At 62.3% G+C, this 56975-nt stretch carries 54 protein-coding genes and 1 other RNA gene (2 of these 55 running past the window's edge); 30 read left to right on the plus strand and 25 right to left on the minus strand.

What is annotated here, in order from left to right; all coding sequences use genetic code 11:
• Positions 1-538: the end of a DUF4396 domain-containing protein gene (locus C5J22_RS11000; RefSeq protein WP_105438507.1), read on the plus strand. Its footprint begins 1364 nt before the window's first position; only the last 538 of its 1902 coding nucleotides appear in the window; the start codon falls outside the window, past its left edge; it ends in the stop codon at positions 536-538.
• A gap of 70 nt (positions 539-608) precedes the next feature.
• Here C5J22_RS11000 and C5J22_RS11005 read toward each other — a convergent pair whose 3' ends face one another.
• Positions 609-1748: a HAMP domain-containing sensor histidine kinase gene (locus C5J22_RS11005; RefSeq protein WP_245440345.1), complete on the minus strand. Its 1140-nt coding sequence runs from the start codon at positions 1746-1748 to the stop codon at positions 609-611.
• A gap of 196 nt (positions 1749-1944) precedes the next feature.
• Positions 1945-2622, minus strand: a complete 678-nt coding sequence (locus C5J22_RS11010; RefSeq protein ID WP_105438262.1) for a response regulator transcription factor — start codon at positions 2620-2622, stop codon at positions 1945-1947.
• Positions 2623-2847: 225 nt separating this feature from the next.
• Here C5J22_RS11010 and C5J22_RS11015 point away from each other — a divergent pair, with 225 nt between their 5' ends.
• From C5J22_RS11015 to C5J22_RS11050, 8 genes are all read left to right on the plus strand, one after another.
• Positions 2848-3120 carry a hypothetical protein gene (locus C5J22_RS11015; protein ID WP_105438263.1) on the plus strand — a complete coding sequence of 91 codons (273 nt, stop codon included), beginning with the start codon at positions 2848-2850 and terminating at the stop codon, positions 3118-3120.
• 109 nt (positions 3121-3229) lie between these two features.
• Positions 3230-3478: a hypothetical protein gene (locus C5J22_RS11020; RefSeq protein ID WP_105438264.1), complete on the plus strand. Its 249-nt coding sequence runs from the start codon at positions 3230-3232 to the stop codon at positions 3476-3478.
• A 108-nt stretch (positions 3479-3586) separates the two neighbouring features.
• Positions 3587-4015: a hypothetical protein gene (locus C5J22_RS11025; protein ID WP_371412597.1), complete on the plus strand. Its 429-nt coding sequence runs from the start codon at positions 3587-3589 to the stop codon at positions 4013-4015.
• A gap of 88 nt (positions 4016-4103) precedes the next feature.
• Positions 4104-4322, plus strand: coding sequence for a hypothetical protein (locus tag C5J22_RS11030; RefSeq protein ID WP_105424376.1), 219 nt, complete (start codon positions 4104-4106; stop codon positions 4320-4322).
• Between the two features lie 5 nt (positions 4323-4327).
• On the plus strand, positions 4328-5788 hold the full coding sequence (locus C5J22_RS11035; RefSeq protein ID WP_105438508.1) for a TolC family protein: 1461 nt from the start codon (positions 4328-4330) through the stop codon (positions 5786-5788).
• Between the two features lie 14 nt (positions 5789-5802).
• Positions 5803-7161 carry a multicopper oxidase family protein gene (locus C5J22_RS11040; RefSeq protein WP_105438266.1) on the plus strand — a complete coding sequence of 453 codons (1359 nt, stop codon included), beginning with the start codon at positions 5803-5805 and terminating at the stop codon, positions 7159-7161.
• A 32-nt stretch (positions 7162-7193) separates the two neighbouring features.
• Positions 7194-7673, plus strand: a complete 480-nt coding sequence (locus tag C5J22_RS11045; protein ID WP_105400977.1) for a plastocyanin/azurin family copper-binding protein — start codon at positions 7194-7196, stop codon at positions 7671-7673.
• Positions 7674-7695: 22 nt separating this feature from the next.
• Entirely contained in the window at positions 7696-7980 is a 285-nt protein-coding gene (locus tag C5J22_RS11050) for a copper-binding protein (protein WP_105424374.1), read from the plus strand.
• A gap of 47 nt (positions 7981-8027) precedes the next feature.
• Here the strand turns inward: C5J22_RS11050 and C5J22_RS11055 are convergent, their stop codons facing one another.
• Entirely contained in the window at positions 8028-8393 is a 366-nt protein-coding gene (locus tag C5J22_RS11055) for a hypothetical protein (RefSeq protein ID WP_105438267.1), read from the minus strand.
• Between the two features lie 238 nt (positions 8394-8631).
• On the opposite strand from C5J22_RS11055, the gene ssrA reads away from it, so the two are divergent.
• The 4 genes from ssrA (at position 8632) to C5J22_RS11075 (ending at position 10178) form a co-directional block, all read left to right on the plus strand.
• Positions 8632-9011, plus strand: a transfer-messenger RNA (tmRNA) gene (gene ssrA, locus C5J22_RS11060).
• Between the two features lie 120 nt (positions 9012-9131).
• The gene (locus C5J22_RS11065) at positions 9132-9638 is read left to right on the plus strand and encodes an SspB family protein (protein WP_105438268.1); all 507 of its coding nucleotides are present in this window, start codon (positions 9132-9134) and stop codon (positions 9636-9638) included.
• Positions 9639-9659: 21 nt separating this feature from the next.
• Positions 9660-9854, plus strand: a complete 195-nt coding sequence (locus tag C5J22_RS11070) for a DUF4169 family protein (RefSeq protein WP_046667612.1) — start codon at positions 9660-9662, stop codon at positions 9852-9854.
• A gap of 114 nt (positions 9855-9968) precedes the next feature.
• Complete coding sequence (locus C5J22_RS11075; protein ID WP_046626051.1) at positions 9969-10178, plus strand: ribbon-helix-helix domain-containing protein; 210 nt, start codon at positions 9969-9971, stop codon at positions 10176-10178.
• A 28-nt stretch (positions 10179-10206) separates the two neighbouring features.
• Here C5J22_RS11075 and C5J22_RS11080 read toward each other — a convergent pair whose 3' ends face one another.
• The 3 genes from C5J22_RS11080 to C5J22_RS11090 all read right to left on the minus strand — a co-directional run bounded on the left by C5J22_RS11080 (position 10207) and on the right by C5J22_RS11090 (position 15785).
• Positions 10207-13908: an AsmA family protein gene (locus C5J22_RS11080; protein WP_105438269.1), complete on the minus strand. Its 3702-nt coding sequence runs from the start codon at positions 13906-13908 to the stop codon at positions 10207-10209.
• A gap of 76 nt (positions 13909-13984) precedes the next feature.
• Positions 13985-15400, minus strand: a complete 1416-nt coding sequence (locus C5J22_RS11085; protein ID WP_105438270.1) for an FAD-binding oxidoreductase — start codon at positions 15398-15400, stop codon at positions 13985-13987.
• Positions 15401-15581: 181 nt separating this feature from the next.
• Positions 15582-15785, minus strand: coding sequence for a hypothetical protein (locus tag C5J22_RS11090; RefSeq protein ID WP_105438271.1), 204 nt, complete (start codon positions 15783-15785; stop codon positions 15582-15584).
• A 355-nt stretch (positions 15786-16140) separates the two neighbouring features.
• Here C5J22_RS11090 and C5J22_RS11095 point away from each other — a divergent pair, with 355 nt between their 5' ends.
• The gene (locus tag C5J22_RS11095) at positions 16141-16977 is read left to right on the plus strand and encodes an NAD(P)-dependent oxidoreductase (RefSeq protein ID WP_105438272.1); all 837 of its coding nucleotides are present in this window, start codon (positions 16141-16143) and stop codon (positions 16975-16977) included.
• An 88-nt stretch (positions 16978-17065) separates the two neighbouring features.
• Here C5J22_RS11095 and C5J22_RS11100 read toward each other — a convergent pair whose 3' ends face one another.
• Both C5J22_RS11100 and C5J22_RS11105 read right to left on the minus strand, forming a co-directional pair.
• Complete coding sequence (locus tag C5J22_RS11100; RefSeq protein ID WP_105438273.1) at positions 17066-20269, minus strand: efflux RND transporter permease subunit; 3204 nt, start codon at positions 20267-20269, stop codon at positions 17066-17068.
• Positions 20266-21507 carry an efflux RND transporter periplasmic adaptor subunit gene (locus tag C5J22_RS11105; RefSeq protein ID WP_105438274.1) on the minus strand — a complete coding sequence of 414 codons (1242 nt, stop codon included), beginning with the start codon at positions 21505-21507 and terminating at the stop codon, positions 20266-20268. Before C5J22_RS11105 ends, C5J22_RS11100 begins: the two co-directional genes overlap by 4 nt.
• Positions 21508-21785: 278 nt before the next feature.
• Here C5J22_RS11105 and C5J22_RS11110 point away from each other — a divergent pair, with 278 nt between their 5' ends.
• The 4 genes from C5J22_RS11110 (at position 21786) to C5J22_RS11125 (ending at position 27312) form a co-directional block, all read left to right on the plus strand.
• Positions 21786-24266 carry an ATP-dependent helicase gene (locus C5J22_RS11110; protein ID WP_105438275.1) on the plus strand — a complete coding sequence of 827 codons (2481 nt, stop codon included), beginning with the start codon at positions 21786-21788 and terminating at the stop codon, positions 24264-24266.
• Positions 24267-24268: 2 nt separating this feature from the next.
• Positions 24269-24862, plus strand: a complete 594-nt coding sequence (locus tag C5J22_RS11115; RefSeq protein ID WP_172746593.1) for an AAA family ATPase — start codon at positions 24269-24271, stop codon at positions 24860-24862.
• Between the two features lie 216 nt (positions 24863-25078).
• On the plus strand, positions 25079-26080 hold the full coding sequence (locus C5J22_RS11120) for an NAD(P)-dependent alcohol dehydrogenase (protein WP_105438277.1): 1002 nt from the start codon (positions 25079-25081) through the stop codon (positions 26078-26080).
• An 86-nt stretch (positions 26081-26166) separates the two neighbouring features.
• The gene (locus C5J22_RS11125) at positions 26167-27312 is read left to right on the plus strand and encodes an amidohydrolase (protein WP_105438278.1); all 1146 of its coding nucleotides are present in this window, start codon (positions 26167-26169) and stop codon (positions 27310-27312) included.
• 51 nt (positions 27313-27363) lie between these two features.
• On the opposite strand, the gene C5J22_RS11130 is transcribed toward C5J22_RS11125, so the two are convergent.
• On the minus strand, positions 27364-28743 hold the full coding sequence (locus C5J22_RS11130) for a DUF2778 domain-containing protein (RefSeq protein ID WP_245440346.1): 1380 nt from the start codon (positions 28741-28743) through the stop codon (positions 27364-27366).
• 765 nt (positions 28744-29508) lie between these two features.
• Between C5J22_RS11130 and pncA the strand changes: the two genes are divergently transcribed.
• The 3 genes from pncA to C5J22_RS11145 all read left to right on the plus strand — a co-directional run bounded on the left by pncA (position 29509) and on the right by C5J22_RS11145 (position 31290).
• Positions 29509-30135, plus strand: coding sequence for a bifunctional nicotinamidase/pyrazinamidase (gene pncA / locus C5J22_RS11135; RefSeq protein ID WP_105438279.1), 627 nt, complete (start codon positions 29509-29511; stop codon positions 30133-30135).
• Between the two features lie 119 nt (positions 30136-30254).
• A complete protein-coding gene (locus C5J22_RS11140; protein WP_105438280.1) occupies positions 30255-30974 on the plus strand; it encodes an AzlC family ABC transporter permease in 720 nt (239 codons plus the stop codon).
• 1 nt (position 30975) lies between these two features.
• Positions 30976-31290 (plus strand): AzlD family protein, encoded by a 315-nt coding sequence (locus C5J22_RS11145; RefSeq protein WP_105400796.1) that lies wholly within the window; start codon positions 30976-30978, stop codon positions 31288-31290.
• Between the two features lie 15 nt (positions 31291-31305).
• Here the strand turns inward: C5J22_RS11145 and C5J22_RS11150 are convergent, their stop codons facing one another.
• Positions 31306-33138: an aminopeptidase P family protein gene (locus C5J22_RS11150; RefSeq protein WP_105438281.1), complete on the minus strand. Its 1833-nt coding sequence runs from the start codon at positions 33136-33138 to the stop codon at positions 31306-31308.
• Positions 33139-33390: 252 nt separating this feature from the next.
• Between C5J22_RS11150 and C5J22_RS11155 the strand changes: the two genes are divergently transcribed.
• The gene (locus tag C5J22_RS11155) at positions 33391-33564 is read left to right on the plus strand and encodes a hypothetical protein (RefSeq protein ID WP_172746594.1); all 174 of its coding nucleotides are present in this window, start codon (positions 33391-33393) and stop codon (positions 33562-33564) included.
• 210 nt (positions 33565-33774) lie between these two features.
• Here the strand turns inward: C5J22_RS11155 and C5J22_RS11160 are convergent, their stop codons facing one another.
• The 3 genes from C5J22_RS11160 to C5J22_RS31135 form a co-directional block, all read right to left on the minus strand.
• A complete protein-coding gene (locus C5J22_RS11160; protein ID WP_105438283.1) occupies positions 33775-34653 on the minus strand; it encodes a 50S ribosomal protein L11 methyltransferase in 879 nt (292 codons plus the stop codon).
• A gap of 77 nt (positions 34654-34730) precedes the next feature.
• On the minus strand, positions 34731-35330 hold the full coding sequence (locus C5J22_RS11165; RefSeq protein WP_105438284.1) for an SCO family protein: 600 nt from the start codon (positions 35328-35330) through the stop codon (positions 34731-34733).
• Between the two features lie 120 nt (positions 35331-35450).
• Entirely contained in the window at positions 35451-35606 is a 156-nt protein-coding gene (locus C5J22_RS31135) for a hypothetical protein (RefSeq protein ID WP_172746595.1), read from the minus strand.
• Positions 35607-35888: 282 nt separating this feature from the next.
• On the opposite strand from C5J22_RS31135, the gene C5J22_RS11170 reads away from it, so the two are divergent.
• The 5 genes from C5J22_RS11170 (at position 35889) to C5J22_RS11190 (ending at position 41204) form a co-directional block, all read left to right on the plus strand.
• Positions 35889-37853: a methyl-accepting chemotaxis protein gene (locus C5J22_RS11170; protein ID WP_105438285.1), complete on the plus strand. Its 1965-nt coding sequence runs from the start codon at positions 35889-35891 to the stop codon at positions 37851-37853.
• Position 37854: 1 nt separating this feature from the next.
• Positions 37855-38322, plus strand: a complete 468-nt coding sequence (locus C5J22_RS11175) for a chemotaxis protein CheW (RefSeq protein WP_046607492.1) — start codon at positions 37855-37857, stop codon at positions 38320-38322.
• A gap of 204 nt (positions 38323-38526) precedes the next feature.
• Positions 38527-38850: a hypothetical protein gene (locus C5J22_RS11180; protein WP_105400791.1), complete on the plus strand. Its 324-nt coding sequence runs from the start codon at positions 38527-38529 to the stop codon at positions 38848-38850.
• A gap of 216 nt (positions 38851-39066) precedes the next feature.
• Entirely contained in the window at positions 39067-39396 is a 330-nt protein-coding gene (locus C5J22_RS11185) for a hypothetical protein (RefSeq protein WP_105400790.1), read from the plus strand.
• A 149-nt stretch (positions 39397-39545) separates the two neighbouring features.
• Positions 39546-41204, plus strand: a complete 1659-nt coding sequence (locus C5J22_RS11190; protein ID WP_105438286.1) for an FAD-binding dehydrogenase — start codon at positions 39546-39548, stop codon at positions 41202-41204.
• Positions 41205-41209: 5 nt separating this feature from the next.
• On the opposite strand, the gene C5J22_RS11195 is transcribed toward C5J22_RS11190, so the two are convergent.
• The gene (locus C5J22_RS11195) at positions 41210-41698 is read right to left on the minus strand and encodes a CreA family protein (RefSeq protein WP_105438287.1); all 489 of its coding nucleotides are present in this window, start codon (positions 41696-41698) and stop codon (positions 41210-41212) included.
• 109 nt (positions 41699-41807) lie between these two features.
• On the minus strand, positions 41808-42587 hold the full coding sequence (locus tag C5J22_RS11200; protein WP_105438288.1) for a restriction endonuclease: 780 nt from the start codon (positions 42585-42587) through the stop codon (positions 41808-41810).
• Between the two features lie 363 nt (positions 42588-42950).
• On the opposite strand from C5J22_RS11200, the gene C5J22_RS11205 reads away from it, so the two are divergent.
• Positions 42951-43490 (plus strand): GNAT family N-acetyltransferase, encoded by a 540-nt coding sequence (locus tag C5J22_RS11205; protein ID WP_105438289.1) that lies wholly within the window; start codon positions 42951-42953, stop codon positions 43488-43490.
• 6 nt (positions 43491-43496) lie between these two features.
• Here the strand turns inward: C5J22_RS11205 and ligA are convergent, their stop codons facing one another.
• A complete protein-coding gene (ligA, locus tag C5J22_RS11210) occupies positions 43497-45653 on the minus strand; it encodes an NAD-dependent DNA ligase LigA (protein ID WP_105438290.1) in 2157 nt (718 codons plus the stop codon).
• Between the two features lie 105 nt (positions 45654-45758).
• Here ligA and C5J22_RS11215 point away from each other — a divergent pair, with 105 nt between their 5' ends.
• Together C5J22_RS11215 and C5J22_RS11220 are read left to right on the plus strand one after the other, a co-directional pair.
• Entirely contained in the window at positions 45759-46097 is a 339-nt protein-coding gene (locus C5J22_RS11215) for a DUF6516 family protein (RefSeq protein ID WP_245440347.1), read from the plus strand.
• Complete coding sequence (locus tag C5J22_RS11220) at positions 46084-46422, plus strand: hypothetical protein (RefSeq protein ID WP_105438291.1); 339 nt, start codon at positions 46084-46086, stop codon at positions 46420-46422. Before C5J22_RS11215 ends, C5J22_RS11220 begins: the two co-directional genes overlap by 14 nt.
• Positions 46423-46489: 67 nt before the next feature.
• Here C5J22_RS11220 and recN read toward each other — a convergent pair whose 3' ends face one another.
• The 9 genes from recN to murB form a co-directional block, all read right to left on the minus strand.
• Positions 46490-48163, minus strand: coding sequence for a DNA repair protein RecN (recN, locus tag C5J22_RS11225; protein WP_105438292.1), 1674 nt, complete (start codon positions 48161-48163; stop codon positions 46490-46492).
• A gap of 10 nt (positions 48164-48173) precedes the next feature.
• The gene (locus tag C5J22_RS11230; RefSeq protein ID WP_105430592.1) at positions 48174-49016 is read right to left on the minus strand and encodes an outer membrane protein assembly factor BamD; all 843 of its coding nucleotides are present in this window, start codon (positions 49014-49016) and stop codon (positions 48174-48176) included.
• Positions 49017-49258: 242 nt separating this feature from the next.
• On the minus strand, positions 49259-50215 hold the full coding sequence (gene lpxC / locus C5J22_RS11235) for a UDP-3-O-acyl-N-acetylglucosamine deacetylase (RefSeq protein WP_105438293.1): 957 nt from the start codon (positions 50213-50215) through the stop codon (positions 49259-49261).
• A 255-nt stretch (positions 50216-50470) separates the two neighbouring features.
• Entirely contained in the window at positions 50471-52246 is a 1776-nt protein-coding gene (gene ftsZ / locus C5J22_RS11240) for a cell division protein FtsZ (RefSeq protein WP_105438511.1), read from the minus strand.
• Positions 52247-52333: 87 nt separating this feature from the next.
• Complete coding sequence (gene ftsA, locus C5J22_RS11245; protein WP_046633535.1) at positions 52334-53665, minus strand: cell division protein FtsA; 1332 nt, start codon at positions 53663-53665, stop codon at positions 52334-52336.
• Positions 53662-54594 (minus strand): cell division protein FtsQ/DivIB, encoded by a 933-nt coding sequence (locus C5J22_RS11250; RefSeq protein WP_105415655.1) that lies wholly within the window; start codon positions 54592-54594, stop codon positions 53662-53664. The genes ftsA and C5J22_RS11250 overlap by 4 nt, the downstream gene beginning before the upstream one ends.
• Positions 54582-55508 (minus strand): D-alanine--D-alanine ligase, encoded by a 927-nt coding sequence (locus C5J22_RS11255; RefSeq protein ID WP_105438294.1) that lies wholly within the window; start codon positions 55506-55508, stop codon positions 54582-54584. Before C5J22_RS11255 ends, C5J22_RS11250 begins: the two co-directional genes overlap by 13 nt.
• 333 nt (positions 55509-55841) lie before the next feature.
• Entirely contained in the window at positions 55842-56543 is a 702-nt protein-coding gene (gene aqpZ / locus C5J22_RS11260) for an aquaporin Z (protein WP_105438295.1), read from the minus strand.
• A 239-nt stretch (positions 56544-56782) separates the two neighbouring features.
• Positions 56783-56975 carry the 3' portion of a UDP-N-acetylmuramate dehydrogenase gene (murB, locus tag C5J22_RS11265; protein ID WP_105438296.1) on the minus strand. The gene runs 782 nt beyond the window's last position, so only the last 193 of its 975 coding nucleotides appear in the window; its start codon lies off the right edge, out of view; its stop codon occupies positions 56783-56785.

Raw genomic sequence — 56975 nt, forward strand, 5'->3', positions numbered from 1 at the left:
CCACACGCACGACCACGTAGATCGGCAGCAGTCGCTTGGCCTGTATGGGGCGCTGATCATCGATCCCAAGGATGCGGCCGACGAAATTCCCGCCGATCTCGAATATACGATGCAGCTTCAGGAATGGGTGAAGCGGGAATGGCTCACCTATCCCGCCATGCCGATGGAAGGTGCCCTGCCCAACTTCTTCACGATCAACGGGAAATCCTATCCCGCGACGGATACGATCAAGATGAAGGTCGGGCAGAAACTGAAAATACGCTTCGTCGGTTCCCACACGACGGCCATCCATCCGATGCACGTCCATGGAGGCCCGTTCGAGGTCGCCGCGCGCGATGGGGAGACACTGGCGCCAACCGCCCGCTACCTCGCCGACACGGTCAACGTTGCTCCAGGACAACGCTACGATGTCCTATGGTCCGCCCAGCGACCGGGCAAATGGCTCGTCCACTGCCATATCTCCCACCACACGACGAACAACAATGTCGAAACCGATGGCGGTGGAGGCCTGATGCTGGTGATCGATGTGCAACCGTGATTGTTTCAACTCGACTTCGCCCATGCTGATCGCGCCCACATGAGGCGATCACGTCGCACACGGAGCAGTTTCAGATGCTGCGAAACAGGATAACCACAGACAGCCCCGGCGCATTGTCCAGCAACTCGACCTTCGCACCATGAAGCTCTGCAATCGCTTTTACGAGGCTGAGGCCAAGTCCCGATCCGACGGTGGTTCTGCTTTTTTCCAGCCGATAGAAGCGATCGAATACCCGCTCCCGCTCTTCCGCAGGAATGCCTGGGCCGTCATCGGATACGCTCAGGCAGATCGCGCCGCCGCGATGCGTCAAGCCCAATGTGATGGTGGAGCCGGACGGGGTATGACGGAGCGCGTTGGCGAGCAGATTGGCCAACATTTGCCTTATCAGGTCCGGATCGGCGCGAACCTGACATTCCTCTCCCGCTTCCTGTATGCGAAGCGTGTAGCCGTCTTCCGCAGCGATCGCGTCGTAAATATCGTAGATGTCGCGGACCAGCGCAGTGAGATCGATTGACTTGAAATGGGCAGTCCTGTTGCGGGCCTCGATCTGGGCAATCCTCAGGAGTGCGTCGAACGTGCTCGCTATCGCGGTCAGTTCAGCGAGAGCGGCTTCTACCGCGTTTTTGGCCTCTTCCATTGTTTCTGCCTGCAGAGCATCGTCCAGAATCAGGAACGTCCGACCGATCGGCGTTTTCAGGTCATGAGCGACGTTCGTCGTTACATGGTTCAAGGTGGCGACGCTCGCCTCCAGACGCTCCAGCGCAACATTGACCTCCGACGATAGCATGTCGATCTCGTCCATCCTCGACGAGACCGGCAGTCGCCTCGCAAGCTCGCCGCGGCCGATGGCATGAGCGGTTTGGGACAGCTCCGAAATCCGCCGACGGGTGCGATATCTCAGGACGACCGCTCCGCCTAATCCGACGGTAAATACGATTGCGGTGGCCCACCCGAAGCTGACCAACACGATCCGTGCCAGTTCGTCGGTGTCGCCGTAGCTGATGCCAACCGTCAGGTCGTTCCCGTCGAGCTGGCCCCGGAACAGCTTATAGTTGACGTCGCTTTGATGCTGATCTTCAGGCCTCAGGGTGGAAAAGCCTTTCGCAACGCCTTTCAGTTCAGCGTTTCCCGCAATCAGCGCTCCGGATGAATTCCGGAGCGTGTAGATCGTCTCTTCGCCTCGGATCGCCGGACCATGGCTGTTGATCATGCTGATCGCGCCTGGGAGACCGCGAGCCTCGTAGGCTGACCCGATTTCCCTGTATCGCTCCATGACGTTTGCGTTGAGCCGCTCGTCCAGAAAATTCAGCACCATCTGGTAGGCGATGACGTTGGCTGCGAGGTAGGAGACGACAAACAGCGATATGTAGAGGAAGGCAAGCCGGACAGCCGTGCTCTTGAAGAAGCTACCGCCGCGCATGCAGGCTATAACCGGTGTTGCGGACCGTGTGCAGGAGCGGGAAGTCGAACGGTTTATCGATCTTCGACCTCAATCGGCTGATATGGGTTTCGACCACGGAACTCTGCGGATCGAAATTGAAGTTCCAGATCCTCTCCAGAAGCATCGTTTTGGTGAGCACCCTTCCCTCGTTTCGCATCAGAAGCTCCAGCAGCGTGAACTCCCTCGGCAGCAGTTCAAGAGGCATTCCAGCTCGTTCGGCGGTTCGTTTGACCAGGTCGAGTTCAAGATCCCCGACGCGCAACTTCGTCTTCTCCGCAGTCATTGGCGGACGCCTGAGCAACGCGTTGATCCTCGCCGTCAACTCCGAGAAGGCGAAAGGTTTGACGACATAGTCGTCGCCCCCGGCCTCGAGACCCTCGACGCGGTCGTCGACACCGCTCATGGCCGTGAGGAAAAGAACCGGGGTTCGGACGGAGGCTGCGCGAAGGCTTTTTACAAGCGCGAGGCCGTCCAGAGCTGGAACCATCCGGTCGACGACCATCACGTCATAGGAATCATCGAGTCCTGCCGTCAACCCGTCTCTGCCATCGAGAACCCAATCCACGACATGTCCAGCCGACGTAAAACCTTTGACGATATAGGTGGCCGTCTTCTTGTCATCTTCTATCAGGAGGATTTTCATAAGGCTTCCGGTCTGTAGAGCAGTATTTTGATCGCGCGCTCGCCGATGCTCAAAGCGGCACGATCCAGGCTTTGTTGCGGCAGGATATCAGCCCTGCCTGACCCGTGATAGCCGCGGCGGCGAGCCGTTCCACCTTACAATTTTGTAAACTTGGCGAAAGGCGACCGACAAAACCGCGAGGTAACTTCCTCACGCTGCACCACGCAGTCGAACGAGGAAAAGATCATGAATTCCAAGCTCCTAATCCTATCGGTTGGTTTCGCGGCCGTTGCAGTCCCCGCTCTGGCTAACGGTCCCTTGGCTCCCGAAGCGTCTCCTGTGGATGCGATTGTCCAAGGGCACGGCAAACCCGGAGAAACCGCCGTCGCCAAGTCCAATAGCAACGTGACGTTCCGGGTCCTCGACAATGGCATCGTCGAGCGCACCAACAAGCGGTTCGGGACCGTTTCCGTAACCGATCCGCGTGCTGAACTCCATAAATCCCGCGACAACCGCTGAATTTCAACTGCCGTCGATCAGCGATCCCTGCTCGACATTCAAGACATCGGCAACGCATCGACCATGGTCGCTAACTCCAATGGTCGGCAATTCTGAAGGAATATCTACAATGATGAAAGCAGCTTCCGCTATCGCGCTTTTGACCGCAATTTTTCTGAGCACATCCGCACTGGCCCAGGAAGGCAACTACTACGGAGGGGCTGACCGCAACCCTTCGGTAGAAGCATCTGCAGCCCGGGACGCCCGCTACGGATATACCGGATCGATCAACAATCCGGCGCTTCGCAACGGGTGGGACACGACCCCGAAGACGACCAACAGCGGCGACTACTATGGTGGTTCGGACCGCCCCAACTAAAGCCAATGCAACCGGTGCCCGCTGGCCTCAGATACGGCGGGGCACCCTTCGTGGCGTTGTTGCGGTGCCACACAAACGACGTGAAGTGGTGGTTTGAGAAGGCGTCGATTGACAAGCTCGAAGGCTCTGGCAATCCTGATAGGCATGAGCGGGATGTATCGAATCACATCTAAAGCGATGGCACTGATGTTCAGACTGGTGATGATCTTGTCACTGGCGGGCTACAGCTTTTCTGCCGTCAGCGCCGCGATGCATCCCGAAAGCGCCGCCCAGGTCTCGCAGGTCGAAGATGGCCACGCCGCTCACCATGGCGACGGCGTTGCGATGGCCGATGCCGATCATCACGGCAACCAGCACGACCACGGCAGTCCGGAAAAATCCAAGAGCTCCTGCTGCACGGATTATTGCGGGGTTGCGGCCATCACCTGCTCCGGCTCCTCGTTGAGCCATCCGCGGGTGGTCTCCATTCGCGAGTTCATCGACGACACGGATACTGCCGGTCAGAAGCCGAGCCTGCATCGTCCACCTAATATCTGAGAACTAGCACCCGCAGGGCGGGTCTTGCTGTGACTGTGCGCGACCGATCGCGCCGGCACGATTGCGATCATATTCTCGGATTTTCACCATGAAACATTTGTTCCTGGTGGTTGCTCTTCCGCTTTTTGCCAGCGGATGCGCGTCCACATTGCCTGAAGTCGTTGCTTCCACCGACCACCCGGATACCGTGTCCGACGTCGGGGCCCTCCGGTATCGGAGTCCCATTGACGGCTACACCCATCGCATGCCCGTCGATCCGAAGCCCTGGCGCGGTCTCAACGACGCCCAGGCTCCGAAAAAAGGATGAGCGCGATGATAACACGTCACATCAGGCTCATATCCGCCGTCGTGCTTCCCCTCGTCGCCGCCGGCTGCGTTGCGACGGACTATTCGGCCAAAGAAGCCGGCTTCATGAATGCCTCGGCGAAAAGCAGCGAGGCAACCGGCAAACAAACCGTGTGGGTCCAAAACCGACAGCAAGCCCAGGCAGTCCAGGGCCGCGTGAAGACGCTGATGGCCAGGAAGACCGTCGACGTCGAGACCGCCGTCCAGGTCGCTCTCCTGAACAACAAGGGCCTCCAGGCCTCCTATGCCGATCTCGGAGATAGTGCGGCGGACGCATGGCAGACGCAGCTTTCGGTCTTGCCGACCTTCTCCGTCGGCCTGACCGGGATAGCCACTCCCGGACTTGAGGCCTATCGCGTTCTCGAGGGCGCCGTCGCGGCCAATATTCTGGCTCTGGCGACATACGAGAAGAACATCAAGCTGGCCGACACGCGGTTCCGTCAGGCCCAGCTCAACGCGGCGATCGCCACGATCTCTCTCGCCGCCGAAACGCGACGAGCCTGGATCAACGCCGTGGCGGCATGGGAAAACGTCGCCTACCTCAACCAGGCCAAGGGAGCCGCCGACGCTGCCTCCGAGCTCGCCAAGAAGATCGGCGAAGCGGGATCGATGCCGAAGGCCGACCAGGCGCGTGAACACGTTTTCTATGCGGAACTGACCGGCGAGACTGCCAAGGCAAGGCTCGAAGCAAAGCTAGCCAAGGAGGAGCTGGTCAGGCTGATGGGCCTCTCCGGTTCCGACATCGATTTCCAGATTCCGAACCGCCTCCCCTCGCTGCCGAAGGCATTGATCAGGCGCGACGACATCGAGGCCGAGTCGATTCACAAGCGCATGGATCTGCAGGTCGCCCGCCTGGAGCTTCAGGCGACCGCCCAGTCCTACAAGCTCGAAGATGTCACCCGCATCGTCACCGACATCGAACTGGTCGGCACTTACGAAAAGGAACGCGAGCGCGAGGACGGCAAGATCTTTTCGGACGTGTCGAAGACGGCAGGACTGGAATTCAGGATCCCGATCTTCGATTCCGGCCAGGCGCGTCTGCGAAAGGGCGAGCTCGCCTATATGCGGGCTGCCAACCAGCTGGCGGAACTTGCGGTCAACGCCCGTTCGCAGGCCCGCTCCGGCTATCTGTCCTACAAGTCGAACTACGATATCGCACGCCACTACCGAAACAACGTCCTGCCCTTGCGCAATGCGATCGAGGAACAGTCCCTCCTCACCTACAACGGCATGATCACCAGCACCTTCGAACTGATCGCCGACACCCGCGAGAAGATCGACTCCATCATCCTCGCCGTCAACGCCAAACGCGACTTCTGGCTTGCCGAAGCGAACCTTGCCCCCGTCATCTATGGCGGCAGCACCGGTTCGGCCTCGGCAGAAACCGAGGTCGCTTCGGCTGAAAAAGCCGAAAACGGCGGACACTGAGAAAGGAAACGAGAATGTTCAATAGAAGACAATTGCTCGGAGCAGGTGCCGCCGGTGCCGCACTCGTCTCCTCCCAGGCCTGGGGCCAGGCCTCGAACATGGGTCTGCCGGAGGCGGCCGCCATGGATTCCGCCGCAACCCAGACGCCGATCCGTCCATCCGTGGGGCCAGACTACAACCCGGTCGTGACCCTGAACGGATGGACCATGCCCTTCCGCATGAACAACGGCGTCAAGGAGTTCCATCTCGTCGCCGAGCCTGTCGAGCGCGAGATGGCGGAAGGCATGACCGCCTACCTCTGGGGCTATAACGGTCAGTCGCCAGGTCCCACCATCGAAGCGGTCGAGGGCGACCGGGTCCGCATCTTCGTGACCAACAAGCTGCCGGAGCACACCACGGTCCACTGGCACGGCATGATCGTGCCGTCGGGAATGGACGGCGTGGGCGGCCTTTCGCAACCCCACATTCCTGTCGGCAAGACCTTCGTCTACGAGTTCGACCTCGTGAAGTCCGGCACCTTCATGTACCACCCGCATTCGGACGAGATGGTCCAGATGGCGATGGGCATGATGGGCTTCTTCGTGGTCCATCCGAAGGACCCGAAGTTCATGCCGGTGGACCGCGACTTCGTTTTCCTGCTCAGCGCCTATGACATCGATCCCGGCACCTATGTGCCGCGCGTCATGGAGATGACCGACTTCAATCTCTGGACCTGGAACAGCCGCATCTTCCCGGGCATTGATCCGTTGGTGGTCTCGAAGAACGACAAGGTCCGCGTCCGCGTCGGTAACCTGACGATGACCAACCACCCGATCCACATGCACGGCTACGATTTCGAAGTGACCTGCACCGACGGCGGCTGGGTTCGGCCTGAAGCCCGCTGGCCGGAGGTCAGCATCGACATTCCCGTCGGCGCGATGCGGGCCTACGAATTCGACGCAAAGCATGTCGGCGACTGGGCGATCCATTGCCACAAGTCGCATCACACGATGAACGCGATGGGCCACGACATCCCGACGTTCATCGGCGTCGACAAGAAGGAAGTCACCAAAAAGATCAGGCAGATCCGTCCCGAATACATGCCGATGGGTACGGCCGGCATGGCGGATATGGGCGAGATGTCCATGGAAATACCGGAAAACACTGTTCCCATGATGACTGGATGGGGACCCCACGGCCCCATCGAGATGGGCGGCATGTTTTCCGTGGTGAAGGTCCGCGAGGGTATCTCGGCGGGCGATTACACCGATCCGGGTTGGTACGAAAACCCGCCCGGCACCCAGGCCTGGGAGTGGACGGGAAGCCTCCCCGACGCGCCCAAGGCCAAAGACGCAAAGACACAGCCGCCGTCGAAACATTCGAACCACGGCTGATCGGTAACTCCCAACAATCAAAGGACATGATCATGAAAACTGCAATTCTTGGCCTCATCCTCGCCACCCTCGCAACGCCGGTTCTGGCATCGGGCAGCCACGCGGGCGGCCACGGCGAAGCCATGGCCGTTGGCGAACCCGGCGACAAGTCGAAGGTCAGCCAGACCATCCGCGTCAGCATGAAGGAGACGCCCGACGGCAAGATGATCTTCACCCCGAACGACTTCAAGGTTCGCAAGGGTCAGACCATCCGCTTCACCATCAAGAACGAAGGCGAGCTCGACCACGAATTCGTCCTCGACCAGGAGGCGAAGGTGATGGAGCACAAGGCGGTCATGGAGAAATTTCCGGACATGGAACATGACGATCCGAACGCGATCCGCCTGAAGCCGGGCAAGTCCGGTGATATCGTCTGGAAATTCACCAACGATGGCGTCTTCAAGATCGCCTGCCTCGTTCCCGGCCACTACGACGCCGGAATGCACGGCGACGTCACTGTCGCCAACAAGTAGGTAAGAAGGAAGGAGTAAGAGCATGAAAACGGTTCTCAAACTTGCTGTCGTCGCAGCGCTCGGCCTGGCATCCGCCAGCGGTGCGTTCGCTCAGGAATTCACCAAGGGCACGGTCAAGAAGGTCGATGCCAAGGCCAAGAAGGTCACGCTCATCCACGAGGAGCTGAAGGGTCTCGAAATGCCCGCGATGACCATGGTCTTCAGCGTGGCCGACGAGGGGATGCTCGGGAAGATGAAGGAAGGCGCGAACATCCAGTTCGTGGCGGAACGTGTCAACGGCAAGCTGACCGTCACCCAGGTGAAGTGACAACAACGGCCCCCGCTTCCCCAGAAGCAGGGGGCCTACTCACCTACTCAAGAGACGGGTTGAAGGCACAAGGCCTTCCACAGGTCCTCTTTCCAGTCGCCCATCACTGGCGGGTCATGCAGCCTGTAAACTGTAGCGCCGACCAATACCGTTCGTGGCGCCTGACACCGGATGCGCATGACATGGGTGCCGTTGTCCACGAAGATGGGTTCGCCGCCGGTCTTGTGCTCGGTCAGTCCAATTGCGACGTCGTAATCATACTCGATGTCTTCCGACGTCGCCGCCGACGTGATCGTGAGGCTCACTGTCCGGCTGTCGGGGAATTGCGCAATGTGAAACGGCTGACGTTCCTGAGCTTCTAGGCCCGACGCCACGATGACGAATGCTGCCACAGCTAAGCAGAGACGGCCCATCGGCCCCTCCCAAGGCACGACACTTCAGTAGTTTAGCATCGATTGGACCGCTGGGACAGCGATTGTCAGGTGCTGCCACAACGGCTCATATCAAAAAAGGGAAGCGCAACGATCGCGGATCGTTATCTGCGCGAAGGAACCGGTCGATTGCGCTGATCCTCGGTTCCTGCCCGTTTCCCTGTTGGCCAGCGGCAAAAGTGATCGATGCGACGATTTATGGGAGCCTTCACGCTTCTCACCCCTTTTCACCGGGGGTGGAAACGCCTATATGACGGTTGCCGGACTTCGGTCCGGCTATGGCAATAAACGGCCGGTGTAATAAACCTATTGGACCCGGGGGCGGTACCCGGCGCCTCCACCAAAAACCGGTCGGTCGCATGGAAACCTTGCGGACCGGCTTTTGATGGGGGCGAAATAGGATCGACAAGGGCTTAAAGATCGAACTTTTGCTCGGCATGATACCACCGTTATCGGGTCAAAAAGTGTAGTTGCAAACGACAACAACGCTAAGGGTTATGCTCTCGCTGCCTAATGGCGGTGCGGGAAATCCGAACTAAGTCCTTAGAGGTAGCACTTTAAGGCGGGGTCCGAAGGCACCTGGCAACAGAAGCCTTCACCTTCGCTCCCCAGTCGAATACTATGGAACTGACTCGGATGCTCGTCGGGGCTTCCCCGCGCCGGGCCGGCATGGCATAACGCGTCTGACTAAAAGACGAGAGAATGGAAAGACAGGACCGTATGGGGCAGGACCACATCCGTTACGATATTCTGGCGCAGGACGCGTTGCGCGGCGTCATCCGTAAGGTTTTGACCGAGGTTGCGGCCACGGGCCGTCTGCCGGGCGACCATCATTTCTTCATCACCTTCCTGACCGGCGCCCCGGGCGTGCGCATCTCGCAGCACCTCAAGGCGAAATATGCCGAACAGATGACCATCGTCGTCCAGCACCAGTTCTGGGACCTCAAGGTCTCCGATACCCAGTTCGAGATCGGCCTTTCCTTCTCCGACACCCCGGAACGCCTGGTCGTTCCCTTCAACGCCATTCGCGGTTTCTACGATCCTTCTGTAAATTTCGAGCTTGAATTCGAAGTGCCGCTGGCCGACGAGGACGAGAACACCACCGCCGAAATCACCGCCATCCCCGTAGAAGCCATTTCCAAGTCTGCCGAAACCGAAGCCAAGCCCGGCGAAGAGAAGAAGCCCGGCTCGGTCATCTCGCTCGATTCCTTCCGCAAGAAGCAGTAAGCGCCGGGAGGCGCGTCAGCCATGAGCGCCGAAATCGTCAACCTTCGCCAGTTCCGCAAAGCCAAGGAACGGCTCGAAAAGGAAAAGGAGGCGGAGCAGAACCGCCTCACCTTCGGCCGTACCAAGGCCGACAAGTCCCTGACAAAGGCACGCAACGACAAGGCGGAGAAGGGGCTCGACCAGGGCCGCCTGGAAAAGCCCGGCAAGGACGACTGACTTTCCGTCCGGCGTATATTAAGGATCCGCTAACCAAGCTTCAGCCGATTGGCTTGACGCCGGAAGTACCACAGTCTGAATAAGCGAGCTTGTTCCGAAGGTCCGGAGAGTTTCGTGATCCGCAAACATTCCGCGACCCTTCACGGTCATCGCACCAGTTTTTCCCTCGAGGACGAGTTCTGGCTCGAATTGAAGGCGATCGCAGCAAAACGCGATATCAGCCTGGCGACCCTGATCGCCGAGATCGACGATCAAAGGGATGCTGCCAGCAATCTCTCGTCGGCGCTGCGCGTCCATGTCCTGACGTGGCTCAAGTCTTCGTAAAATGAAATTGGCACCGCCGTTGGGGCAGCTACTGCTGCACCCCTGGCAGACTTGGCATATTGGAAATGCCGGGGGACGGAAAGTTCTGGCGGATCGCGCCGTCGGTCGGCGGTACGATCAGCTGCGGCGGCTGGCTGATCTGACGCTGACGCACCTCCTCCGCCGCACGCGCCGCCGCCTCCACGCCCTGACGCTGGCGTTCCGCCTCCGCCGCCTGCTGCTGGCGGGCCCGCTCTTCGGCCGCCGCCTTGTCGCGGGCCGCCTGCCGCTCGATCGCCTGGAAATTATAGAGCGCCACCTCACGGCGAAGACGCTGCTTTTCGAGCACGCTCGCCTGCAGCGTCTCGACACGCCGCCGCTGCTGCTCGAAGGCGCGTTGCGACAGGAAATTGGTCATGGCCGCGATATCGACCCGCTTGGCGGGTGCGGCGATATCCCCCGAATATTCGAGCCGGATGGTCGGATCGCCGCCAGCCAGCGCTTCCTCGCCGGCATCGTAGGTAACCGCCAGATTTGCGCCCAGACTGTCATCCAGCAGATCGAAGCGCCCCTCGCCCGCGAGCTTCGTGGTGCCGACGCCGGCTGCGACATTCTGCGCCCGCGCTTCGCCGGCCGTGATCGTCATGGGGATGGTCACGTTGCCCACCGCCGCATTTCCCTGATGCAGCAGGCCGGTCGCGATCGGCCGGACCCGCGCCTCCGTCACCTCGCCGCCAAGCTTGTCGACCCCGGTCATCAAGGGTTTCATCGCATCGGGATTGATGCCGGCGACGGTCAGATCCTTCAGCCGTAATTCGGCCGAACCGCTCGTTGCACCCAGGAGCTCGGCCAAGGTCTTGCCGGTCGATTCGGCGGACATGTTGAAATCCAGCTTGCCGGCGGCGACCGGCTTGCCGCCGGCCTTCCAGACGAGCGGCGCGAGATCGGCGTTCTCAGCCGAAATCCGGGCCTGCAGGAGTCCTGTTCCGTCACCGTTCGACATCAGCAGCCGGCCGGCGAGCCGGCCGCCCTGCCAGTTGCCCGCACCGTTCTCGATGGTGATGCCGCCGCTGCGATGGGTGACCCTGGCAGCGAAATCATCGATATTGCCGAAGACGCCGGCATCGAACCGTCGCGCCTTGACGTCGAGGGCGACGTCCGCGCCGGAAAAGATCGGCTGGGCGAAGGGCTTGGAGGAAAACGCCCCGCTCTGCGGATCGCTGAACGGCCCGTAGATCGCCTCACCGAGCCAGGCAAGATCGAGGCTGTCGACGCTGAGCGAGCCGGTGGCCGGCATGCCCGGCGCCTTGCGGTCGATGGCGATGTCACCGCTGATCGCATTACCGTCCGCCGCACCTTTAAGGGCGGCGATCTTCACCACCTCCGGCGTCATGCTGAAATCCGCGTCGAGCGTCACCGGCATGCCGGTGCCGAACTGCGGCAGGCCGATGCCGTTCATCAGCAGATAGGGTTCCAGATCCGCGCTTCTGAGCGTGACGTGACCGCTGCCCTCGCCAAAACCCTCGCTGCCGATCCGGATATCGCCGTTAATGTCCAGCGAGGTCTTTTCGGTCGTGAATGTCAGCGCAGCCTTTGCCCCGGCATTCGGACCCTGGTGGACGTTGAGCAGCAGTTCTCCCGCGCCATCCCCCTGGAAAGGCAGGGGATCGAGACCCGCCTGCCCCAGGAGAACCATCGGATCGGGATTGTCGAGCGACGCAACGAGCGTCATGTCGGTGCCGCTCGTCAGGTCGAAGAGGCCTGGAAGCTTCAGGTTGGCATTGACCGCGCTGCCGTTGGTCTTGCCCTTGAGGACGACCTCCACGCCGTTGAGGTCGCCGCCGACGGTCAGGCTGGCACCGAGATCCGTGTTGGCGAACCAGGCGCCGTTTGCCGCAAGCCGGGCGAGAGCCGGATGCGCGGGCAGCCGGTCGCGCAGCATGGTCAGGAAAGCCGTCGGATCGGCGGAACGGAAGGTGAGGCTGCCATTGCCCGAATAGGCAAGCAGCGAGCCTTCTACGCGACCTCGTGCCGAAACCGTGGCGCCTTCGACATTGCCGATCGTCAGGCGCTCCAGCGACAGCGCGCCGCCGGCCAGGGTGAAGGCGGTGTCGACATTGTTGGCGGCGACCCCGAGGGCGGTGAACCGGTCGGCCTTCAGCGTCGCGGCAACCCGATGGTCGAGCACGTCCTGGCCCGCATCGTCGCCGGTCATCAGCGAGGCGAGCGCCCGCATCGCATCGATATCGATCTCGTTGCCGGCAAGGCTCATCGAAAGATTGGGCGTATGCCCCTGGGCGGACTGGCGTTCCACACGGCCCTTGAGCGTTGCCGGACCGACCGCCAGCTCGAGGTTGTCGAACCGCTGCAGGTCCGGCGTCAGGTTGACCTTTGCCGAAAATCCGGCGGAGCGGAGCTGGCGCAGCTCGGGCGCTACCCGGCCCGAAAGCCAGTCGGAAAGTCCGGACGGCTGGCTGGAGGCGACCAGCATGTCGCCGACGAAGGACGTCCGGTCGCGAAGCACGAGGCTACCCTTGGCCTCCAGCTGCGTGCGGCCCGGCAGGGTGGCGACCACGTTGTCCACCGTCCAGCCGCGCCCGGCGGGACGGATGTCGAGCCTGATATCGCGTATGGTCGTGTCGTTGGCGACGATCGCCGGCAGCCTGAGGCTAGCGCGGCCGGGCACCTGCGGAATGGGGATCGAGGCCGCCAGCCGGATGAAATTGTTGATGCGGCGCTGCGCCGAAGCGGCGGCATCGCGGCCGGTCTTTGCCCGCGCGCCCTCGCCCAGCCGATTGACGTCGATCTGCTGGCCGTCGGCTGTCAGCAGGAATTCAGGCTTCTCGCCGGTATCGAGGGTCGCTTCGCCGGTCACCACGTAAGGGTTATCGGTCGCCCCGACTTCCAGCCGGTATTGCGGAACGCGAATGCGTTCGTTGGTGACCTCGAACCCGCCCTTGAGGCGCGGCCCCGGCGGCGGCGGCGCCACCGGTTCGGTCTCGTCTTCCTCCTGCAGGAAGTCGAGGGTGAAGTTGCCGTTATAGGCAGGCTTGTTGTCGGCGACGGTGAGCTCGCCGTCGAGATTGACCTCGACGGGCTGCGCATCCGGCCAGAGCCTGAGGCGCAGCGGCATACGCTTGCCCTCGGCATCCGCCGTGCCGCTCGCCAGGTTGAACCGCGTCTCATGACCGTCGAGCGCCGCATTGCCTTCGCCACGCCAGGGGCCGCGCAGCGAGCCGGCGGAAAAATCGCCCGCGAGGCCGGTGATCTGCCGCGACTGCCCGGACTGTTCGTCGATCAGGTTGATCTCGCCGCCGGTGATATGCACATCCTCGATGACCACCGTGCGGGCCGGGATCGCGGCACGGCTGCCGCGCATCCAGTCGAGCGAGCCGTCCTTCAACAGCCGGATCCGAGCCTTCGGCTCCTCGATGCGCATGTCGAAGATGCGCGCCTCGCCCGAGAGGAACGGCGCCAGCTCCATATCCATCGAAAACCGTGCCACCTGCACCAGCGGCTGACCATCCGTATCGGGGCCCACCCGTACGTCATGCAGGGTGACTGAGGGAAACGGCAGTATACGTGCATCGACGTCGCCGTGGACGGTGACCTTCTTGCCGAGGATGCGGCTTGCCTGTTCCTCGAAGCCGACGCGCAGGCTCGACCAATCGACGAAGAACGGCGCGAGCAGCGCCGTAAACAGCGCCACCACCACCAATCCGCCGAATGCCAACAGGATGCGTCCGAGCACGGTATCCGTCTCCCTGATCTTGCTTAAGAGACTAGTTCCATTGGGTTCACAGGCAAGTCAAGCTTGCGGGAGCATCTCATTCGGCAATCCTGAAGATCTTGCCCGGATTGAAGATATTATCCGGATCGAGGCCCCGCTTGATGGTCCGCATCAGGTCGACGGCGCCGCCCAGTTCCTCCTCGAGGAACGACATCTTGCCCTGGCCGACGCCATGCTCGCCGGTACAGGTTCCGTCCATCGAAAGTGCCCGGTGGTTGAGGCGAGCGATGAACGCTTCGACCTTCTCGACCGAGGCCGGGTCCTTGCCGTCGAAGAGCACCAGGACGTGGAAATTGCCGTCGCCCGCATGGCCGACGATCGGCGCCAGTAGGCCCTGTTCGGCAATATCGGCCTGGGTCTCGGCGACGCATTCGGCAAGCCGCGAGATCGGCACGCAGACGTCCGTCGACAGGCCGTCGAGTTCCGGCGCCAGCGCCCGGCTCGCCCAATAGGCGTTGTGCCGCGCATGCCACAGCTTTGCCCGCTCCTCGGCATTGGCGGTCCAGAGGAATTCGTCGCCGCCGCATTCCGTGGCAATCTCGGCAAACTGCGCCGACTGCAGCGCCACCGTTTCCTCGGTGCCGTGGAATTCCAGGAACAGCGTCGGCTTTTCCGGATAAGAGAGTTTCGAATAGGCATTGCAGGCCCGCATCTGCACGTCGTCCAGCAGTTCGATGCGGGCGACCGGGATGCCCATCTGGATGGTCATGATTACGGCGTCGCAGGCGGCCTTGACGCTCGGGAAGGCGCAGACGCCGCCGCCGATCTTTTCCGGAATGCCCTGCAGCCTCAACGTCACGGAGGTGATGACGCCGAGCGTGCCTTCCGAACCGACGAAGAGGCGGGTCAGATCGTAGCCGGCCGAGGACTTCCGGGCCCGCTGCGCGGTACGGATTTCCTCGCCGTCGGCGGTCACGACGGTCAGCGAGAGGACATTGTCCTTCATCGTGCCGTAGCGCACCGCATTGGTGCCGGACGCGCGGGTGGCGGTCATGCCGCCGACCGAGGCGTTGGCGCCGGGATCGATCGGGAAGAACAGGCCGGTGTCGCGAAGCTCGCGGTTCAGCTCCTCGCGGGTGATGCCGGGCTCCACCGTCACGTCGAGATCGGCCGAGCTGACGCGGAGCACCTTGTTCATGCGGCTGAAATCGATCGAGATGCCGCCTGAGGGCGCATTCACCTGGCCTTCGAGCGAGGAGCCGATGCCGAAAGGCACCACCGGCACGCGATGCTCGGCGCAGGCCCTGACCACGGCTTTGACGTCGCCGGCGCTCTCGACGAAGACGACGCCGTCCGGCAATTGCGCCGGCAGATAGGTCGTCGTGTGGGCATGCTGCTCGCGAAACGACTGGCCGGTCTGAAAACGTTCACCGAAGGATTGCTTGAGGATGCCGAGGACCGTCGAGATGCCCTCTTCGTTGCGAAGGCCTGCCTTCACATCCTTGATCGCCATGATCACTCTCCTCTTGTCTTTTCAAGGGATTGGTTAGGCGACGGGTCGGGTTTTGTCCAGCCGGAACAGCGGCAGACCGATCGCGCGGAGTCGGGCCTTGGCGATTTCGGATTTTTGTGTCGGACGGGGCGCTGAAAGCTGCCCCCCGACGAACTCGACATGAGGATGACGGACGCGGAACCTAGCCGGCTACGGCCACGCTCAGCCTCTGCTGTACCTGATCGACATTGCCGCGGACGTATACGGCCGTGGGCTTGCCGCCGGCGCTGGCAAGCGCGAGAGCGATGATGGTGACTTCCTCTTCGAAGGTCGTGACGTAAAGCACCTGCATGGGATTGATGTATACGGACTGGTTATGGGTATTCTTGAAGCCGATCAACGCCATACGTCTCTCCTTCTGCTGCGTGGCAACATTGCCATGCCATGCACAAGGTTGCCGCAAGTTTAACAGGCGCCGGTCACGGACGTCATGGGCACAAGAACCCTCAAAAGCGACCACCGCAAGGAGATATCCACGGCGAGCCTCCCGCGTCGGTAAGTCCTTCAGCTCCATCCCGGCAGGGGTTACAGGAGCCGGAGGCGAATCGCCGAAGTCGTCGTTGACCGAGGTGGAGGCAGGAGTTCCCTGATTCCGGCACACGGGCAGATCTTTTTCCCTCGGCGCCAAATAGTTCACCTGCAAGTCACCGATCGATGCTCTAGATCAGGTCCTGCCCTTATCAAGTTTCAGGAGATCAGCGATGGCGACAATTGCAATCATCGGCGCGGGTGCGATGGGGAGCGGGATCGGCCGGCAGTTGGCGGACGGCGGCGCCAAGGTATTGACCTATCTGGATGGCCGCTCGCCCGAGAGCCACGACCGGGCCAGAGCCGCCGGAATGGAGCCCGCCCCGCTCGAAGACATCATCGGGGCTGAGATCGTTCTATCGATCGTCCCGCCCGGCGAGGCGATCGGCGTCGCGGAACGTCTGTCGGCGGCGATCGGAGAGCGCTCGACCCCGGTGACGTTCATCGATTGCAACGCGATCTCGCCCGACACGATGCGCCAGGTTGCAGCCGTCTTCAGGCCCGGCCAGGCGAACGTGCTGGACGGCTCGATCATCGGCCTGCCGCCGCAGCCGGGAAAAGCCGGACCAAAACTCTATATCAGCGGTGACGGGGCGGACAGAAGCGCCGTTCTCGCCGGGCACGGGCTTCACGTCCGCCGGATCGAGGGCGCCGTCGGCGCAGCCTCGGCGCTGAAGATGTGTTATGCTGGCATCAACAAGGGCGTCACCGGCCTCGGCACCGCCATGCTTCTCGCCGCCATCGGATCGGGCGCCGACCAGAGCCTCAGGCGGGAGATGGCCGAAAGCAACCCCGACCTCGATCGGAAACTCTCGGGCGCCATTCCGGACATGTATGCGAAAGCCTATCGCTGGGTGGCGGAGATGGAGGAAATCGCCGCATTCCTCGGTGAAGACGATCCGGCCTCGCTGATCTTCAAGGGAATGGCGGGCGTGTTTCAGAAGATGGCCGACGACCGCGCCGGCAGCGGCGCGCTTGCAGGCCAGCTCAACGACCTGCTCGGCCGGTAGGCGGTCGAAATCTCGACACTATCCTGCCTGTCCCCGGATCGGGTCCGAGGACAGCGGCTATGGAAGGGACAGGTCTTCTCTCCGCCCATCACTCGGCGGCGAGCAGCTGTTCCTCTTTTTCCTTCTCGTTATCCTGCTTCTCCTGCCCGCCGCGCGAGGCATGCGCCAGTTCCTCATGGAACCGCGCTTCCTCGTGCATATGCGGCTTGGCGAAGCCGGCGATCAGAAGATAGGCGACCGGGGTGATGAACAGCGTCACGATGACCGCGAAGCCGAGACCGCCGACGATGACCCAGCCGAGCGCGATACGCGCTTCCGCACCAGCGCCCTGGGCCAGCAGCAGCGGCACGCCGCCGATGACGGTGGCGATCATCGTCATCATCACCGGGCGCAGGCGCATGGCGCAGGCGGTTTCGATCGCCTCGCGCACGCTGGTGCCGCGGTCCCGCAGCTGATTGGCGAATTCGACGATCAGGATACCGTTCTTCGCCATGACACCGACCAGCAGCACGAGACCGATCTGGCTGTAGACGTTGAGGCTCGATCCGGTCAGCACCAGCGCGATGGCGGCACAGGCAAGACCGAGCGGCACGGTCGACATGATGATGATAGACGACAGCACGCTTTCGAACTGCGCCGCCAGCACCAGGAAGATGATCGCGATCGCAAAACCGAAGGTCATCAGCATGGCATTGGAGTTTTCGCCGAGCGTCTTCGCTTCCGCCATCGGAACCAAGCGAACGCCCGCCGGCAGGAACGGCTGGGCGATTGCGGAGACTTCCCTGACCGCATCGCCGAGCGCCACGCCGTCGCGCAGGTTGGACGAGATCGAGACAGAGGCAAGCTGTTCCTCGCGGTTGAGCTGCGGCGCCACCGCGCCTTCCTTCAAGGTCGCGATCGTCGACATCGGCACGATCTTGCCGTCGCCGGTCTTGAGGAAGATGTTCTCAAGATCGGTCGGATCGTCGATCGGTCTTGTGGTCGAGGTGAGCTTGACGGGCAACGCATCGCCGTTGACGAAGACGTCGACGACCGAGCGGCCCTCGAGCAGCGACTGCATGGCGGTCGACAGGCCGGTGATGTCGATGCCGAGGTCGGAGGCCCGCTCGCGGTCGATCGCGACGGAAAGCTGCGCCTGGGTCGGCTCGTTGGTGAGACGCGGCGTATCGAAGAACCGGGCGCCTTCGCTTTCCATATGCGACACGAGCTTCAGTGCCGTCGAGGTCAGGACGTCGTAGTCGTTGCCGACCAGGGCCATCTGCAGGCCGTTGCCGGCGCCGCGGATCTTCAGGCTGTTCGCCTGCATGGTGAAGCCGCGCAGGGCCGGAACCCTCAGCGCCGCGGCGTTAACGTCCGCGGCGATCTGGTCCTGCGTGCGGCTGCGCTCGCCCCAGGGCGCCAGCGTCAGAACCATGAAGCCGCTATTGGTGTTGCTGCCGAAACCCGAGATCGAGAAGACATTGGTGATCTCGCCGGAATCGCGCAGCGACTTCAGGTTCTCTTCGACGCGCTGCATCTGGTCGCGGGTATAATCGAGGCTGACGCCCTGCGGCGTCGTCAGGCGCAGCATGATCGTGGCGCGGTCCTCGCGCGGCGTCAGCTCGCTCTTGACCAGGCCGAAGACATTGTAGGCGGCTATCGAGAAGACCACCGACACGACGATGACGACCAGCGGTGCATTGAGGCAGAACCGCAGCGACGAAGCATAGACCCTGGCGAACCCGTTGCCGAAGGCGCCGAGGAGACCGTGGTCCTCCTTCATCGGCTTGGTCAGCATGCGCGACGCAAGCATCGGGCAGAGCGTCAGGGCGGTGACCGACGACAGCGCCACCGAGAAGGCGAGCACGAAGCCGAATTCCTTGAACAGGCCGCCGATCTGGCCGGGCAGGAAGGACAGCGGAATGAAGACGGCGGCAAGCGTCGCCGTGGTCGCGATGACGGCGAAGAAAACTTCCTGGGTGCCGAGCACGGCCGCGGCGCGCGGACCCATGCCTTCCGCTCGTCGCCGGACGATGTTTTCGAGCACGACGATCGCGTCGTCGACGACGAGACCGGTCGCCAGGACGATCGCCAGCAGGGTCAGGATGTTGATCGAGAAACCGACGAGGTAGATCGCCACCAGCGTGCCGATCAGCGCCACCGGCATGGTGATCGCCGGGATCAGCGTGGCGCGCCAGTCACGCAGGAAGAGGTAGATGACCACGACGACGACCGCGGCCGAGAGCATCAACGCGATCTCGACCTCGTGCAGCGCGCCTTGGATGAAGATCGCGTCGTCGCCGGTGATGGCGATGCGGGTGCCTTCCGGCAGCGCCTTCTGCATCTCAGCGACGGCGGCCTTGACACCTTCGGAAATGTTGAGCGTGTTCGACTGCGCCTGGCGGATGATGCCGAGGCCGACGCCCTGCACGCCGTTGGCGCGCAGCACCGTCGTGCCGTCATCCGGACCGAGTGCCACGGTCGCCACGTCGCGGACGCGGACATTTGGGCCGATCAGGACGTTTTCGAAATCCTGCGGCGTGGTGAGGTTGGCGGTGGCGCGAACGACGATATCCTGGGTCGTGCTCTTCAGCGAGCCGGCCGGAACGTCGAGCGCCGCGCTCGACAGCGCATTGGAGACGTCGGCAACGGTCAGGCCGCGGCCGGCCAGGGCGGACTGGTTGACATCGACGCGGAACACCTTGTCCTGATCGCCGTAAAGTTCGACGTCCGCGACACCTTCGACGGCGGCAAGCCGGTCGACCACCTCGTTGTTGACGAGCTGGGTGAGGTCTTCCATCGACATGTTCGATGACGTGACCGCAAGGCGCATAATGGCGTCGGAATCGGCGTCCGCCTTGACGATGCGCGGTTCGTCGGCATCGTCCGGTAGCTGGTTGACGACGCGGCCGACCGCATCGCGCACGTCGTTTGCGGCCTCCGACAGATCGACGCTGTCGGAAAACTCCATCGTCACGCGGCTGGAGCCGAACTGCGACTGCGAGGACAGAGCCTTGAGGCCGGAGACGCGCGCGACGGCGCCCTCGATCACCTGGGTGACTTCTTGGTCCATCGTCTGCGGTGAGGCGCCGTCGTAATTGGTGCGCACGGTGATGACCGGCTGGTCGACGTCGGGAAGTTCGCGCACCTCGACGCCGGCGAGGGCCGCAAGACCCGCAACGACCAGCAGCGTGTTCAGAACCGCGGCAAGGATCGGCCGGCGGACGAAGAGGGCGGTAAAGCTCTGCGCGGATTTCTCCGCCTCGGCCTTCCCCTCGTCGTCATGGCCAACGCCTGGGAGTTCGATCTTCATTGGCGCGCCACCTCAGCCGTTTCCGGCGCGCCCAAGATCCGGACCGGAGCCCCTTCCCTCACACGCTGCAGACCTTCGGTCACGATCCTGTCGCCCTCTTTGAGCTCGCCGCCCACGAGGACCGCGTCGGGGTTGCGCTGGACGACGCGCACCCGGGTCTTGACGGACTTGTTGTCCCTGACCTGCCAGACATACGAACCTTCGCCGTCCCACTGGATGGCGAGCGGATCGACCGCCGGATATCGTTCGCCGGCAAAGCGCATGCCGACGTTGAAGGCCATGCCGGCGCGCAGCACATCGCCCGGATTTTCGACCCGGGCGCGGATGCGCATCGTGCGGCTTGCCGGATCGATGCGGTTGTCGATCGCCTCGACCTTGCCGGAAAAGACCTGGCCCGGACGGGCGATCGAGCTCGCCTCGACCGGCTGGCTCGGCTCGATCGCAACCGCGAAACGCTCCGGCGCCCAGAAGTCGACCAGAATGGCCGTGCGGTCGTCGATCGTCACGATATTGGTCTGGGTGGTGACGTTGTCGCCGATATTGACCGCGACGATGCCGGCAATGCCGTCGATCGGGGCGGCGATATCGCGGCGCCTGAGATTGAGTTCGGCGGTGGAGAGTGCGAGTTTTGCGGCCTGTTCGGCGATCTGCGCATCGAAAACGTCGAGGCGCGAGAACGACTGCAGGTTCTTGTAGGAAGCGGATTTTTCCTGGGCGCTGGCCAGCGCCACCCGCGCCTTGTCGCGCTCGATCGTCTGCTCTTCGTCATCGAGGCGGGCGAGAACCTGGCCCTTGGTGACCTTTTGGCCCGACGTCACCATGATCTCGTTGATGGTACCGGAAGCCTGCGGCATGACGACGACCGACTGGATGGCCTGACCGCTGCCGATCGCCGAGAGGCGGTCGTTGACGGTGCCGATCGCGACCGGCTGAGCAACGACGAGGGTCGCCCGGTTGCCACCCTGGCCCCCGCCCTGGGCACCACCCTGGCCGCCTGCCCCGCGCTGCCCATTCTGCGCAGCGCCCTCGCCTTGCGGACGCGCCGCAGCATTGCCGTTTGCACCCGCTGGAGCCGGTGCGGGCTGGGCTGCGGTTCTCGGAATGACGGCGGCGATCACTTCACCGGGAACGCCCATCTTTGTCAGGGTTCCGCCGGCGCTCGGCACCAGGTAGACCCACAGGCCGAGCGCTCCGGCCAGGACTACGATACAGAGCAGAAGCTGTTTCCAAATCCGCATTCAATTCTCCGATGGCGGCACCAGGAGGCCATAATTGCTCGGGAGTATCCTTTTTTGCGGGTGCTCACGCAATGGGTGTTCGGCAACCTTACAAAAATGTAACCTCACGAAATTTCACGCATATGTTAGATCGGAGGCATACATATACTCCTAAAATCGCCGCTTTCGCAGTGGGCAACCGGCGGCCTCTTCACAATTTGGCCTTGCCTTGTGTGAACAGTCGGAATGAAAGCAGAACATTTTCTGGTCTTTCAGGTCCGAATCACTACATTGGCCGCATGACGAACAGTTTCGACGACATTCCGTTCTTCGACGAAGAACCTGAGCAGGCGCAGCGCAAGGGCCCGGCCCCCGCCCTGGCGCAGCCGGCCGGAAACGGCGGCCTCGGCATCGCCGCGCGCGCCATGGCGGCCCGCGACCAGCACCGGGCGCCCGACTATCTCGCAGGCCTCAACCCGGAACAGCGCGAAGCGGTCGAGACGCTCGACGGCCCGGTCCTCGTGCTCGCGGGCGCGGGCACGGGCAAGACGCGGGTGCTGACCACCCGCATCGCCCACATCCTCGCGACCGGCCGGGCCTTCCCTTCGCAGATCCTTGCCGTCACCTTCACCAACAAGGCAGCGCGCGAGATGAAGGAACGCGTCGGCGTTCTGGTCGGCGGCGCGGTCGAGGGCATGCCCTGGATGGGCACCTTCCACTCGATCGGCGTGAAACTGCTGCGCCGCCATGCGGAACTCGCCGGCCTTCGCTCCGACTTCACCATCCTCGATACCGACGACGTGGTGCGGCTGATCAAGCAGCTCATCCAGGCCGAGGGGCTGGACGACAAGCGCTGGCCGGCAAAACAGTTCGCCGGCATGATCGACACCTGGAAGAACAAGGGCCTGACGCCGCCGGACATTGCCGAAGGCGACGCCCGTGCGTTTGCCAACGGCAAGGGCCGCGAGCTCTACGCCGCCTACCAGGCGCGGCTTCGCACGCTGAACGCCTGCGATTTCGGCGATCTTCTGCTGCATCCGATCGCGATCCTCCGCAAGAACCCGGATCTTCTCAAGGAATATCACGGCAAGTTCCGCTACATCCTCGTCGACGAGTACCAGGACACCAACACGGCCCAGTACATGTGGCTGCGGCTGCTTGCACAGCGGCCGAAGGACGTTCCCCAGAACGTCTGCTGCGTCGGCGACGACGACCAGTCGATCTATGGCTGGCGCGGCGCGGAAGTCGACAACATCCTGCGCTTCGAGAAGGATTTTCCGGGCGCCAAGGTGATCAAGCTGGAGCGCAACTACCGCTCCACCGAACACATCCTCGGCGCCGCCGGCCATCTGATCGCCCATAACGAGGGCCGCCTCGGCAAGACCCTGTTCACCGACCGCTCCGACCCCGACGACGAGAAAGTCGTGGTACATGCAGCCTGGGATTCGGAAGAGGAAGCGCGCGCCGTCGGCGAGGAGATCGAGAACCTCCAGCGCGGCAAGCACAAGCTCAACGACATGGCGATCCTGGTGCGCGCCTCGTTCCAGATGCGCGAGTTCGAAGACCGGTTCGTGACACTAGGCCTCAACTACCGCGTCATCGGCGGCCCGCGCTTCTACGAGCGGCTCGAAATCCGCGACGCCATGGCCTATTTCCGCATGGTCTGCCAGCCCTCCGACGACCTCGCCTTCGAGCGGATCATCAACACCCCGAAGCGTGGCCTCGGCGACACGACCGTGCGCTACCTGCACGACTATGCCCGCGCCCGCGACATCCCCATGCTGCAGGCGGCGGCCGACCTCATCGAGACGGACGAGATGAAGCCGAAGGCGCGCAAGGCGCTGTTCGACGTGGTCACCGACTTCCGCCGCTGGCAGGGCCTGCTCGAAAACACGCTCCACACCACGCTTGCCGAGCAGATCCTCGACGAGAGCGGCTATACCGCCATGTGGCAGAACGACAAATCGGCGGAAGCGCCGGGACGGCTGGAAAACCTCAAGGAACTGGTCCGTTCCATGGAAGCCTTCGAGAGCATGCGCGGTTTCCTCGAACACGTCTCGCTGGTCATGGATGCCGAGAACAACGAAAACCTCGACGCCGTGTCGATCATGACGCTGCATTCGGCCAAGGGCCTGGAATTCGACACCGTCTTCCTGCCCGGCTGGGAGGAAGGCCTGTTTCCGCACCAGCGGGCGCTCGACGAGGGCGGCCGTTCAGGGCTGGAAGAAGAACGCCGCCTCGCCTATGTCGGCCTGACGCGCGCCAAACACCGCTGCCACATCTGGTTCGTCTCGAACCGCCGCATCCACGGCCTCTGGCAGTCGACCATGCCGTCGCGCTTCCTCGATGAACTACCGGCAGCCCATGTGGACGTCGCAGCCTCAGACAGCAATTACGGCGGTTATGGCGGGCGCGGCGGCTACGGCCAGTCGCGTTTCGACAAGGCCGAGCCCTTCGCCAACAATTATTCCACACCCGGCTGGAAGCGCGCCCAGGCCAACAAGACCGACGCCACCCGCGACAACTGGGGCACCCGCTCCGGCCACGCCGTGGAACGCATCGGCTACGGCGAAAGCGGCCCGCGCACCCGCACGATCGACGGCGAACTGGTGGCCAAATCGGTCGCCGACAAGCCCTCGCAATTTTCGGTCGGCGACCGGGTGTTTCACGTCAAGTTCGGCAACGGCAACATCTCGGCGATCGAGGGCAACAAGCTGACGATCGAGTTTGATCGGGCCGGAGAGAAGCGGGTGCTGGACGGGTTTGTGGAGCGGGTGTGAGCTTGGACGTTGCTGCAGGGCCTGACGACCAGATCGAAATCCTGCTGCTGACCGGGCCTGCGGGCGTCGGCAAGTCTACTCTTTCCTGGGAGATCTCCGCTCGCCTCGCCGAGGCCGGTATTGCGCATGCGGCGATCGAAAGCGACGAACTGGACCGGATATTCCCGCGCCCTTCGCGCCAGGACCTGGAGCGGCTCTCTCCCGGCACGATCGATGTCAGCGCCCTCATCCTCAAGGCGATATGGTCAACTTACAAGGAGCTGGGGAGCAAGCGCCTGATCCTGTCGGGCGTCATGATGCACCTGGATTTCGACAGAAGGTGGATCACGTCGGCGATACCCGGCGCCAGGTTCACTGTCGTTCGCCTGATGGCAACGGAAGAGAACATTGCCAGCAGATTGGCTCGGCGAGAAACTGAAGGAAGCATGGAGGATCAACTCGAACGTTCTCTCCGGCAGATGAACCGCATGGCGACCGAAACGGGTAAGGATATTCTTTACATAAATACCGACGGACGCACCGCTTCCGAGATTACAGACGACGTTTTAGCCAGGATAGACTGGCTAAAACTACAAAATCGGACTGAAATCTCCTAGGTCTGCTTGGCTACCAGAGCAGCCACATATTCCCGCAACGTCACCCTCCCTCGCCCCACCGCATCCGCGCCGGGCTTACGATTGGACGGCCGCCTGCGAGAAACCGAGCGACCGATACGCTTCTTCCCATTGTCCGGCGGACAGTCAACCTTGTCAGCCTCCCTGTCTCCCGCTACCTCAAGCACCGGAGCTTTGGAATTTTTAAGGGAGGAACTCATGAAAGCCATCGTCACGGCCCCTGGCGGGCTCGATGCCCTGAAGCTCGTCGATCTGCCGGATCCCGGCAAGCCGGGCCGGGGCGAGATCCGGGTGGCGCTGCATGCGAGCTCGATCAATTTCCATGACCTGAGCGTCGCAAGCGGCAGGACGCCGACCGATGGGCGGGTGCTGATGGCGGACGGTGCCGGCGTGGTCGAGGAGGTCGGCGAAGGGGTGATCGAGTTCAAGCCGGGCGACCATGTGGTCTCCTGCTTCTTTCCGGACTGGCAGGATGGTCCGCCGCTGCCGGGCGGTTTTTCGCGCACGCCGGGCGACGGGATCGACGGGTTCGCAACGGAATACGCGGTACGGCCCGCTGCCGCATTCACGCTCGCTCCAACAGGGTTCAGCCATGTGGAGGCGGCAACGATCACCACGGCCGGCCTGACCGCCTGGCGAGCGCTGGTCGAGCTCGGGCGACTGAAGGCCGGCGAGACGGTGCTGGCGCTCGGCACGGGCGGCGTCTCCATCTACGCGCTGCAGATCGCGAGAGCCATGGGCGCGCGGGTGGCGATCACCTCCTCCTCCAACGACAAGCTGGAGCGGGCGAGAAAGCTCGGTGCCGAGTTTACGGTGAATTACAAGGACCACACCGACTGGGGCAAGCAGGTCTTCGACTGGACCGACGGCCGCGGCGTCGATCACGTGGTGGAAGTCGGCGGCCCGGCGACGCTCGGCCAGTCCATCCAGGCGGTGAAGATGGGTGGCCATATCGCCATGATCGGCGTGCTGACCGGCGCGCGCGGCGAAGTGCCGACCGCGGCGCTGATGGGCAAGCAGGCGGTTCTGTCGGGCATTCTGGTCGGCAGCCGCCGGCAGCAGCAGGATTTCGTCCGGGCGCTCGATACGGGGCTGGTCCGGCCGGTAATCGACAGGATCTTTCCGCTCGAAAAACTCGCCGACGCGTTTCGCTATGAGATGAGCGGCGGCCATTTCGGCAAGATCGGCATCGACTGGTGACACGCCAAGGGGCAGAGGTTTTCCTTGCGGAGAACCCCTGCCCCGGTTACCTCGAAAACCAGACCCGGCCCTCAGGGAGCAGCCCCATGTTTCTCACCAATCAGGATGTCATCGAACTCACCGCCTGGCGGCGCAAGCTGCATTCCATGCCGGAGATTTCCAGCGAGGAGATCGCGACGGCCGCGGAGGTGCAAGGGTTCCTCGCCGATACGGTGCCCGACCGGGTTGTTACAGGGCTTGGGGGCACCGGCGTCGCGGTCGTCTATGACAGCGGGCTTCCCGGCCCGACCGTCCTGTTCCGCGCCGAGCTGGATGCGCTGCCGATCGAGGAAGTCGGCTCGCCCGATCATCGCTCGAAAATCCCCGGCAGGGGCCATATGTGCGGGCATGACGGCCATATGACCATGCTCGCGGCGCTTGGGCGGCAGTTCGGCCGCGAAAGGCCGAAGCGCGGCCGCGTCATCCTGATGTTCCAGCCGGCCGAAGAGACCGGCGCCGGCGCCGCGGCGGTCGTCGCCGACGAGAAATTCAAGGAACTGGTACCGGATTACAGTTTTTCGCTGCACAACATGCCAGGCCTGCCGCTCGGCCATGCCTGGCTGAAGGACGGGATCGTCAACTGCGCCTCGCGCGGCCTGCGGATCTCGCTGACCGGGCGCACGGCGCATGCCTCCATGCCGGAGACGGGCATCTCGCCGGTACCTGCGGTCGCAACGCTGATGCCGGCGCTGACCGCCCTGAGCCAGGGCTCGATCGCAACCGGCGACATGGTGCTGGCAACGGTGACGCATGCCTCGGTCGGCGAACCCGCATTCGGCATCGCCCCCGGCCATGCCGAAGTCTGGGTGACGCTGCGCACGATGACCGACAGCCAGATGGAAGCGCTGACGACCAGGGCCGAGGGCCTGGTCCGAGAGATCGCAGCAGCTGGCAATCTCCGATGCGAGATGGATTATCACGACATCTTCGGCCATTGCGAAAACCATGCCGAAGCCGCAGAGATGCTGCGGGCGGCGATGGATGCCGAAGGCGTTCCCCATGATGTCGGTGAAGCGATGCGCGGTTCGGAGGATTTCGGACGATTCGCGACGGTGTCGAAATCGGCAATGTTCTTCCTCGGCGCCGGCGAAGACATGCCGAACCTGCACAATCCGAACTACGATTTTCCTGATGACCTGATCCCGGTCGGCACGAAGATCTTCATGCGCGTGGCGCGGGATATTCTCGGCTGAGATCTTGAACGGGTGACGCCTTCATGCGGCGTCACCGTCATCCAGTCGCGATCACGCGTCACTGTTGCCGAACAGCTTGGCCATGAATCCGCCATCGGTGCCCCGTCCGGGGCGCTTGCCGTCCCATTTGGGCACGATCACCATATGGGTGATGTCGCCGCGCTGGAAAGCCTTCAGGAACTTGTCGTAATCGGCGAAGGCGACGCAGCCGTGCGAATCGCCGCGCACCCGGAGCAGGAAGCTGTGGGCAAGCAGGCCGGTGCGGCCCTGCGGTGCCTTGCCATCGACCGGCGTCAGGCGGATCGCGGCGACGCCGTGGAACAGCTTTTCGCGCATCGACAGCTTATATGTGCCGGGCGGCGTCGGGCCACGCATCGTCACATGGGTGTATTTCGGGTTGTCGCGCATTTTGCCGATGCCGGAATGCGCCTCGAGCTTGGAGCCGTTCGGCATATAGACCATGCCGCCGGAAATATCGTAGACGGCCACTTTCGTGCCGATGCCGGGCCAGGCCGGCGCCGATTGCGACGGGCGGGTCGGCGCCTCGCGCATCGGATTGTCGGGCTTGGCAAAGGCCAGCGCGGTCGGCTTGTCGTCGCCGTCATCCGTCTTGGCGGGCTTTTGCGGCGCGACAGCGGCGATGGCCGCAAGGGCTGCCGGCTTGGCGGGTTTGTCGGCGGCGGAACCCGGACGGATCACCGGCAGCGGACCGGCCTTCGGCAGATCATAGGAAGGCACTGCGGGAACGGTCGCCTCGACCGCCGCGACCTCGCTCTCGTCGGCACCGTCTTCTTCCAGGGCAGTTTCTTCGAGCGCCGCCATCTCGACCGGCTTCATGTCCTTGAGCCCGGCAACGGTGGTGACCGTCTCGGCATCCTGAATCATATCCGGCAAGGCGCCGCTCGCCGAGCGGGGCGCCACGACCACGAGGCTTTCCATCGCAGGGCCGAGCACCGCGCGGATGGCATTGGCGTCCGGACGGGCTTTTTCGAGCGCGGCAAACCGCTGTTCGTGTTCCTGATGCCGGGCGGCTTTAGCCATCGCCACGGTCAGCACCCGGCTGACATTCGAAAGATCCGGCTTGCGGGCTTCGAGGGCGGCCACATCGGCGCCAGCCAGGCGATTGCCCTTTGGATCGGCCGGCGCACTGCCCGGAAGGCGGGAGAATTTCGAAACGTCGATCTCGCGTTCACGCGTTGTGGCAGCGGGGACGGCAAGAGCGATCGGTTTTGCCAACGCCGTCTCGAACTTCACATCGGAAGCCGACTTCACCGCGGTCGCCATGGTAACCATCGACGCACCCATCAGGGCGGCGACCGTCAGGCCGAAACCGACCATGACATTGACCAGGAGAGAGCGGGATTTTTTGCGGCATTGCGGAACTTTGCCTGCCTGCCTGCCATTTACCGACGTCTGGACCGAACGCGCCATCACTCGTTACCCGAACCGTTACTCACACCGGCGGGCATCGCTTCCACGAGACCACCAACACAACCCTGGCGAGCGCTGAGCAAACGAAGATTTTGCTCACTGCCGCCTATCGACTGCATGTGAGGATGAACGATTATGGTAACCAATGTCTTTACGCCGCCCCGATTTGGTTTCGGTGGTGCACATAAAAGCGCATGCCGTCGGAAGTTTAACCGAATTGCGGCAACAGGGTGTCCGCCCCGCGCCCGATTGAGGCCAGTCAAGCCAACGACCGTTGCTGTTTAGCCACAAAATCCAAGTCTTTCAAGGCTTGTCAGAATTTTTATACCATTTCTCTCTCGGCGCGCCGCCGGCCCTCGGACACATATTCCGACAGCGGCGCCTTGACGACGTCCATGACCGCCCGCACCCGAGGTGTATACCGAAGCCTTTCAGAGTGGTCGGACAGGTCTCTGCAGCAGGCGAAATCTTGGGGTAAAAACAGTAGATCAAGTCCTTATGGACGGTCGCCGCGAGCTCGAGAACAGTCCAATCCTGAGCTCGCTGTGAATGCTCGACAGCGTTGTAGAGACTGAGTTCCGCCGCACCATGATGGGCCTCTCGGGGGAGTTTTCCGCCCCCACAAAAACAGCCGGATGATTCTTGATCCTGGATGGATGGAGATCGACAGAACTCCGTTGACTGCTGCACTGCAAAACATATCGGCCTTGATCCTGCCGCCCGCCCTTGGCATCCTCCGATAATCCAGGATTCGGAGGACAACCGATGAAAGCGCTGCTCCTGATCGACATCCAGAACGGTTTTTGCCCGGGCGGCAACCTGCCCGTGGCGCACGGCGACGAGATCGTGCCGATCGCAAACCAGCTGATCGAAGGCGGCGGTTATGATGTCATCGTCGCCTCGCAGGACTGGCACCCCGAAAACCACGGCAGTTTTGCCTCCCGGCATCCGGGCAAGAAGCCGTTCGATATGGGCGAGCTGTCCGGCCAGCCGCAGGTCATGTGGCCGGATCATTGCGTGCAGGGCACGCCGGATGCGGAGTTCCACCCGGACCTTAACGTCGAGGCCATCGACTATATCCAGCAGAAAGGCGAGAACCCTGCCGTCGACAGCTACTCCGCATTCCGCGACAACGACCAGGCCGCAACGACCGGCCTTGCCGGCTACCTGAGAGCCCAGCAGGTGACCGAACTCGATCTCTGCGGGCTTGCGACCGATTATTGCGTGAAATTTTCCGCTCTCGACGCCGTGGAAATGCTGCCGGGCGTAAAGGTGCGTTTCATCGAGGACGCCAGCCGTGGCATCGATCCGGAAGGCGTAAAGAGCGCCATCGCCGAGATGAAAGCAAAAGGCGTCGGCATCGTTTCGAGCAAGGAGATCCTCGCCGACTGATCGCCGGCACCGGGACCAGCCGGGCCTGATAGTTCAGCGGAATCGATCGTTCCATCAGCCCAATTGAATTGCGCGAGGTCCCGCAGGGCTCTAAAGCCGATGCGAAAAGGATTTCTTCGATGAATCGCAGCGAATTCAACCAGGGTCTGAAGGGCGGCCTTATCATTGCCCTGTCCGCGGCGCCCTTCGCAATGCTGTTCGGCGCCGTGGCAAGCGACAACGGCCTCTCGGTCATGGAAGCGGGCCTGATGAGCGCGACCGTCTATGCCGGCGCCAGCCAGCTCGTCGGCATCGAACTTTTCGGCCACCAGGTGGCGCCGTGGCTGATCGTGCTCTCCGTCTTCGCCGTGAATTTCCGCCATATCCTCTATTCGGCGGCGCTGACCCGATACATTACCCATTTCACGCCGGTCCAGAAATTCTTCACCTTCTTCGTGCTGACCGACCCGCAATTCGCGGAGGCCGTGAAACGCGGCGAAAGCGGCCGGGGCGTCAGTTTCCCGTGGTATATCGGCTTCGGCGCCGCGATCTATTTCCCCTGGCTGTTTTTCAGCGTCGTCGGCGCGTTTTTCGGGCGGATGATGGGCGATCCGCGTGCGCTTGCGATCGACGTGCTGCTGCCGGTCTATTTCCTCGGGCTGGTCATCGGCTTTCGCAGCAAGCCGGGCTTCTATCCGGTGGTGGTGGCGAGCGCGCTCGGCTCCGTGCTCGGCTATCATTTCGTAGGCTCGCCCTGGCATGTCAGCATCGGTGCCGCGGTCGGCGTGGTCGTTGCCGCTTTCCTGCCGCTGTCCACTGATTCCGTGCCGGCGGACGCCGCCACCGAGATGGAGAGCTGACATGACCGACCTGATCTCCGTGGATATGGCTCTGCTGATATTGGCCGCAGCGGCCGCGACATTCCTCACCCGTATCGGCGGTTATGTGCTGATCACCCGGATGAAGACGATCCCGCCGCGCATGGAGCAGGCTCTCAACGCCGTGCCGGCAGCGGTCCTGACCACGCTCGTCGCCCCCGCCTTCTTCAACGGCGGCTGGGACGTCAAGATCGCCATGCTGGCGGCACTCGTGGTTGGGGTCCGGTATCCGGGCCTCCTGCTGCTCGGCGCCGGCTGGGCGGCAGCGATGATCTGCCGCCACCTCCTGGGTTTCTGATTAAAGGCGCCGGCTTCAGGAAAGCGGCTCCGTCGCCTTCACCAGCCAGGTCTTGACCGCGTCGTCCTCGATCAGCGGCAGCAGCTTTTCGCGCACGGCCGCGTGGTAGCCGTTCAGCCAGGCGAGCTCCTCGGCGGTCATCAGGTCGGGCAGCACGAGGCGGCGGTCGATCGGGCACCAAGTCAGCGTCTCGAAGGCAAGCATCGGCTGGTCGCCGCCGTCGATCTCTTCCGCTCCGGTCACATAAATCAGGTTTTCGATGCGGATGCCGAAGGAGCCGGGACGGTAATAACCGGGCTCGTTGGACAGGATCATGCCGGGCAGCAGTTCCTGGGTCGCCAGCCGCGAGATCCGCTGCGGCCCTTCATGGACGGAGAGGTATGAGCCGACGCCGTGGCCGGTGCCATGCGCATAATCGCCGCCGGCCTTCCAGAGCGCGATGCGGGCGAGCGGATCGAGATCGCAGCCGCGCGTGCCCTTGGGGAAACGCGCCGTGCTGATGCCGATCATGCCCTTCAGCACCAGGGTGAAGAAACGCTTGTGCTCTTCCGGAACAGAACCGACCGCGACCGTGCGGGTGATGTCGGTCGTGCCGTTGACATATTGCGCCCCCGAATCGATCAGGAAAAGCTCGCCCGCCTCGAGCTTGCGGTTCGTCTCGGTCGTTACCCTATAGTGGATGACCGCACCGTGCTCGCCGGCGCCGGAGATCGTCTCGAAGGAAATGTCCTTCAGCGGGTTCTGTATGTTCTGTCCGACGCGGGCACGGGTCGCCTCCAGCGCCTTGACCGCGTCGATTTCGGTGATCGTGCCGGGCGCCTGGGCGTCGAGCCAGCAGAGATATTCGACCATCGCCGCGCCATCCTGCAGATGCGCCTTGGCCGAGCCGTCGAGCTCCTCGCGGTTCTTGCAGGCGCGCGGCAGTTTTGCCGGATCGGAAGCCTCGACCACCTCGCCGCCGGCGGCCGTAATAGCCTTGGTGAGCGCCAGCGGCGTCAGCTCTGGGTCGATAAGGATCTTCGCGCCATCCGCCGAGAAGGCCGCAAGCCGCGCGAGGAATTCCGAAGGCGGACGCTGGACGGCGATCTGGGCCAGATAGGCAGCCTGCTCGATAGCGGTCTTCATCTGGTCGAGAAAAATCTCGGCCTTGCCCTCCGCCGGAATGATGGCGCGCGACAACGGATAGGGCGTGTGCGGCACGTCGTCACCGCGGATGTTGAATATCCAGGCAACCGAAGTCGGATCGGCGACGACCACCGCGGCAGCCCCCTTCTCCTTTACCTGGCTCGCAATCGAGGCAATCTTCTCGCCCGCCAGCGTACCGGCATGCTCCTGTTTCTGGATCGAGACGGCGCCGAGCGGCTCGGCTGGCCGATCGGTCCAGATCGCGTCGAGCGGATTGCCGTCGAGCAGCACCAGCGAACCGCCGATCTCGGCAAGCGCCTTTTCCAGCCGGCGGACTTCCGCCCCCGCATGCAGCCACGGATCGATGCCGAGTCGGAAACCTTTCGCGCCGTGGCGCGGCAGCCAGACATGCGGCGGTTCGTTGACGAGATCGCCGGCGGTAAAGACCGAGCCATCCACCTGTTCGGCAAGCTGGGTGACGTAACGTCCGTCGACGAAAACGATAGCCTCCCGTTGAGTCACGAGCGCCATGCCGGCCGATCCGGTGAAGCCGGTGAGCCAGGACAGGCGCTCGGCCGAGGCCGGCACGTACTCGCCCTGATATTCGTCGGCACGGGGGACGAGAAAACCGTCAATGCCGAGATCGGCGAATTTCGCCCTGAGCGCGCTGACGCGATCGCGGCCGAACTGCGGGGCGGACTTCACTTCGAAGGACTGGAACATGAGGTTGTTTTCCGGGCTGCCTGATTCCGAGAGGTCGGACCATGTTAGCCGATCTTCGACGGACATTGCCAGACGGGCCGGATGAGCGGCGATTGTGCATCTGCTCAACAGGTCTGGCGCGGATTTGGCCGTCCTATGCAACAAACGCATACCACCAATGAGAGAAGCCCTCTCACTGTGCGGTGCAGCAATCGCTATATTCACTTCATCGAACGGGCGCCGAACAAGGCCCGTGTCAAAAGGATCGCTTCCATGGCCAACTCTTTCTTCCGCAATGCCTTCAACCGCGTGGTCGAAGCTCGCGAGCGTCAGGTTGCCCGTTACGTCAACGGCGCCCTGCTGAACCTCGACGAGGAAACGCTGAAGGGCCTCGGCACCAGCCGCGAAGAACTGCGCCGCAAGGGCGCCCAAAGCTACGTATTCTAAGCTACGTATCCCGATCATACGGCCGGCGCGGGCTCTCCTCCCTCACCCGCCCCGGCTTTCAGGATACGAGGCCCGCTCGAGCAGATCCTCCCTCACGCTCGCGGGTTGATCAGTCTCAGAACTGATCGCAAGGCGGCACCACTGGTGTCGCCTTTTTGCTGTCTGCACCAGAAGCCATGCAAATAACTCAATGCTGCATTGCGAAACAGATCACCGGCTGCGCAGATGGATCGTCACCCAGCCATTGCGCCAGATGGTGCGGACATGGGCGAGATGGACGCCGCTATAGGCGGCCAGCACCTTCCAGCGCTGTCCGGCCAGGATGCCGGACAGGATCACCGAACCGCCCGGCGCCAGATGTGCCGCCAACTGCGGCGCCATCTTCATCAGCGGCCGCGCGAGAATGTTGGCGATGATCAGGTCGAACGGTCCCTCCCGATCGAACGCAGGCGAATGAAATCCCGGCGCCGTCTCCAGGCGGATGCCGGTGGCGATGCCGTTGCGGCGGACGTTTTCACGGGCCACCCGCACTGCGACCGGGTCGATATCGGTCGCCAGAACCGGGATATTGCGCAGCTTGCGCACGGCGAGCGCCAGCACGCCGCTTCCGGTTCCGAGATCGAGCGCGTTGCGGACGGGTCTCGCGCGCATCACATCCTCGATCACTTCGAGGCAGCCGGCGGTGGTGCCGTGATGGCCGGTGCCGAAGGCCTGGCCCGCATCGATCTCGATGGCGATGTCGTTGACCTTGACCTTGTCGCGGTCATGCGAGCCATGGACGATGAACCGCCCGGCCCTCACCGGCTTCAGCCCCTCCAGCGACTTGGCGATCCAGTCGATGTCCGGAATGACTTCCCTCTGGATTTCCAGAGCGGGAAAGGCCCGGGCGAGACCCTCGGCGACACGCTCGCGCACCATCTCCTCGTCATCCGCCATCATGTAGACGGAGGCTTCCCAGATATCCTTCTTCTCATCGACTTCGGTGGTGGCGATGGCGAAATCCTCTTCGCCGAAAACCTCCGACAGGATATCGAGGATCTCGGCCGCACCTTTTTCGGTGGACGTGACGTAAAGGCGGATTTCGCTCAAGGAAACGGTCTCTCAGCTATTGATCGGTGGCGGAGAGGATTGCCACAGAAGCTGTGTCCGCTTCAACGTCAAACGTATCAGCCCTTGATCAGATTTTCGAGCTTCTTGATCGCGACCTCCGGGTTTTCGCCGTAGGCAATGGTGCCGGCGAAGCGGCCGCCATCGTCGAGCAGGAATACCGACGCCGTGTGATCCATGGTGTAGTCGCCGTTCGGATCCTTTTCGTCGACCGGCACCTTCTTGAAATAGACCTTGAACCCCTTGGCCATCTCCTGGACCTTGGCCGGCGGGCCGGAAATGCCCTTCACCCGGTCGGTGACATTGGAAACGTACTGGCCGAGCAGTTCAGGACTGTCGCGCTCCGGATCGATGCTGACGAAATATCCGTTGAGCTTGGTGCCGTCCGGATCGACCTTGCGCAGCCAGCCGTTGAGCTCGAAAAGCGTCGTGGGGCAGACTTCCGGGCAATGGGTGAAGCCGAAAAACAGCGCCGTCGGCTTGTCTTGGAAGGCCTTTTCGGTGATTGGCTGGCCATTCTGGGCGACGAGCTGGAACGGCACGCCGAACGGACCCTCGGCAAGCTGCTGTTTCGAACGCGTCAATGTCAGCGTCAGTGCCACCAGCACGCCCGCCAACGCAACGACGGCGACCCACAGAACAATTCGGAAGCTCTTCATCGGTATCTCTTCAGCTCAGGCCCGGTTGACGGAGCGATAGACCCGAGCCGGCGGCCGCGCAATTCAAGAAGTCGTTTTCGAAAGAAATCGCGCTGATTTGTCTCAACGACAAGGCAGTGGTCAAAAACACCAGGAAAGACCGGCTTCATCGAGCGTCAGCAGGATGGATGAGCCGAACCGGAGCCAGCCGTAAAAGGCGATGCCGCCGAGCCCGAGCAAGAGCAGGCTCAGGGCGGTAATCAGCGGCAGGCGGTAACTGTCGACAGTGCTATCCATGCTGTTCAATCTACAACCTTTTCCGGCTCCTTGGAAGGCGGGCACAACCTCCAAACAAGCTTAGCGTAAGATTAATACCTGTCTGAGATTTTATAAAGGCGAAGGTGGTTCACGAATCGTTGCGGCAAATGGGAGTGAGATGCGACACGCATCGCACCGAGGGCCGCGATATCGTGAGGACCCCCAAAGACATGACGTCGCCGATATCGGCTCGCTCCCTGTTTCCATCTCTATCCGAAAGCCTGCCGGACCTTGTCCGGTGCCGGGAGGAATTTCAACAGCATGACGGCAGAACCCATTCGCAAGACGCTATCGGTCAATCACCGGCTATGGACGCTGGCAGGATCCGCCTTTGCCGGTATCGGCGCCATGTTGTTTGTCGGCTGGTACGAGGGCCGCCAGGTCGACGAAGCGCTGCAGCGCGCCACCGAGATCCAGGAGCATGTGGATACGGTCAACGGCATGCGCATCGCCAACCTGGAGCTCGTCCTGGCAGCGATGGACACGATCGTCGACCGCGACGACAAACGCGTCGAGCCCGCCCGGCTGAAGGCGATGGCAGACTCTATCGACAAGTTGAAAAGCTCTTCGGGCGATCTGAAGAAACTCGCGACTGCCATGGGCAATCCGGGCCTCGTCGCAGGTTTTGAAACGGATCTCGCGGCCGTTTCCAGCGCAATCCAGATCGATCTCAGGAAAATGGTCGAAACCGGCGCGCCCGACGACGCCTATGATAAGATCGACGACGTCATCGACGGCGCTGGCGAACGGCTTGGCACAGCTCTCGAGGCAGCAGCCGTCGCAGGCGAAAAGCTTGTCAGCAATCGCGTCCAGGAGGCGAACACGCTTTCCTCGACTTCGCTCTATGTGCAGCTCGGCTGCGGCCTGATCGCACTGGTCGTCATGGCGATCCTGCAGAGCGTTCATGGCGGCGCAATCCGGCGCGGCATCGACGGGGTTCGCGCCAGCATGCAGCGGATCATCGGTGGCGACTACAAGACCGCCGTGCCCGGCATCGACCGCGGCGACGAAATCGGCGAGATGGCGCGCGCCACCGATATCTTCCGGCTTGCAGCCGTCGAGCGTCAGACCCTGGAAAACAGCCTGGACGACGAACGCCGCCGCAACGAAACCCAACGGCAGGCGAGCGAATCGGAACAGAAGGCCGAAGCCCAGGCGCTCCAGTTTGCCGTCGATTCGCTTGCGAGCGCGCTCAACCGTCTCTCCGGAGGCGACCTCGCAGCCGCCCTCGAGCGTCCCTTCCGCGGAGATCTCGAGCGCCTGCGCACCGACTTCAACCGGGTCGTCGAGCGCCTGCGCCACATCATGACCGAGGTCGCCAACAGCTCCAGCTCCATCGGCGCCAATGCCAACCAGATGCGCTCCGCTGCCGACGACCTGGCGAAGCGGACCGAGAAGCAGGCCGCCTCGCTCGAAGAAACATCCGCAGCCCTCGAAGAAATCACGGCGACCGTACGCAACGCCACCAGCCGCGCCGAGGAAGCGACGCAGATGGTGAGCGATGCCAAGGACTACACCGAGAAGTCGTCCGGCGTGGTTCGCGATGCAACGGCCGCCATGGGGCGGATCGAGGACGCGACCGCCGAAATCGGCAAGATCATCAACGTCATCGACGAAATCGCCTTCCAGACCAACCTGCTGGCCCTCAACGCCGGGGTCGAGGCGGCCCGCGCAGGCGAGGCCGGCAAGGGTTTTGCGGTCGTCGCCCAGGAAGTGCGCGAGCTCGCCGGACGCGCTGCTGGTGCGGCCAAGGACATCAAGGCACTGGTCACCCGTTCCAACCACGAGGTCAAGACCGGCGTAGACCTGGTGAAGGCGACGGGCGACGCCCTGAGCCGGATCGGCGACGACGTGCTGAAAATCAACGATCACGTTCACGCGATTTTCACTTCTGCGCGCGAACAATCAACCGGACTAACCGAGATCAACATGGCGATCGGCCAGATGGACCAATCAACGCAACAGAATGCCGCAATGGTGGAGCAGAGCACTGCTGCCAGCCATTCGCTGGCCAGCGATGCCGAAAACCTGAACAAGCTGATCGGCCATTTCCAGATCCGTGGAGGCAATGGCCCTCGCGCCGTCGAGGCTGCGAGCGCTTCCACGCCACCCAAACCATCGCCCGCACTGAACTTGATGAACAAGCTCGCGGGAGCCTTCAGCAACAGCCCCACCTCCGCCAAGCCGAAGGCCGTGGGATCCTCAGACAAATGGGAAGAGTTCTGACATGAGTAATGCCATCAAGCAGTCCGGCGCCTACCTCGAAATCGTTTCCTTTCATCTCGGAGACCAGGAATTCTGCATCGATATCATGGCGATCCGCGAAATCCGCGGCTGGGCGCCGGTCACCCCGATGCCGCACACCCCGCCTTACGTACTCGGCCTCATCAACCTGCGCGGCGCGGTGATCCCGGTCATCGACATGGCCTGCCGCCTCGGCATGAAGATGACCGAACCGTCGGAACGCTCCGCGATCATCGTCACGGACATTGCCGGCAAGCTGGTCGGCCTGCTGGTCGAACAGGTATCCGACATGATGACCATCCGTGGGGAAGACCTGCAGCCGGCCCCGGAAATCATCCCGGAAGCCCAGCGCGCCTTCTGCCGCGGCATCGTAGCGCTCGAAAAGACCATGGTCTGCTTCCTGAACCTCGACACCGTCATCGCCGACGAGCTCGCGCGCGAAGCCGCGTAATCTGCGGCGCAAAAACGTCCGAAACTATGTCCGGATCTCCCGTTACACGCAGATGTGACGGGAGATTAACTTATTGTAATCATTGCATATTTGTAACAATTTTAAACGGAACCGGGGAACCGGGTCCACGTTCTCCCGTCGCTAAACGCCCAACCGACGCTTCAAACGCCTCTCGGCTGGTTTACCCAAGATAGGAGAACGACCATGAACAAGGCTTTTGCTCTCGCAGTCCTGATGTCCGCCGCCACGGTGGGAACCGCCTATGCCCGCGATATGGGCATGACGGCAAAACCCGCGGGCGACGTCGCCATCGTTTTTACCAACCCTGAACTCGACGACAGCGCAAAGCGGCTGGACGTTCCGGATAGCGTCATCCACCCGGATCAGGCCACCATCCAGAAGGCCCAGAACGAAGTGAAGACCGACCGCGCGCTGCGCGCCGATCTGCTGAGCCAGAACGTCGAACTCAACAACGTCGTGGCGATCGACACCGCCGCCGACGGCAGCCGGATCGTCTACGTCCGCTGATTTGCCGCTGATGAAACGGGGCCGGTTTCTTTCCCCCGGCCCCCGTTTCTCGCCACCCGCGACCGCCTCTGCGCATGTGCTGGAAGCTTAAACCGTCGTGCATGGGGATGACCTCGGAAAAGTCCGGAACAATCTCCGGACTTTTCCGGTTCCGTCTATATCTTGGTGTCGAAAACACACGTGTTTGGCGCCTAAGAACCGAGAAAGGAACATGTTATGAAGAAGGTTATTGCTCTCGCAACTCTTATATCCGCTTCCTCAATCGGGGGCGTTTACGCCCAGGACCTCGCCCCGACCGCGCCGGCCCCCTCCCCGTCGGACGTGACGGTGGTCTACATTACCGAGGCAACGGATAGCGAATCATCGAACGACAAGATCCCGCCAACGCTGATGACACCCAACCCGCAGGCAGCTGAGGCTGCCCAGGAGCAGATCCAAACGGATTCCAACCTGATGGCAGCTCTCGAAGAGAAGAACGTCCAGTTGCAGAACGTGGCGGGTATCGAAACGGCCGCCAACGGTGGCAAGATCGTCTACGTTCGTTGATCACCCATTTGAGGACTGAGAACAGGCTCGCTTTGCGGGCCTGTTTTTTTCTCGTGTCGCGCCTGAATTGACTCCCACCACACCGCATGACTGTATTCGTCCAAAGGATGCAGCATGGTTTGCATTTTCACGCTTTGGGAGGAGCGCGCTTGAGCGACAGAGTTGACGCCATCGTGGTGGGTGCGGGCCTTTCGGGCCTCGTCGCCGCGACCGAACTTGCAGATGCCGGCCGCTCCGTCGTCATCCTCGATCAGGAACCGGAACAGAACCTTGGCGGCCAGGCCTTCTGGTCGCTCGGCGGGCTGTTTCTCGTCGATTCTCCCGAGCAGCGGCGGATGGGCATCCGCGATTCGCTCGATCTCGCCTGGCAGGACTGGCTCGGCACCGCAGGTTTTGACCGCGAGGAAGACCACTGGCCGCGCCTCTGGGCGCAAGCCTATGTGGCCTTCGCCGCCGGCGAAAAACGCTCCTGGCTCAGGCAGATGGGCCATCGCATCTTTCCGGTCGTCGGCTGGGCGGAACGCGGCGGCGGCTCGGCGACCTCGCACGGCAATTCCGTGCCTCGGTTCCACACCACCTGGGGCACAGGCCCCGGTGTCGTCGAACCGTTCGAGCGACGGGCGCGCGAGGCGGAGGAAAACGGCAGGATTCGCTTTCTCTGGCGGCACCGCGTCGACAATCTGGTCAGGACCGGCAGTGCCGTGACAGGGGTTGCAGGCACGGTCCTTGCGGCAAGCTCGGCGCTGCGTGGCGAGGAAACCTCCAGGACGCCGGCCGGTGACTTCGAGCTCAATGCGCCGATCGTCATCGTCGCTTCGGGCGGCATCGGCGGCAACCAGGACCTCGTACGGCAAATGTGGCCGGAACGGCTGGGCAGACCGCCGGCCCTCATGGTCTCGGGCGTGCCGAAACATGTGGACGGGCGGATGATCGGCATTACCCGGGCGGCCGGCGGGCAGGTGATCAACCGCGACCGCATGTGGCACTATACCGAGGGCCTGCGGAACTGGAACCCGATCTGGCAAAACCATGGCATCCGGATCCTGCCTGGCCCTTCCTCTTTATGGTTCGACGCGACGGGCAAGCGCCTGCCTGCCCCTTTCTATCCCGGCTACGATACGCTCGGCACGCTGCAGCACCTGATGGCGACCGGTTACGACTATAGCTGGTTCGTGCTAAACCAGAGCATCATCCGCAAGGAATTCGCGCTCTCCGGCTCCGAACAGAACCCGGACCTCACCGGTCGCGACTGGAAGCTGACGGCCAAACGCGCGATCGGCAGGAAGGCGACCGGGCCGGTGGAGGCCTTCAAGGAACATGGCGAGGATTTCGTGATCGCCGAGAACCTTGGCGAGCTGGTGGCCGGCATGAACCGGCTTGTCGGCAGCAATCTTCTGGACATCGCACAAATCGAGCGCGAGATATCGGCCCGCGATGGCCAGGTGGCCAATCCTTTTGCCAAGGATGCGCAGATCATGGGCATCCACAACGCCCGCCGCTCGCTTGGCGAGAAGCTGGTGCGGACCGCAAAACCCCACCGTATTCTCGATCCGGCGCACGGGCCGCTGATCGCGGTGAGACTGAATATCCTGACGCGCAAGACACTTGGGGGGATCGAGACGGACCTCTCGGCCCGCGTGCTCGGCGAGAACGGAGAAGCGATCCCGGGGCTCTATGCCGTCGGCGAGGCCGCCGGTTTCGGCGGTGGCGGCATGCACGGCTACCGGGCGCTCGAAGGCACATTTCTCGGCGGATGCCTGTTTTCCGGCCGCAATGCCGGCCGGGCGGCGGTGGTCGCCCTTGGCTGACCGGATTACGGTTTTGGCTTGCCGTTCTTCCAGCTGACGTTCTGGTTGTAGAGCGGAATGGTCGAGATCGCCATCTTGGCGGAACCGTCGGTGAGTTCGCGCGTGTGAACGAGATAGATCAGCGTGTCGTTGGCCTTATCGTAAATGCGGTTGACGACCAGCGACTTCCAGATCAGCGACATGCCTTCGCGAAACACCTCGTCGCCATCCTTGGAAAGATCGATGTTGCCGATCTCGATCGGGCCTGTCTGGCGGCAGGCAATCGAGTTGTTGGACGGATCCTCGAACCAGTTGCCGTTCTTCAGCCGATCGATGATGCCGCGCTCGAAATAGGTCACGTGGCAGGTAACGCCCTTCACCTGCGGATCGGCGACCGCCTCGACGATAATGTCGTTGCCGATCCAGTCGACGCCGACCTCGCCGACCACTTCGGCGGAAGCGGGAGGGGCCGAATATAAGGCAATGGCGGCGACGAAAAGCGTTCGATACAACATGTTCTTAATTCCTAACAGTGTGATCTAGGGTAGCACCAGCCATAGAAACCATTGATTCCCGCGTCCCAAACCGCCTGCAGTGGGATCAGCCGTGACGGTCGGTCGTTCACTACTCATCGTCATTCCAACGATAATGCTTGATCCACTCCAGAATGTCTTGCCCGTCATGCAGCGTCATTTCCCTGGGCTTATAGCTGGCGAAAGACTTCGCCTCAGCAGAATATACCGTACTGGAAATTGCGACGGCGCCGTCCAAATCCCAAGCCTTCGCTGCGCCGTATATCTGTTGGAGAATCGGTCGACCAAGCGACTTTGGCCTTTTCCCAATCGGTCGATCAGGGTGTTTGCACTGAACTGCAAAGATGACAGGATCTCCAAGGTCACCTCTGACCGCAAGGAAATCAATGCCGCCGTCCTTGCTCTTCCGAAACAAATCCACTTCGAAACCTCTTCGAACGAAGAGCTCGGCGCAGAGGGCTTCGAATTCGCTTTTTGAAACATCTGGCAAGCACTCCGGATTTTCCCGGAGCGCTGTATATAAGCTCTCTCCCACGAAGTTCCTAACCTCTACAAACTTCCCGCCTTGCTCCACTCTTCGTTGGACATATGTGTTGCCTATACGAACATCACCGAACGTCAATTCGCCCGTGGCATAAGCCGCGTCAAGGCTTTGCAAACTATAGTACTCCCTGTCCCGTACCCAGCAGAGGCGATCAGATTCCTCCAAATCAGGATGCGCCGCCGGAAGGTAAAAGAAGTTATCACCGATGCAATATCTATATCTCGTCGCGAGGATGCGCCTCATGCCATCGGCGGTAAGCTGCGGCTTCCCGGCACATGGAAAGAACCGTCCTTTGTTCTCACAGAACAATGCGATTAATGTCCCCATTGACTATCCTCAACATGTGATTGATTTACCTCATAATTAAAACTTGGCTTTGATGCCAAAGTCTAGCCGGCGTCTCACCTCGTCGAAGCGATCTCTCAGCCAACCCTTCGCCCTCGCCGCCTCGGCACAGACAGGAGTAAGTCCTGCTCGGCAAAGCTACATTTCACCTTGACGCTTCAGCGCTTGTCTGAGAGCTTGCGCGTCATGACCCGTTTCGCCGCCCACATGCATCTTACCGTGACCATTCACCCCGCAGGGTGCGTGGCGGTCTTGGCGCGTTAGCCGGTCATCCGTCCACCAACCCTGCCAATGGCAGGGTTCGGTGTTTCCGCTCTGCCTCGGCGAAGACCAAGGAGAGCAAGCATGACAGAGTTCGATATCCCACCACCGCTGGACCCCGACGCACGATGGCCCGAAGGCCTGTCGATCCGCGCACGCACGGCGGCGGACGCGCCGGCCATTACCGCCTTGCACAATATGCCCGGTTACCGCCGGGGCACCCTCAGAACGCCGCACCACAGCCCGGAGGAAATCCGCAAGGGCATCGAGAACCAGTCCGCCAATTTCATCTCCCTGGTTGCGGTCCTAAAGGACAGGATCGTCGGCGATGTCGGCATGACCCACTATGCAAATCGCCGAGCCCACGCCGGAAGTATCGGCATGGGCGTCCACGACGCCTATATCGGCCGCGGGATCGGCCGCGCCCTGATCGGCGAAATCCTCGCCATCGCCGACCGATGGCTGGACCTGAAGCGCGTCGAACTGACCGTCTACACCGACAACGAGGCAGCCATCGCGCTCTACCAGAAATTCGGCTTCGAAATCGAAGGCCGTCTCAAACAATTCGCCTTCCGCAACGGCGAATATGTCGATGCCTATTCGATGGCGCGGCTCAGAGTGTGAAGGCCTTCAAGCAATAAAGGCCAGCCATTCGTCCTCGTCCATCACCTGGACGCCGAGCTCCCTCGCCTTGTCGAGCTTGGAGCCGGCGCCCGGGCCTGCGACCACATAGTCGGTCTTCTTGGAGACCGACCCGGCCACTTTGGCGCCGAGGCTTTCCGCCCTCGCCTTGGCCTCGTCGCGGGTGAATTTCTCGAGCGAGCCGGTGAAGACGACCGTCTTGCCGGCGATCGGGCTGTTCGAGGCGACCGGCTGTTCGGCGGCTTGCGGCGTCACCTCTTCGCGAAGCCGGGTGATGACCTCGACATTGCGCGGCTCCTTGAAGAACTCGACGATCGCACGCGCCATCACCTCGCCGATGCCCTCGATATTGTTGAGATCGTCCCAGGCGTCGCCGGAAAGCTCGGCCGCATCGTCCATGGCCTTCGCAAACGCCTCATAGGTGCCGTAGGCGCGCGCAAGCAGCTTGGCGGTGGTCTCGCCCACATGGCGGATGCCGAGCGCGTAGATGAAGCGGTGCAGCGCTATCTCGCGCCGCTCGTCGATCGCGTCGAACAGCTTCTTGACGCTGACCTTGCCGAAGCCCTCGATATTTTCGAGCTTGGTAAGCGTCGATCCCTCCTGCCGCCGCTTCAGCGTAAAGATATCCGGCGCGGTGCGGATCTTCAGCGCGTCGTCTTCGGCTTCGAAGAAGAAATCGATCTGCTTCGATCCGAGGCCTTCGATATCGAAGGCATTGCGTGACACGAAATGTTTGAGGTGCTCGGTCGCCTGCGCCCGGCAGACGAAACCGCCGGTGCAGCGGGTGACCGAATCGAGCTTGCCGGTCTTTTCGTTGCGCTCACGCACCGCATGGCTGTCGCAGACCGGGCAGCGCTTCGGGAATTCGTAAGGCACCGCTTCCTGAGGACGTTTCTCCATCACCACGTCGAGCACTTGCGGGATGACATCCCCCGCCCGCTGGACGATGACGGTGTCGCCGACACGGATATCGTGATCCGGCTCGCGGATCGGTTCGCCTGAATTGCCGAGCCCTTTGATATAGTCCTCGTTGTGGAGCGTCGCATTGGTGACGACCACGCCGCCGACGGTGACCGGCGTCAGTCGCGCCACCGGCGTCAGCGCCCCGGTGCGGCCGACCTGGATGTCGATCCGCTCCACATGGGTAAAAGCCTGCTCCGCCGGGAATTTATGCGCCGTCGCCCAACGCGGAGACCGCGAGCGAAAGCCGAGCCGGGCCTGCAGATCGAGCCTGTCGACCTTGTAGACGACGCCATCGATCTCGTAGTCGAGATCCGGGCGCTTGAGGCCGATATCCTTGTAATGGGCGATGATGTCCTCGACCGCGTGCAGGCGTTTCATCAACGGGTTGACCGGAAAACCCCATTCCCTGAATTTTTCGACCATGCCCATCTGGGTATCGGCCGGCATTTCCGACATCTCGCCCCAGGCATAAGCGAAGAATTTCAGGTTGCGGCTGGCGGTCACCTTGGCGTCGAGCTGGCGCAGCGACCCAGCCGCCGTGTTGCGCGGGTTGACATAGGTCTGCCTGCCTTCCGCCGCCATCTTCTCGTTGAGCGCCAGGAAGTCGCTTTTCGTCATATAGACCTCGCCGCGCACCTCGACGACGTCGGGCGCGCCTGCGGGCAGGCGATTGGGGATTTCCTTGATGGTTTTGATGTTCTCGGTGACGTTCTCGCCGGTCGTACCGTCGCCGCGAGTGGCGGCATTCACCAGCCGGCCGTTCTCGTAGCGGATCGACATGGAAAGCCCGTCGATCTTCGGCTCGGCGGTAAACGCGATCGAGCCGTCCGGCAGCTGGCCGAGGAAACGGTAGACGGAAGAGACGAAGTCGCGCACGTCGTCGTCCGAGAAGGTGTTGTCGAGCGACAGCATCGGCCGCGAATGGGTGATCGCCGCAAACGTCGGCAAGGGTGCCGCGCCGACCCGGATCGACGGGCTGTCGGCGCGGATTAGCTGCGGGAACCGCTTCTCGATCGCATCGTTGCGCCGTTTCAGCGCGTCGTAATCCGCATCCGAAATCTGCGGCGCGTCATGGCCGTGATAAAGCTCGTCATTGCGGGCAATCTCCGCCGCCAGGTGGGCCAGTTCGGCTGCAGCCTGTTCTTCGGTCAGGTTTTCGACGGGCGTCTGTTCGGCGGGCATGCGGGTCTACTCCTCGGGTAGCGAGGAGTCGTTTTGTAGCGCAAATTTCCCCAAGGGGAAGAGGATCACCCAACGCAAGGCGCCAAGAAACGTTGGAGACTGGTGATGCTATTGAAGTCATCACCAGTTGATGCTATTGAGGTCATCATGGCAAACGCAAAACTCCTGTTGAAAAGACGGCAGGAACGCACGCTACGATCATTCGTGGATCTCTCTGTTTTCGAAGTGCCGGCACCGCTCAAAGGCAGCGCACACAATTACAAATATCGGCTGGCCTATGTGGTCGATGACGTTTGCGTCATGCGATACGACAACGAGGCTGGAAAGGGAGATCACAGGCATATCGGTGCCGTCGAGGCACCGTATTCATTTCAAAACGTATCGACTTTGTTGCGGGATTTCTTCGCAAAAGTCGAAAGGATGGAGGCCGATGAAAACTCTTAGAATCAATATTGCATCGCAAGATGACATCATCGCCGACTTCGAAGCCGGCCGACATCTCGGAGAGCCGATCTACAGCTTTCCGACATGGGAAGCCCTGCACACAGCCCTGACCCCCAACCGGGTTGCCATTTTGGCGGCCATGAAAGACAAGGGCGGCATGACGATGCGGGAAGTGTCCCGGCTCGTAAAACGCGACTTTCGCCCCGTTCACGCCGATATCGCAGCGCTGATAAAGATCGGGCTGCTCGATAGGGCCGAAGGCGGCGTTATTTTTCCCTATGCCGACGTCCATATCGATATTCCGGATATCTCGAAGGCAGCTTAAAACCGCGGATGCGCTTTTTCATTGGAAGGCAGCGGGAAGTCGCTACGCCAACGGGATTACATTCCGGTCAGCCGTTGCCCGCCAAAAGCCGCTTGGCCGCCGCCCTCGCCTCGTCGGTCACCGATGCGCCGGCGAGCATGCGGGCGATCTCTTCCGTGCGGTGTTCCGGCTCCATGGTGGCGACGCGGGTGGCGATCTTGTCGGTGCCCTCGCCGGCCGGTCCCTTGGAGATCAGGAGATGGGTCGCGGCCCGCGCGGCCACCTGCGGCGCGTGGGTGACGGACAGCACCTGCACCTTGTCCGACAGCCGTTTCAGCCGCTGGCCGATCGCATCCGCGACGGCACCGCCGACACCGGTATCGATTTCGTCGAAGACCAGCGTCGGAGCCGAGCCGCGATCGGCGAGCGCCACCTTGAGCGCCAGGAGAAAACGCGACAGCTCGCCGCCCGAAGCGACCTTCATGATCGGGCCGGGGCGCGTGCCGGGATTGGTCTGGACGTGGAACTCGACCGTATCGATGCCTTCGGCGCTCGCCGCTTCCGGATCGCTCGCCACATCGACCATGAAACGGGCCCGCTCGAGCTTCAGCGCCGGCAGCTCGGCCATCACGGCTTCGGCCAGCGCTTCGGCGCCGTGCCGGCGCTTCTCTGACAGGATGGCGGCGGCCTGATCGTAGGCGGCCTTGGCAGCGGCGGTCAGCTTTTCCAGCTCGGCGAGCTTCTCCTCGCCGGCATCGAGATCGGCAAGGTCCGATATCATCTTTTCGGCAAGCGCCGGCAGGTCGGCGACCGGGATCGAATATTTGCGGCCCGCGGCCCGGAGTGCAAACAGCCGCTCCTCGACCCGCTCCAGTTCGCGCGGATCGAATTCCGTGCGCCTCAGCGCCGCCTCGACTTCCATCTGGGCATTGGAAAGGTAGTTGAGCGCCTGGTCGAGAAGCTCGACAGTCTCTTCGAGCAGGCCCGGCGCCTCGTGGCTCTTGCGCTCCAGGCGCCGCACCAGCGAGGCGATCAGCGGCACGGGCGACGCATTGCCATTGAGGAATTCGGAGGCCTCGGAGATGTCGCCGGCGATGCGTTCGGACTTCTGCATTCGCGAGCGCTGCTCGGCGAGCTCGTCCTCTTCGCCGTCGCGCGGCGAGAGCCCTTCGAGCTCTTCCACAGAGGCGCGGATATAGTCGGCTTCGCGGGCCGCGGCCTCGACCTTGGCGCGATGGGTCTTGAAGGCCCGCTCCGCGTCCTTCCACGAGCGATAGAGGCCGGAAAGCTGCAGTACCTCGTCGCCGAGGCCCGTAAAGGCGTCGAGCAGCGTGCGGTGGGCGTCGGTATCGATCAGCGCCCGGTCGTCGTGCTGTCCGTGGATCTCGACCAGAAGCTGGCCGGCCTGGCGCATCAGCTGCACGCTGACCGGCTGGTCGTTGATGGAAGCACGGGTGCGCCCGTCGGCCGACTGGATGCGGCGGAAGATCAGGTCGCCGTCGTCGTCGATGCCGTTGTCGCGCAGAAGTTTTCGGGCGCCGTGGCTGCCGGACACGTCGAAGACGGCCGTCACCTGGCCCTTGTCCTCGCCATGGCGCACCAGATCGCCGTCACCGCGACCGCCGAGCGCCAGCGAAAGACTGTCGAGGAGGATCGATTTGCCGGCGCCGGTTTCGCCGGTCAGCACCGAAAGGCCGGTCTCGAAGGCAAGATCCAGCCGCTCGATCAGAACGATATCGCGGATCGATAACTGGATCAGCATGTCTCAGACCTTAAGCGCCGATCAGCTTGGCCCCGGCGCGGGAAATCCACGAACCGCGATTCTCGCGCGGTTCGACGCCATTGCCCTTCAGCAGCTTGAAGGAGTCGGCATACCACTGGCTGTCGGGATAGTTGCGCCCGAGGACAGCGGCAGCTGTCTGCGCCTCTTCCGTGATGCCCATCGCATAATAGGCCTCGGTCAGGCGTGCCAGCGCCTCTTCCACCTGATTGGTGTTCGGGTACTGCTCGACCACGTTGCGGAAGCGCTGGATCGCGGCAAGATATTCCTTGCGCTCCAGATAGTACCGGCCGATCTGCATTTCCTTGCCGGCGAGCTGGTCGCGCGCAAAGCGGATCTTCGCCTGCGCATCCTCGACATATTCCGAGGTCGGATAATTGGTGACGACCTTGTTCATCGCATCGATGGTGCGCACCGCAGCGCGCTGGTCCTGGGTCACGTCGGCGATCTGCTTGGAGTAAGCGAGGCCGACGAGATACTGGACATAGGCCGAATCCTGCGATTGCGGATACTGGCTCATGTAGCGGTTGCCGGTGGCCACAGCCTCGTCGTTACGGCCGAGCCGGTACTTGGTGAATGTGCTCATGACGAGCGCCTTGCGGCCCCATTCGGTGAAGGGATTCTGGCGGTCGATCGAATCGAACTTGCGGCCCGCTTCGGCAAGGTTGCCGGCCTTCATGTTGGCGAGACCCTGGTTGTAGAGCGTCTCCGGCGCATCCGTTTCGAGACCGAGCTTGGTGATGTCGATATCGGGATCCGACTGGCAGGCGGTCATGCCAAAGCCGGCGCCGGCCAGCACCAGCGACATAAGCGCTACTCTTGCCGTCTTACGCATTCCAACAGACCTTACATGGTTCATTCGAGAATTCCTGATCGTCCCGCGCCTGAAAAGCCCGCTGCCCAAGCAGGCCGTTCTAGCCATAAAAGCAAAGGGAGAGCAACGCAATGCTGTGGCATTAATGCATTTTTGTGGCACGCCGCCGCAATACGGCATTTCAAGGTGAAATCGGAACCCTGTCTCTAAAAAAGAAAAAGGCCGCTTCCGGAGAAGCGGCCGAGTCGACTGGGTCAACTTTATCAGGCAAACCAGGACGCAAGTTCCGGCACGTTGACCGGTACGAACTCCCCTGCCCGCACGCGGGCCGCACGCGACGACGGAGCCTCGACGACCTCATAAGCCGTCGGATCGCTCATCAGGGCCTTCAGCGCATTGGCATTCATCTTGTGGCCGCCGCGATAGGAGCGGTAGCAGCCGATGAACTGGGCGCCGGCAAGCGCCAGATCGCCGACGGCATCGAGCGTCTTGTGGCGGACGAATTCGTCCTTGTAACGAAGGCCCTCGACATTGACGATCGTGTCATCGTCGGAGATGACGACCGAATTTTCGAGCGAGGAACCGAGTGCATAACCGGCGGCCCAGAGACGCTCCACATCGCGCATGAAGCCGAAGGTGCGGGCACGGGAGAGTTCCTGCTTGAAGGTCTCGGCGCTCAGGTCGCCCTTCCAGGTCTGGCGGCCGATCAGCGGCGAAGAGAAATCGATCTCGACTTCGAAACGGGTGCCGTCATAGGGGCGGAACTCGGACCAGGAAGCGCCGGAGTCGATGCGGACCGGCTTCAGGACGCGGATGTAGCGGCGCTTGATGCCGAGATTGACGATGCCGGCCTGCTCGATCGCTTCGATGAACGGATAGGAGCTGCCGTCCATGATCGGCATCTCGCCGCTGTCGACTTCGACCATGATATTGTCGACGCCGAGCGAGTAAAGCGCCGCCATCACATGTTCGATCGTTGCGACGGAGCGGGAAAGCGAAGTGCCGAGAACGGTGCAGAGGTCGGTATTGCCGACCTGGGAGGAAACAGCCCGATATTCGACCGAGCTGCCGTCGTCCAGAAGACGCGTGAAGATCACGCCGGTGCCGGCTTCGGCAGGCTGAAAAGTAAGGCTGACGGGGGCTCCGGAATGAACGCCAATGCCCTTCAGGGTTACCGGGGAGGCGATGGTGGTCTGGAAACCGAACAGTCCGATAGTCATTCCTGCTGCCTTCTTTTCGCCGGATCCGTAAAGCAAAAGAATCCGATATTCTTAACGCCTGCCGGACCGATCGCCTGAATCGGTCGATCTCTGTCGGCGTGTCTTAGCGTCTTTCATACGCAGCCATCCGGCACAATCCAAATCACTGTTCATTTCGGATTGTTACGTTGTTAACTCTACGTCTTGATTGATAAAACGAGCGAAGGCCCGGATGCGTGATCCGGGCCTTCTTCACGTTTCGTGACCGTCCTTAACTCAGTTCGACTGGCGGCGCAGGAAGGCCGGAATTTCGAGCTGATCTTCCTCGTGATGGGCCTGCGGAACCGCACGTCCATGATCGTCGAGATTGCCGCGGCGCGGCGCATAGAGACTTGCCTCGGCCGACAGCGGACGACGCTGCTGCGGGGCCGGAGCCGGTGCGGCCGGCTCGATGTGAGCAGGCTCTTCCTCTTCGCGGCGGCCAAGCGAGTTGGTGATCCGCTTCAGGAGACCCATCGGGCCGCGCTCTTCCTGCACATGGCTCACCGGCTGGGCGCGACGATCCATTTCGGCCTTCACGACCGGCGGGAAATCCTCGACCTTCGGCATGCGAACCGGTTCGACCACCTGCGACATCGGCTCGCGGTAGACCGGCTGCGCCGGGCGCGGAGCCGGCTGGCTCATCGCTGGAGCGGGCTGCTGCGCGTGATGATGAACCGGAGCTGGCTGCGGGGCCGGAGCCGGGCGGCTCATGGCCGGTGCCGGGGCTTCGGCCGGAGCTGCTGCGAAGATGCGGCTCTGCGGGCGGAACTCTTCCTGCTGATGCATGACCGGCTGCGGAGCGACCGGCTGAGGTGCCGCATGCTGATGCTGCGGTTCAGCGATTGCGAGTTCGCGTTCCATTTCGGCTTCCGCCATGCGGATCGTCTCGGCGATCGGATCGACGACCGGCTTCGGAGCCGGGGCTGCCTGCATGACCGGAGCCGGCTGAGCAGCAACAGGCGCCGGAGCAATGGCGGCCGACGGGCGGATGATCGGCTTTGCGGCGGCGCGCATTTCGGCGGCGCGGATGTCGACGGCGCCGGCGGCGCGATCGATGCCGGTCGCCACGACCGATACGCGGATCAGGCCTTCGAGCGCTTCGTCGAAGGTCGCGCCGAGGATGATGTTCGCATCCGGATCGACTTCTTCGCGAATGCGGGTCGCAGCTTCGTCGACTTCGAACAGCGTCAGGTCACGGCCGCCGGTGATCGAGATCAGCAGCCCTTGAGCGCCCTTCATCGAAGTCTCGTCGAGCAGCGGGTTGGCGATCGCGGCCTCTGCGGCCTGCATGGCGCGGCCCGGGCCGGATGCTTCGCCGGTACCCATCATCGCGCGACCCATCTCGCGCATCACCGAGCGGACGTCGGCGAAGTCGAGGTTGATCAAGCCTTCCTTGACCATCAGGTCGGTGATGCAGGCGACGCCGGAATAGAGAACCTGGTCGGCCATCGCGAACGCGTCGGCGAATGTCGTCTTGTCATTGGCGATGCGGAAGAGGTTCTGGTTCGGAATGACGATCAGCGTGTCGACAGACTTCTGCAGTTCCTGGATGCCGGATTCAGCAAGCCGCATGCGGCGCTGGCCTTCGAAATGGAACGGCTTGGTGACGACGCCGACGGTCAGGATGCCCTTGGAGCGGGCGGCCTGCGCGACGACCGGCGCGGCACCCGTGCCGGTGCCGCCGCCCATGCCGGCGGTGACGAAGCACATGTGCGTGCCATGCAGGTGATCGACGATCTCGTCGAGGCATTCTTCCGCGGCGGCGCGGCCGACTTCCGGCTGCGAACCGGCGCCGAGACCTTCGGTGACCCGGGCGCCCATCTGGATGATGCGTTCGGCCTTGGTCATGGTCAGCGCCTGGGCATCGGTATTGGCGACGACGAAATCGACGCCTTCGAGGCCGGCTGTGATCATGTTGTTGACGGCGTTACCGCCGCCGCCACCGACGCCAAACACGGTAATCCGAGGCTTCAACTCGGTGATATCAGGCTTTTGCAGCTTGATGGTCATTGCACCAGTTCCTTCTTTTGCTGGCCGCATCGCCGCCGGCCAATTCATTGCAACTCTTCTCCGATACGCGGGCCGAAGCCCCTCGCATCAAAAACTTTCCTTTAACCACTGGCCCACGCGGGCCAGCCTGCCATTGCCGCTTCCCAGCGTGGCCATCAGGCCGCTCTGCGAAGCGTGTGTTTCGAGATCCGCGACCTGCGGATAGATCATCAGCCCGACTGCCGTCGAAAAGGCCGGTCCCTTGGCTGCCGTCGGCAGGCCGGAGACGCCCATCGGACGGCCGATGCGGACATTGCGTGCCAGGATGCGGCGCGCCGTTTCCGAAAGGCCGGTAAGCTGGCTGGCACCGCCCGTAAGCACGACGCGCTTGCCGACGATCGGGCTGAAACCCGACTTCTGGATGCGGTCGCGGATGAGCTCGAGCGTCTCTTCGATGCGGGCCTGCACGATGCGGGTGACCAGCGAACGCGGCACCTGGGTCGGCTGATCGCGATCGTCCTCGCCGATCGGCGGAACGGAGATCACATCCCGCTCGTCGCCACCGTTGGCGAGCGCCGAACCGTGCACGACCTTCATGCGTTCGGCATCCTCGATGCGGGTGGAAAGCCCGCGGGCAAGGTCGGTGGTCACGTGATGACCGCCAAGGCTGATCGCATCCGTATGGACGAGCTTGCCCTCGGCAAAGACCGAGATCGTCGTCGTGCCGCCGCCCATGTCGATCGCAGCGCAGCCGAGTTCGACTTCGTCGTCGACGAGGGCCGCAAGGCCGCTCGCATAAGGCGTTGCAACCATACCTTCGACCGAGAGATGCGCACGGTTGACGCAGAGTTCGAGGTTCTTCAGCGTGGCGCGCTCAGCGGCCACGACATGCATGTCGACACCAAGTGTGTCGCCGAACATCGCCAGCGGATCGCGGATGCCGCGTTCGCCGTCGAGCGAGAAACCGGTCGGAAGCGAGTGCAGGATGGCGCGATCCTGGCGCAGCGACTGCTGGCTTGCCGCCACCAGCACCTTCTTGAGATCGGCCTCTTCCACTTCCTGACCGCCGAGATCGATCGTCGCCGTATAGACGTCGCTGGTGATGCGGCCGGCGGAGACGTTGACGATCAGGCTGTCGACGGTAAGCCCCGCCATACGCTCGGCGGCATCGACCGCGAGGCGAACGACGCTTTCCGCGGCATCGAGATCGCCGATCACGCCGGACTTCACACCGCGCGAGCGCTGGTGGCCGATGCCGATGATCTCGATATTGTGGGTGCGGCCGGGCAGAACCTGACTTTCCTGGCGCGGCGTCAGCCGGGCGATCATGCAGACCACCTTGGTGGAGCCGATATCGAGGACCGAAACCACGTGGCTGCGCTTGGAAGACAGCGGCTTCATGCGCGGCAGACCGAAATGGGAAGAACCGAATACGCTCAAGACTGCTCTCCCAGTTTCTTCAAGGCCTTTGTCCGCGCATCGAGCGCCTCTTTGCGGCGATCCATGGCACCGGGAGTGAGCTGGATGGTGGTGCGATCCTCAAGCCTCAAATCGACACCGGCGACATCGCGCTCCAGCAAGCCCTGCTCCTTTTCGAGCCGTGCGAGCACGCGCAGCGCCTTGGCGACGTTCGCTTCCGGCAGCTTCAGCACGACGCCGTTGTCGAGATGCAGATCCCAGCGGCGACCGGCAATGCGGACATAGGCCTTCACACGATTTTTCAGCTCCGGCCAGCCGGCCATGGCGTCCTCGAAGGAGGATGCGGCCGTCTCGGCATCGCGACCGACGAAGAGCGGCAGCGAGGCGAACTTGTTGTCACGCAACGGCGCGATCACGCTGCCGTTCTTTTCGATCAGCGACAGTTCGGCCCCGTGCTGCCAGATGCCGAAGGCCTGACGCTCCTTCAGCATCACCTCGATCGTCTTCGGATAGATCTTGCGGACCTCCGCATACTGGACCCAGGGAAGAGCCGAGAGCTTGCGGCGGGCGGAATCGATGTCGAGAGCGACCAGCGAGGTCGTGCCGTCGAGGCCGAGAAGCTGCAGGATGTCGATTTCCGAAGTCTGGTCATTGCCCGAGACGCGCACATCCTCGATCGCAAAGCCGACAGCCGCCGTGGTGGCCTGCGCGACCGTCTGGCCGTGACCGCCGAGCGACATGCCGTAAAGGCCGACTACCGCGAAGAAGCCTGCAGCGGAAACGGTTCCCGTATGGGGCGGGATATGGATGCGGCCGGTGGCGAGACTGACGCAGAAGCGGAACACCCGGCGAAGCGGGCGCGGAAGCACCCGGCGCTCTTCGGCACCGAGATAATGAGCCTGAGAACGGCCGCGCGGTCCACCCGCCTTTCTGCCGATCAACGCAAACACGTAGCGTCCTCCACCATCCAACGGACGAGTTCACCAAATGAGTGACCGGCATGGCCGGCCATTTCGGGCACCAGTGATGTCGGGGTCATGCCCGGCTGCGTGTTGATTTCCAGCCAGATAACCTCGCCGTTCTCGGAGAACCGGTCGTCGTAGCGAAAGTCGGAGCGACTGACGCCACGGCAGCCCATCGCCTGATGCGCCTTAAGCGCTAGTGTTTGAATCTTTTGGTAAACATTCGGTGAAATTTGCGCCGGAATGACGTGTTTCGAACCACCCTCCGCATATTTCGCATCGTAATCGTAAAAGGCGTGACTGAGCGGCACCACTTCGGTAACCCCGAGCGCCACGTCGCCCATCACGCCGCAGGTCAGTTCGCGGCCATAGATATAGCGCTCGACCAGGACACGATCGCCGTAACGCCATTCGGCCGAACCGATGATCTGCGGCGGATGCGATTGATTTTCCTGGACGATCACGACGCCGAAGGACGAGCCTTCGCGAACCGGCTTCACCACATAGGGCGGCTTTATCGGATGGGCGTTACCGATATCGAAGCGGCTCATGGCCTTGGCTTCGGCGACGGGAATGCCGGATGCCTTGGCGACGTGCCTGGCCTGATGCTTATCCATGGCGAGCGCCGAGGCAAGCACGCCGGAATGGGTGTAGGGTATCTCGAGGTATTCGAGAATGCCCTGGATCGTTCCGTCCTCACCGAAAGGCCCGTGCAAGGCATTGAAGGCTACGTCCGGCCGAAGCTCCGAGAGAACGGCCGCAACATCCCGGCCGACATCGACGCGGGTGACGCGATAGCCTTCGCCTTCAAGAGCGTCCGCACAGGCAGTGCCCGAGGACAGGCTGACAGGCCGCTCGGAGGAAAATCCTCCCATCAAAACAGCCACGTGCTTGTCGCTCATCAATCACTCCCGCCAAAAAGGACTACACTCTCTAGTACGGCGCTTGCGCCAACCTGTTCTCTGACGATTCTCGCCGGACGTTAGGCATGCCTGCATTAGTGCCCGAATATAGTTAACAAACCGTTTACCTTGATTAACCCGGGTGGCCAAAAGCATGAAAACAAAGGAAAAATCGAATCGCTGGATGTTAACGCCCAGTTTGCGGCAACATTCCGAACGGCAATAAAAGGACGATGGAGCCTCTCGAATCGGGCGGCGATTCCTGAAGGTTCGAGGCACGGAAAAGCCCGCGAAGCGTGCGGCTTCGCGGGCTCTCTTACCGGGAGAAAAAGATCAGCCCGCGGCCCGCTCTTCCGAATCGTCCACCAGCTTCCAGGCCAGCGCGCCGAGGACGGCGCCGACGATCGGCGCCACCCAGAAAAGCCAAAGCTGTGCGACAGCCCAGTCCCCGACGATCAGCGCGACGCCGGTCGAACGTGCCGGATTGACGGACGTGTTGGTGACCGGGATCGAGATCAGATGGATCAGCGTCAGCCCAAGGCCAATCGCGATCGGAGCAAACCCGGCCGGCGCCTTCGGGCCGGTCGCGCCCAGAATGATGAAGATGAAGAAACCGGTGAGAACCAGTTCTATCAACAGCGCGGAGGTCAACGAATAACCGCCGGGCGAATGCTCGCCATAGCCGTTGGACGCAAAGCCGCCGAGCTGGAAACCAGCCTTGCCGGAAGCGATGAGATAGAGAACCAGGGCCGCAACGACCGCCCCTACCACCTGGGCGATGATATAAGGTAGCAGGCTTGATGCCGGGAACCTGCCCGCCACCGTCAGTCCCACCGATACCGCCGGATTGAAATGCCCGCCGGAAATGCCGCCGACCGCATAGGCCATGGTCAGCACCGTCAGGCCGAACGCGAGCGCTACGCCGACGAAGCCGATGCCGAGATCCGGAAATGCGGCAGCCAGAACCGCGCTGCCGCATCCACCGAAGACAAGCCAGAAAGTGCCGAAAAACTCGGCCGCTAATTTTTTAAACATTGGATATCCCCCTGCTCGTGCCCCCGGCACCCTGCCGGTCCAGGCGCGACTCTCATTCAAACAAGGATATTATGCAATATATTCTCATGAATGCTCAATGAATAAGCAACTCGTGAAACATCCAAGGTTGCACCGGCGCTATTCGCCTGAATCAAAACATGAGATGACCGCTGCAACGCCTTAAATTTACAAGTTAACCCTCCAGGGGAGGCATTCGCCTCACCCCTGCCGGTCACCTGTCATTCGCTTGTCATGCCATGGAACGGTCTCACCTCGCGGCCGGGCATGAAGATGCCGAGGCGCTTGATTTCCCATTCGAGCTTGATGTCGGAATGTTCGAAGACCCGCTGGCGAATGGTTTCGCCGAGATATTCGAGGTCGTAGCCGCTGGCATAACCGATATTGATCATGAAGTTGCAATGGAGCGACGAC

Source organism: Neorhizobium sp. T25_13, from assembly GCF_002968675.1.
GTDB classification, from domain to species: Bacteria; Pseudomonadota; Alphaproteobacteria; order Rhizobiales; family Rhizobiaceae; genus Neorhizobium; species Neorhizobium tomejilense.

Excerpts from the sequence above, each read along its gene's own strand:
- C5J22_RS11040 (WP_105438266.1), top strand. The coding sequence starts at position 5,803 with ATGTTCAATAGAAGACAATTGCTCGGAGCAGGTGCCGCCGGTGCCGCA.
- lpxC (WP_105438293.1), bottom strand. The coding sequence starts at position 50,215 with ATGACTATCGGACTGTTCGGTTTCCAGACCACCATCGCCTCCCCGGTA.
- C5J22_RS11095 (WP_105438272.1), top strand. The coding sequence starts at position 16,141 with ATGGCGACAATTGCAATCATCGGCGCGGGTGCGATGGGGAGCGGGATC.
- C5J22_RS11170 (WP_105438285.1), top strand. The coding sequence starts at position 35,889 with ATGACGGCAGAACCCATTCGCAAGACGCTATCGGTCAATCACCGGCTA.
- C5J22_RS11035 (WP_105438508.1), top strand. The coding sequence starts at position 4,328 with ATGATAACACGTCACATCAGGCTCATATCCGCCGTCGTGCTTCCCCTC.
- C5J22_RS11120 (WP_105438277.1), top strand. The coding sequence starts at position 25,079 with ATGAAAGCCATCGTCACGGCCCCTGGCGGGCTCGATGCCCTGAAGCTC.
- C5J22_RS11185 (WP_105400790.1), top strand. The coding sequence starts at position 39,067 with ATGAAGAAGGTTATTGCTCTCGCAACTCTTATATCCGCTTCCTCAATC.
- C5J22_RS11175 (WP_046607492.1), top strand. The coding sequence starts at position 37,855 with ATGAGTAATGCCATCAAGCAGTCCGGCGCCTACCTCGAAATCGTTTCC.
- pncA (WP_105438279.1), top strand. The coding sequence starts at position 29,509 with ATGAAAGCGCTGCTCCTGATCGACATCCAGAACGGTTTTTGCCCGGGC.
- C5J22_RS11150 (WP_105438281.1), bottom strand. The coding sequence starts at position 33,138 with ATGTTCCAGTCCTTCGAAGTGAAGTCCGCCCCGCAGTTCGGCCGCGAT.
- C5J22_RS11010 (WP_105438262.1), bottom strand. The coding sequence starts at position 2,622 with ATGAAAATCCTCCTGATAGAAGATGACAAGAAGACGGCCACCTATATC.
- C5J22_RS11005 (WP_245440345.1), bottom strand. The coding sequence starts at position 1,748 with ATGATCAACAGCCATGGTCCGGCGATCCGAGGCGAAGAGACGATCTAC.
- C5J22_RS11145 (WP_105400796.1), top strand. The coding sequence starts at position 30,976 with ATGACCGACCTGATCTCCGTGGATATGGCTCTGCTGATATTGGCCGCA.
- C5J22_RS11205 (WP_105438289.1), top strand. The coding sequence starts at position 42,951 with ATGACAGAGTTCGATATCCCACCACCGCTGGACCCCGACGCACGATGG.
- C5J22_RS11100 (WP_105438273.1), bottom strand. The coding sequence starts at position 20,269 with ATGAAGATCGAACTCCCAGGCGTTGGCCATGACGACGAGGGGAAGGCC.
- ligA (WP_105438290.1), bottom strand. The coding sequence starts at position 45,653 with ATGCCCGCCGAACAGACGCCCGTCGAAAACCTGACCGAAGAACAGGCT.
- C5J22_RS11070 (WP_046667612.1), top strand. The coding sequence starts at position 9,660 with ATGAGCGCCGAAATCGTCAACCTTCGCCAGTTCCGCAAAGCCAAGGAA.
- C5J22_RS11085 (WP_105438270.1), bottom strand. The coding sequence starts at position 15,400 with ATGGCGATCAAGGATGTGAAGGCAGGCCTTCGCAACGAAGAGGGCATC.
- C5J22_RS11045 (WP_105400977.1), top strand. The coding sequence starts at position 7,194 with ATGAAAACTGCAATTCTTGGCCTCATCCTCGCCACCCTCGCAACGCCG.
- C5J22_RS11020 (WP_105438264.1), top strand. The coding sequence starts at position 3,230 with ATGATGAAAGCAGCTTCCGCTATCGCGCTTTTGACCGCAATTTTTCTG.
- C5J22_RS11230 (WP_105430592.1), bottom strand. The coding sequence starts at position 49,016 with ATGCGTAAGACGGCAAGAGTAGCGCTTATGTCGCTGGTGCTGGCCGGC.
- ftsZ (WP_105438511.1), bottom strand. The coding sequence starts at position 52,246 with ATGACCATCAAGCTGCAAAAGCCTGATATCACCGAGTTGAAGCCTCGG.
- C5J22_RS11220 (WP_105438291.1), top strand. The coding sequence starts at position 46,084 with ATGAAAACTCTTAGAATCAATATTGCATCGCAAGATGACATCATCGCC.
- C5J22_RS11255 (WP_105438294.1), bottom strand. The coding sequence starts at position 55,508 with ATGAGCGACAAGCACGTGGCTGTTTTGATGGGAGGATTTTCCTCCGAG.
- C5J22_RS11090 (WP_105438271.1), bottom strand. The coding sequence starts at position 15,785 with ATGGCGTTGATCGGCTTCAAGAATACCCATAACCAGTCCGTATACATC.
- C5J22_RS11195 (WP_105438287.1), bottom strand. The coding sequence starts at position 41,698 with ATGTTGTATCGAACGCTTTTCGTCGCCGCCATTGCCTTATATTCGGCC.
- aqpZ (WP_105438295.1), bottom strand. The coding sequence starts at position 56,543 with ATGTTTAAAAAATTAGCGGCCGAGTTTTTCGGCACTTTCTGGCTTGTC.
- C5J22_RS11050 (WP_105424374.1), top strand. The coding sequence starts at position 7,696 with ATGAAAACGGTTCTCAAACTTGCTGTCGTCGCAGCGCTCGGCCTGGCA.
- C5J22_RS11030 (WP_105424376.1), top strand. The coding sequence starts at position 4,104 with ATGAAACATTTGTTCCTGGTGGTTGCTCTTCCGCTTTTTGCCAGCGGA.
- C5J22_RS11155 (WP_172746594.1), top strand. The coding sequence starts at position 33,391 with ATGGCCAACTCTTTCTTCCGCAATGCCTTCAACCGCGTGGTCGAAGCT.
- C5J22_RS11015 (WP_105438263.1), top strand. The coding sequence starts at position 2,848 with ATGAATTCCAAGCTCCTAATCCTATCGGTTGGTTTCGCGGCCGTTGCA.
- C5J22_RS11110 (WP_105438275.1), top strand. The coding sequence starts at position 21,786 with ATGACGAACAGTTTCGACGACATTCCGTTCTTCGACGAAGAACCTGAG.
- C5J22_RS11125 (WP_105438278.1), top strand. The coding sequence starts at position 26,167 with ATGTTTCTCACCAATCAGGATGTCATCGAACTCACCGCCTGGCGGCGC.
- C5J22_RS11180 (WP_105400791.1), top strand. The coding sequence starts at position 38,527 with ATGAACAAGGCTTTTGCTCTCGCAGTCCTGATGTCCGCCGCCACGGTG.
- C5J22_RS31135 (WP_172746595.1), bottom strand. The coding sequence starts at position 35,606 with ATGGATAGCACTGTCGACAGTTACCGCCTGCCGCTGATTACCGCCCTG.
- C5J22_RS11130 (WP_245440346.1), bottom strand. The coding sequence starts at position 28,743 with ATGGCGCGTTCGGTCCAGACGTCGGTAAATGGCAGGCAGGCAGGCAAA.
- C5J22_RS11055 (WP_105438267.1), bottom strand. The coding sequence starts at position 8,393 with ATGGGCCGTCTCTGCTTAGCTGTGGCAGCATTCGTCATCGTGGCGTCG.
- C5J22_RS11165 (WP_105438284.1), bottom strand. The coding sequence starts at position 35,330 with ATGAAGAGCTTCCGAATTGTTCTGTGGGTCGCCGTCGTTGCGTTGGCG.
- C5J22_RS11140 (WP_105438280.1), top strand. The coding sequence starts at position 30,255 with ATGAATCGCAGCGAATTCAACCAGGGTCTGAAGGGCGGCCTTATCATT.
- C5J22_RS11065 (WP_105438268.1), top strand. The coding sequence starts at position 9,132 with ATGGGGCAGGACCACATCCGTTACGATATTCTGGCGCAGGACGCGTTG.
- C5J22_RS11200 (WP_105438288.1), bottom strand. The coding sequence starts at position 42,587 with ATGGGGACATTAATCGCATTGTTCTGTGAGAACAAAGGACGGTTCTTT.
- C5J22_RS11105 (WP_105438274.1), bottom strand. The coding sequence starts at position 21,507 with ATGCGGATTTGGAAACAGCTTCTGCTCTGTATCGTAGTCCTGGCCGGA.
- C5J22_RS11215 (WP_245440347.1), top strand. The coding sequence starts at position 45,759 with ATGCTATTGAAGTCATCACCAGTTGATGCTATTGAGGTCATCATGGCA.
- recN (WP_105438292.1), bottom strand. The coding sequence starts at position 48,163 with ATGCTGATCCAGTTATCGATCCGCGATATCGTTCTGATCGAGCGGCTG.